The sequence below is a fragment of the Lysinibacillus sp. NPDC059133 genome (assembly GCF_042755925.1).
Taxonomy (GTDB): domain Bacteria; phylum Bacillota; class Bacilli; order Bacillales_A; family Planococcaceae; genus Lysinibacillus.
This window is the reverse complement of record NZ_JBHZDH010000012.1, coordinates 4,310-61,980: the sequence shown is the minus strand read 5'-3', so window position 1 is coordinate 61,980 and position 57,671 is coordinate 4,310. Positions and strand designations below refer to the sequence as shown.

General features: G+C 36.2%; 55 protein-coding genes, 2 pseudogenes and 1 riboswitch (1 of these 58 cut by a window edge). Of the genes and pseudogenes, 40 read left to right on the top strand and 17 right to left on the bottom strand.

From position 1 onward, the window contains the following. From ACFXN8_RS09000 to thrS, 4 genes and pseudogenes are all read left to right on the top strand, one after another. Positions 1-714 carry the 3' portion of a lipid II flippase Amj family protein gene (locus ACFXN8_RS09000; RefSeq protein WP_376074038.1) on the top strand. Its footprint begins 75 nt before the window's first position, so the window shows 714 of its 789 coding nt (coding positions 76-789); its start codon lies beyond the left edge, outside the window; the stop codon is at positions 712-714. 10 nt (positions 715-724) lie between these two features. Further along, positions 725-1,321: pseudogene (locus tag ACFXN8_RS08995) on the top strand (hypothetical protein). Between the two features lie 246 nt (positions 1,322-1,567). Continuing rightward, positions 1,568-1,927, top strand: coding sequence for a hypothetical protein (locus tag ACFXN8_RS08990; protein WP_376073947.1), 360 nt, complete (start codon positions 1,568-1,570; stop codon positions 1,925-1,927). Between the two features lie 457 nt (positions 1,928-2,384). Then, a complete protein-coding gene (gene thrS, locus ACFXN8_RS08985) occupies positions 2,385-4,301 on the top strand; it encodes a threonine--tRNA ligase (protein ID WP_386844448.1) in 1,917 nt (638 codons plus the stop codon). A gap of 196 nt (positions 4,302-4,497) precedes the next feature. Here thrS and ACFXN8_RS08980 read toward each other — a convergent pair whose 3' ends face one another. Both ACFXN8_RS08980 and ACFXN8_RS08975 read right to left on the bottom strand, forming a co-directional pair. Then, positions 4,498-4,962, bottom strand: a complete 465-nt coding sequence (locus ACFXN8_RS08980; protein WP_376073945.1) for a hypothetical protein — start codon at positions 4,960-4,962, stop codon at positions 4,498-4,500. A gap of 148 nt (positions 4,963-5,110) precedes the next feature. After that, complete coding sequence (locus ACFXN8_RS08975) at positions 5,111-5,287, bottom strand: Spo0E family sporulation regulatory protein-aspartic acid phosphatase (RefSeq protein ID WP_376073944.1); 177 nt, start codon at positions 5,285-5,287, stop codon at positions 5,111-5,113. A 515-nt stretch (positions 5,288-5,802) separates the two neighbouring features. Between ACFXN8_RS08975 and ACFXN8_RS08970 the strand changes: the two genes are divergently transcribed. Beyond that, positions 5,803-6,444: a hypothetical protein gene (locus ACFXN8_RS08970; protein ID WP_376073943.1), complete on the top strand. Its 642-nt coding sequence runs from the start codon at positions 5,803-5,805 to the stop codon at positions 6,442-6,444. Next, entirely contained in the window at positions 6,444-6,998 is a 555-nt protein-coding gene (locus ACFXN8_RS08965; RefSeq protein ID WP_386844445.1) for a histidine phosphatase family protein, read from the top strand. Before ACFXN8_RS08970 ends, ACFXN8_RS08965 begins: the two co-directional genes overlap by 1 nt. Positions 6,999-7,119: 121 nt before the next feature. Here the strand turns inward: ACFXN8_RS08965 and ACFXN8_RS08960 are convergent, their stop codons facing one another. Continuing rightward, positions 7,120-7,674: a GNAT family N-acetyltransferase gene (locus ACFXN8_RS08960; RefSeq protein WP_386844443.1), complete on the bottom strand. Its 555-nt coding sequence runs from the start codon at positions 7,672-7,674 to the stop codon at positions 7,120-7,122. Between the two features lie 727 nt (positions 7,675-8,401). Here ACFXN8_RS08960 and ccsB point away from each other — a divergent pair. Further along, complete coding sequence (gene ccsB / locus ACFXN8_RS08955) at positions 8,402-9,571, top strand: c-type cytochrome biogenesis protein CcsB (RefSeq protein ID WP_376073929.1); 1,170 nt, start codon at positions 8,402-8,404, stop codon at positions 9,569-9,571. A gap of 103 nt (positions 9,572-9,674) precedes the next feature. Here ccsB and ACFXN8_RS08950 read toward each other — a convergent pair whose 3' ends face one another. From ACFXN8_RS08950 to ACFXN8_RS08940, 3 genes are all read right to left on the bottom strand, one after another. Then, positions 9,675-9,875 (bottom strand): cold-shock protein, encoded by a 201-nt coding sequence (locus ACFXN8_RS08950; RefSeq protein ID WP_049665562.1) that lies wholly within the window; start codon positions 9,873-9,875, stop codon positions 9,675-9,677. A gap of 218 nt (positions 9,876-10,093) precedes the next feature. After that, positions 10,094-10,720 carry a response regulator transcription factor gene (locus ACFXN8_RS08945; RefSeq protein WP_376073927.1) on the bottom strand — a complete coding sequence of 209 codons (627 nt, stop codon included), beginning with the start codon at positions 10,718-10,720 and terminating at the stop codon, positions 10,094-10,096. Further along, positions 10,713-12,887, bottom strand: a complete 2,175-nt coding sequence (locus ACFXN8_RS08940) for a sensor histidine kinase (RefSeq protein WP_386844439.1) — start codon at positions 12,885-12,887, stop codon at positions 10,713-10,715. The genes ACFXN8_RS08945 and ACFXN8_RS08940 overlap by 8 nt, the downstream gene beginning before the upstream one ends. Positions 12,888-13,094: 207 nt before the next feature. Here ACFXN8_RS08940 and ACFXN8_RS08935 point away from each other — a divergent pair, with 207 nt between their 5' ends. From ACFXN8_RS08935 to ACFXN8_RS08890, 10 genes are all read left to right on the top strand, one after another. Then, on the top strand, positions 13,095-14,015 hold the full coding sequence (locus ACFXN8_RS08935) for a hypothetical protein (RefSeq protein ID WP_386844437.1): 921 nt from the start codon (positions 13,095-13,097) through the stop codon (positions 14,013-14,015). Between the two features lie 85 nt (positions 14,016-14,100). Beyond that, positions 14,101-15,078 (top strand): thymidylate synthase, encoded by a 978-nt coding sequence (locus ACFXN8_RS08930; RefSeq protein WP_386844435.1) that lies wholly within the window; start codon positions 14,101-14,103, stop codon positions 15,076-15,078. Positions 15,079-15,668: 590 nt separating this feature from the next. Next, positions 15,669-15,857 (top strand): hypothetical protein, encoded by a 189-nt coding sequence (locus tag ACFXN8_RS08925; protein WP_386844433.1) that lies wholly within the window; start codon positions 15,669-15,671, stop codon positions 15,855-15,857. A 45-nt stretch (positions 15,858-15,902) separates the two neighbouring features. Beyond that, positions 15,903-16,109, top strand: coding sequence for a thymidylate synthase (locus tag ACFXN8_RS08920; RefSeq protein ID WP_197143701.1), 207 nt, complete (start codon positions 15,903-15,905; stop codon positions 16,107-16,109). A 102-nt stretch (positions 16,110-16,211) separates the two neighbouring features. Continuing rightward, positions 16,212-16,622: an Rrf2 family transcriptional regulator gene (locus ACFXN8_RS08915; protein WP_386844431.1), complete on the top strand. Its 411-nt coding sequence runs from the start codon at positions 16,212-16,214 to the stop codon at positions 16,620-16,622. Positions 16,623-16,697: 75 nt separating this feature from the next. Next, a complete protein-coding gene (locus ACFXN8_RS08910) occupies positions 16,698-17,327 on the top strand; it encodes an NAD(P)-dependent oxidoreductase (protein ID WP_386844533.1) in 630 nt (209 codons plus the stop codon). 380 nt (positions 17,328-17,707) lie between these two features. Beyond that, a complete protein-coding gene (locus ACFXN8_RS08905) occupies positions 17,708-17,836 on the top strand; it encodes a hypothetical protein (RefSeq protein ID WP_386844429.1) in 129 nt (42 codons plus the stop codon). 23 nt (positions 17,837-17,859) lie between these two features. Next, the gene (locus tag ACFXN8_RS08900; RefSeq protein WP_386844427.1) at positions 17,860-18,489 is read left to right on the top strand and encodes a hypothetical protein; all 630 of its coding nucleotides are present in this window, start codon (positions 17,860-17,862) and stop codon (positions 18,487-18,489) included. Positions 18,490-18,703: 214 nt separating this feature from the next. Further along, entirely contained in the window at positions 18,704-20,122 is a 1,419-nt protein-coding gene (gene aspA, locus ACFXN8_RS08895; protein WP_376073914.1) for an aspartate ammonia-lyase, read from the top strand. Positions 20,123-20,265: 143 nt separating this feature from the next. Next, positions 20,266-21,516: a methyl-accepting chemotaxis protein gene (locus ACFXN8_RS08890; protein WP_376073912.1), complete on the top strand. Its 1,251-nt coding sequence runs from the start codon at positions 20,266-20,268 to the stop codon at positions 21,514-21,516. A gap of 112 nt (positions 21,517-21,628) precedes the next feature. On the opposite strand, the gene ACFXN8_RS08885 is transcribed toward ACFXN8_RS08890, so the two are convergent. After that, entirely contained in the window at positions 21,629-22,057 is a 429-nt protein-coding gene (locus tag ACFXN8_RS08885; RefSeq protein WP_386844424.1) for a DUF4181 domain-containing protein, read from the bottom strand. Between the two features lie 813 nt (positions 22,058-22,870). Between ACFXN8_RS08885 and ACFXN8_RS08880 the strand changes: the two genes are divergently transcribed. From ACFXN8_RS08880 to ACFXN8_RS08860, 5 genes are all read left to right on the top strand, one after another. Then, entirely contained in the window at positions 22,871-24,361 is a 1,491-nt protein-coding gene (locus ACFXN8_RS08880) for an amidase family protein (protein ID WP_376073908.1), read from the top strand. A 1,064-nt stretch (positions 24,362-25,425) separates the two neighbouring features. After that, entirely contained in the window at positions 25,426-25,926 is a 501-nt protein-coding gene (locus ACFXN8_RS08875; protein ID WP_376073907.1) for a sigma-70 family RNA polymerase sigma factor, read from the top strand. Then, entirely contained in the window at positions 25,923-27,185 is a 1,263-nt protein-coding gene (locus ACFXN8_RS08870) for a DUF4179 domain-containing protein (protein WP_386844421.1), read from the top strand. Before ACFXN8_RS08875 ends, ACFXN8_RS08870 begins: the two co-directional genes overlap by 4 nt. A 444-nt stretch (positions 27,186-27,629) precedes the next feature. Then, a riboswitch (cobalamin riboswitch) is annotated at positions 27,630-27,813 on the top strand. A 251-nt stretch (positions 27,814-28,064) separates the two neighbouring features. Further along, complete coding sequence (locus ACFXN8_RS08865; protein ID WP_386844419.1) at positions 28,065-28,829, top strand: hypothetical protein; 765 nt, start codon at positions 28,065-28,067, stop codon at positions 28,827-28,829. A gap of 55 nt (positions 28,830-28,884) precedes the next feature. Beyond that, complete coding sequence (locus ACFXN8_RS08860) at positions 28,885-29,181, top strand: hypothetical protein (RefSeq protein ID WP_386844417.1); 297 nt, start codon at positions 28,885-28,887, stop codon at positions 29,179-29,181. A 102-nt stretch (positions 29,182-29,283) separates the two neighbouring features. Here the strand turns inward: ACFXN8_RS08860 and ACFXN8_RS08855 are convergent, their stop codons facing one another. Next, entirely contained in the window at positions 29,284-31,224 is a 1,941-nt protein-coding gene (locus tag ACFXN8_RS08855) for a GTP-binding protein (protein ID WP_386844415.1), read from the bottom strand. A 494-nt stretch (positions 31,225-31,718) separates the two neighbouring features. On the opposite strand from ACFXN8_RS08855, the gene ACFXN8_RS08850 reads away from it, so the two are divergent. After that, complete coding sequence (locus tag ACFXN8_RS08850) at positions 31,719-33,707, top strand: S9 family peptidase (protein ID WP_386844413.1); 1,989 nt, start codon at positions 31,719-31,721, stop codon at positions 33,705-33,707. Positions 33,708-33,814: 107 nt separating this feature from the next. On the opposite strand, the gene ACFXN8_RS08845 is transcribed toward ACFXN8_RS08850, so the two are convergent. The 3 genes from ACFXN8_RS08845 to ACFXN8_RS08835 all read right to left on the bottom strand — a co-directional run bounded on the left by ACFXN8_RS08845 (position 33,815) and on the right by ACFXN8_RS08835 (position 37,184). Next, positions 33,815-34,357, bottom strand: coding sequence for a GNAT family N-acetyltransferase (locus tag ACFXN8_RS08845; protein ID WP_386844411.1), 543 nt, complete (start codon positions 34,355-34,357; stop codon positions 33,815-33,817). A gap of 649 nt (positions 34,358-35,006) precedes the next feature. Further along, on the bottom strand, positions 35,007-36,203 hold the full coding sequence (locus ACFXN8_RS08840; RefSeq protein ID WP_386844409.1) for a class I SAM-dependent rRNA methyltransferase: 1,197 nt from the start codon (positions 36,201-36,203) through the stop codon (positions 35,007-35,009). Positions 36,204-36,266: 63 nt separating this feature from the next. Further along, positions 36,267-37,184: an alpha/beta hydrolase gene (locus ACFXN8_RS08835; RefSeq protein WP_386844407.1), complete on the bottom strand. Its 918-nt coding sequence runs from the start codon at positions 37,182-37,184 to the stop codon at positions 36,267-36,269. Between the two features lie 172 nt (positions 37,185-37,356). Between ACFXN8_RS08835 and ACFXN8_RS08830 the strand changes: the two genes are divergently transcribed. Together ACFXN8_RS08830 and ACFXN8_RS08825 are read left to right on the top strand one after the other, a co-directional pair. After that, a complete protein-coding gene (locus ACFXN8_RS08830; RefSeq protein WP_386844405.1) occupies positions 37,357-37,836 on the top strand; it encodes a dihydrofolate reductase in 480 nt (159 codons plus the stop codon). 623 nt (positions 37,837-38,459) lie between these two features. Beyond that, the gene (locus ACFXN8_RS08825; RefSeq protein ID WP_386844403.1) at positions 38,460-38,906 is read left to right on the top strand and encodes an HIT family protein; all 447 of its coding nucleotides are present in this window, start codon (positions 38,460-38,462) and stop codon (positions 38,904-38,906) included. A 39-nt stretch (positions 38,907-38,945) separates the two neighbouring features. Here the strand turns inward: ACFXN8_RS08825 and trhA are convergent, their stop codons facing one another. Then, positions 38,946-39,581 carry a PAQR family membrane homeostasis protein TrhA gene (gene trhA, locus ACFXN8_RS08820; RefSeq protein ID WP_376073882.1) on the bottom strand — a complete coding sequence of 212 codons (636 nt, stop codon included), beginning with the start codon at positions 39,579-39,581 and terminating at the stop codon, positions 38,946-38,948. A gap of 272 nt (positions 39,582-39,853) precedes the next feature. On the opposite strand from trhA, the gene ACFXN8_RS08815 reads away from it, so the two are divergent. The 7 genes and pseudogenes from ACFXN8_RS08815 to ACFXN8_RS08785 form a co-directional block, all read left to right on the top strand. Next, on the top strand, positions 39,854-40,696 hold the full coding sequence (locus tag ACFXN8_RS08815) for a DegV family protein (RefSeq protein WP_386844401.1): 843 nt from the start codon (positions 39,854-39,856) through the stop codon (positions 40,694-40,696). A 161-nt stretch (positions 40,697-40,857) separates the two neighbouring features. Continuing rightward, entirely contained in the window at positions 40,858-41,808 is a 951-nt protein-coding gene (locus ACFXN8_RS08810) for a GDSL-type esterase/lipase family protein (RefSeq protein WP_386844399.1), read from the top strand. A 4-nt stretch (positions 41,809-41,812) separates the two neighbouring features. Then, positions 41,813-42,388 (top strand): YpmS family protein, encoded by a 576-nt coding sequence (locus ACFXN8_RS08805; protein WP_386844397.1) that lies wholly within the window; start codon positions 41,813-41,815, stop codon positions 42,386-42,388. Positions 42,389-42,400: 12 nt separating this feature from the next. Next, positions 42,401-42,934, top strand: coding sequence for a peptide-methionine (S)-S-oxide reductase MsrA (msrA, locus tag ACFXN8_RS08800; protein WP_376073874.1), 534 nt, complete (start codon positions 42,401-42,403; stop codon positions 42,932-42,934). Next, positions 42,927-43,355: a peptide-methionine (R)-S-oxide reductase MsrB gene (gene msrB, locus ACFXN8_RS08795; protein WP_386844394.1), complete on the top strand. Its 429-nt coding sequence runs from the start codon at positions 42,927-42,929 to the stop codon at positions 43,353-43,355. The genes msrA and msrB overlap by 8 nt, the downstream gene beginning before the upstream one ends. A 403-nt stretch (positions 43,356-43,758) precedes the next feature. Further along, the gene (locus ACFXN8_RS08790) at positions 43,759-44,262 is read left to right on the top strand and encodes a DinB family protein (RefSeq protein WP_386844392.1); all 504 of its coding nucleotides are present in this window, start codon (positions 43,759-43,761) and stop codon (positions 44,260-44,262) included. Between the two features lie 331 nt (positions 44,263-44,593). Next, positions 44,594-44,866, top strand: a pseudogene (locus ACFXN8_RS08785) (transposase); the annotation flags it as partial. A 174-nt stretch (positions 44,867-45,040) separates the two neighbouring features. Here the strand turns inward: ACFXN8_RS08785 and ACFXN8_RS08780 are convergent. Continuing rightward, a complete protein-coding gene (locus ACFXN8_RS08780; RefSeq protein WP_386844390.1) occupies positions 45,041-46,879 on the bottom strand; it encodes a methyl-accepting chemotaxis protein in 1,839 nt (612 codons plus the stop codon). 258 nt (positions 46,880-47,137) lie between these two features. Here ACFXN8_RS08780 and ACFXN8_RS08775 point away from each other — a divergent pair, with 258 nt between their 5' ends. The 3 genes from ACFXN8_RS08775 to ACFXN8_RS08765 all read left to right on the top strand — a co-directional run bounded on the left by ACFXN8_RS08775 (position 47,138) and on the right by ACFXN8_RS08765 (position 48,860). Continuing rightward, on the top strand, positions 47,138-47,356 hold the full coding sequence (locus ACFXN8_RS08775) for a YozE family protein (RefSeq protein ID WP_386844388.1): 219 nt from the start codon (positions 47,138-47,140) through the stop codon (positions 47,354-47,356). A 113-nt stretch (positions 47,357-47,469) separates the two neighbouring features. Continuing rightward, positions 47,470-48,177 (top strand): purine-nucleoside phosphorylase, encoded by a 708-nt coding sequence (gene deoD, locus ACFXN8_RS08770; RefSeq protein ID WP_370078833.1) that lies wholly within the window; start codon positions 47,470-47,472, stop codon positions 48,175-48,177. A gap of 380 nt (positions 48,178-48,557) precedes the next feature. Continuing rightward, positions 48,558-48,860, top strand: coding sequence for a YfzA family protein (locus ACFXN8_RS08765; RefSeq protein ID WP_386844386.1), 303 nt, complete (start codon positions 48,558-48,560; stop codon positions 48,858-48,860). 205 nt (positions 48,861-49,065) lie between these two features. Here the strand turns inward: ACFXN8_RS08765 and ACFXN8_RS08760 are convergent, their stop codons facing one another. Both ACFXN8_RS08760 and ACFXN8_RS08755 read right to left on the bottom strand, forming a co-directional pair. Then, positions 49,066-49,599 (bottom strand): hypothetical protein, encoded by a 534-nt coding sequence (locus ACFXN8_RS08760; protein WP_386844384.1) that lies wholly within the window; start codon positions 49,597-49,599, stop codon positions 49,066-49,068. 773 nt (positions 49,600-50,372) lie between these two features. Then, entirely contained in the window at positions 50,373-50,717 is a 345-nt protein-coding gene (locus tag ACFXN8_RS08755; RefSeq protein ID WP_386844382.1) for a DUF6176 family protein, read from the bottom strand. A gap of 462 nt (positions 50,718-51,179) precedes the next feature. On the opposite strand from ACFXN8_RS08755, the gene ACFXN8_RS08750 reads away from it, so the two are divergent. The 5 genes from ACFXN8_RS08750 (at position 51,180) to lpdA (ending at position 55,692) form a co-directional block, all read left to right on the top strand. Beyond that, entirely contained in the window at positions 51,180-52,067 is an 888-nt protein-coding gene (locus tag ACFXN8_RS08750) for a DMT family transporter (protein WP_376073857.1), read from the top strand. 262 nt (positions 52,068-52,329) lie between these two features. After that, on the top strand, positions 52,330-52,635 hold the full coding sequence (locus ACFXN8_RS08745) for a hypothetical protein (protein ID WP_386844379.1): 306 nt from the start codon (positions 52,330-52,332) through the stop codon (positions 52,633-52,635). 141 nt (positions 52,636-52,776) lie between these two features. Then, positions 52,777-53,379, top strand: a complete 603-nt coding sequence (locus ACFXN8_RS08740; RefSeq protein ID WP_386844377.1) for a TetR/AcrR family transcriptional regulator — start codon at positions 52,777-52,779, stop codon at positions 53,377-53,379. A 59-nt stretch (positions 53,380-53,438) separates the two neighbouring features. After that, on the top strand, positions 53,439-54,311 hold the full coding sequence (locus ACFXN8_RS08735; protein ID WP_386844375.1) for an alpha/beta hydrolase: 873 nt from the start codon (positions 53,439-53,441) through the stop codon (positions 54,309-54,311). Then, entirely contained in the window at positions 54,298-55,692 is a 1,395-nt protein-coding gene (lpdA, locus tag ACFXN8_RS08730; RefSeq protein WP_386844373.1) for a dihydrolipoyl dehydrogenase, read from the top strand. Before ACFXN8_RS08735 ends, lpdA begins: the two co-directional genes overlap by 14 nt. 233 nt (positions 55,693-55,925) lie before the next feature. On the opposite strand, the gene ACFXN8_RS08725 is transcribed toward lpdA, so the two are convergent. Then, positions 55,926-56,093: a hypothetical protein gene (locus tag ACFXN8_RS08725; protein ID WP_386844371.1), complete on the bottom strand. Its 168-nt coding sequence runs from the start codon at positions 56,091-56,093 to the stop codon at positions 55,926-55,928. A gap of 1,132 nt (positions 56,094-57,225) precedes the next feature. Next, positions 57,226-57,381 carry a YjcZ family sporulation protein gene (locus ACFXN8_RS08720; RefSeq protein ID WP_376074493.1) on the bottom strand — a complete coding sequence of 52 codons (156 nt, stop codon included), beginning with the start codon at positions 57,379-57,381 and terminating at the stop codon, positions 57,226-57,228. Positions 57,382-57,671 lie beyond the last annotated feature (290 nt).

Below are 57,671 nucleotides of genomic sequence, written 5' to 3'. Positions count from 1 at the left end.
GTGAAATTATTAGCCTCTGCACTATCCTTGTTTAATGTGATGGTCATGTTTTCGAGGCTGGCAAATATGATGCAGCAGCCTTTTACTGGCAGTCTGACTGATACAGCACCAAAGGAAAACACGCTGGCATTTGTGGAGCAGCAATTCCGAGTACTTATTGGCGCCGCTTCACTAGGTACATTAGTAGGCATTCTACTATTGCCTACATTTGTAGCGATATTTTCAAGGGCTATTATACATTTGTCTGAGGAAAGAGGCTCCATTCCAGCATTATTCAAAAAAGGCTTTAGTATCGAGTATTTCAAACGCGGGATAAAACATATTCGCCTGCCGAGTTTTTCGTATTTAAAGGGGATTAGTTGGCGCGATATTCCCCTTAAATTATTTATTGTTAATGTCGTTATTACGGCCATCTATACAATTGGAGTACTGTCTGCACTTTACGCCGCATTATTAGTTCCTGAAAGATCGAATACAGCTGTGATGTCGTCAGGGCTTATTAATGGTATAGCAACAATGTTATTGATTATTTTTATTGACCCTAAAATTTCCATTCTAGCAGATGATGTTATCAATCAAAGAGGAAGCTACTTAAGTCTTAAACAAGCTTCTGTGATGATGATGGGTTCAAGGCTGCTAGGAACATGTTTGGCACAGCTATTATTTATTCCCGGGGCAAAATATATTGCATGGTTTACACAATATATGACTTAGAAAGATTTACATGAATCAAGAATCGTATGACAGACCAACAGATTATTATGATGACCAGCTTGTTACTATTGATGAACAAATTTGTGCGCTCATAAAGTAGCGTAACCATCTATCAAATAACAATCCTGGTTTTTCACCAGAGGAAGCGCTTTCTCGTTGGGCTAAAAAATATGGTTTTTATGAGGCTTATCTTGCCTCATTATTCGGGATGATGAGAACGGAGTAGTATTATAAACCTCGCGTGGAGCCGACCGCTTTTAGTAAGCATATCTCAGTTTTAAAGTCCGTAGAAGTTGATGAACGATTCTATACGGTAACTTATATTCGGCAGTATGAAAATGCAAGTGTTGTACAGCTATTACCGGATTAGGATCCAAGACAAGAATCAAATGTTTATATTAATGAAACACACAACATTTTTGAGTTGTTTGTAGGAGAAGAATACGACTGTTGGATAGATAGTGGAGGGGGAACAAATGGCCATGAAAGTTGCACTTTTATCATTTCACCTCCGTTACCTGACAATATAAAAGGTCTAGATTTTGTCTTTAAAGAATCTAGCGACGCCTTTGGAGAAAAAACGACTGGATTGGTGATTACTTTTTAACTTATTTCAGTAGATGTCACGGAATTGGAAAGAAGTTCTTAGGGGATGCTAGCCTAAAATCATCGCATCCATGCGATAACGGCTAACTGACCTGCTTCGTGCAGGCCTAAGCACAAAGCCTATTCCGGTCGCAATTATGCCGAGGCATAACTGATGCTGAATAACACCTTACTCTAGGAATTAAGAAGGATAGATTGAAGTTGATATTATCATGATAACTTTCAAGGAAAGGGAAATCGAGATCCAATGAAAAAATTATGCTTCCTAATTTTAATGATGTTTGTGTTAGTTGCTTGTAGTACGAATCAACAAGAGGAGGTGCATTACATAGCGAAAAGTGAGCACTGGAAGGCCGTATATCATAGTAATGCGGAGGAGGGCTTACGGCTTTTTTATCTTGGTGAAGGTAAAGACTTGGGTGATTTACAAATAACGATTGAAGGGTCTAAAGAATCACTAACTATTGATGACGCCCGAGTGAATATAGATAAACAATTTGCCTTAAAGAAAAAAGAAAGTGCGAAAATTTTTAAAAAGGATGCTGCCCCAAGCATTCAAATTCAATGGCAGTCTCACAATGAGACTTTAGAAGTGCGAAATAGCTGAAATAGATGAAGACATGAGCATAGGAGTGCCCAGACACCATCGCTCAAAAAATTCAGTGATCGACATCGCTACTTTCCTGCTATGCATTTGCAATAAAAACACCTTAAATTGTTTCATGAAAACGAATTTTCGAACATTGACAAGTAATGGAGCATTCGTTATAGTAGATAACAATTTCACAAAGCAATGAAATTGGCGATGAGAAGGATACGAGTTTTGAAGAACGATTCATAGAGAGGGAGGCCTTGGCTGAAAGCTTCCTAATGCAGCTATCAAAACTTACTACCTTTGAGCAGTGCTTGGAAACTTGCACCGTTAATGCAACGTTACTGCATTTCAATGAGCCACTAGTGCATCTAGTGGGAATTTGGGTGGAACCACTGGTAATCAACACATGCTCGTCCCTTTATGGGGCGAATATGTGTTTTTTTTATTTTAAAATGAAGGAGTAGAGAACATGTCAAATCAAGTTATTAACATTCAATTTCCAGATGGTAAACAACAAACATTTTCAAAAGGTGTTACATTAACCGACATTGCACAAGCGATTAGTCCCGCTTTACGTAAAAAGGCAATCGTAGGGAGTGTGAACGGAACCATCATTGATTTGACGCGCCCGATTTTGGAGGATACACAAATTTCCCTGTACGATGCTAGCACAAAAGAAGGAATTCAAGTGATTCGTCATTCAACAGCCCATTTATTAGCCCAAGCGATAAAACGTTTATACCCTGATGCTCAATTTGGGGTCGGACCAGTAATAGAAAATGGGTTTTATTATGATATCGACGTTGCGCATTCCTTTGCGCCTAGTGATTTGCAACAAATTGAAAAAATGATGAAGCAAATTGTTCAAGAAAATATACAAATACAGCGCAAAGAAGTAACAAGAGCAGAGGCACAACAGCTATTTGCTCATGATGCGCTAAAGCTAGAGTTATTAGAGGATATTCCTGAACATGAAGTTGTGACGGTTTATGAACAAGGAGACTTTTATGATTTATGTCGTGGACCCCATGTACCTTCTACAGGTAAATTACAACACTTTAAATTAATGAATGTGTCAGGTGCTTACTGGCGTGGAGATAGCAATAATCAAATGCTTCAGCGTATATACGGTGTAGCATTTGCCTCAAAAAAAGAGCTTGAGGAATATTTTGTTTTCCTAGAAGAGGCGGAAAAGCGGAATCACCGAAAGCTAGGAAAAGAACTAGCGTTATTTATGTTTTCAGAGGAAGCGCCAGGGATGCCATTTTATTTAGCAAATGGCCAAATTATTCGTAACGAATTGGAGTCTTATTTACGTCATTTACAAGAAAAATTTGATTATCAAGAAGTACGCACACCATTCATGATGAACCAGCGTCTATGGGAGCAGTCCGGACATTGGGATCACTATAAAGAAAATATGTACTTTACACATGTAGATGACCAAAGCTTTGCATTAAAGCCTATGAATTGCCCTGGGCATATGTTGATTTATAAAAATGATTACCATTCATATAGAGATTTACCGATTCGTATGGCTGAATTTGGTCAAGTTCATCGACATGAATTTAGTGGCGCATTAAATGGCCTTTTACGAGTTCGTACGTTTTGTCAGGATGATGCACATATTTTTGTTACGCCACAGCAAATTGAAGATGAAATTGCGCTTGCACTGAAGATTATTGATGAGGTATACAAGGTTTTTGGCTTCCAATATGATATTGAATTATCAACACGTCCTGCTGATTATATGGGTGAACTTGAACTTTGGAATCAAGCCGAAGCGGCGTTAGAAAACGTACTAACGAATCTAGGCTTTCCATTTACAATAAATGAAGGTGACGGAGCATTTTATGGCCCAAAAATTGATATTCATATTAAAGATGCCATTCATCGCAGTCATCAATGTGCAACGGTGCAGCTCGATTTCCAACTACCTGAAAAATTCGACTTAACGTATGTCAATGAACAAAATGAAAAAGTAAGACCTGTCGTTATTCATCGAGCAGTATTCGGTTCTATTGATCGCTTCTTAGGCATATTGATTGAGCATTTTGGAGGGGCGTTCCCAACGTGGCTTGCACCTCAGCAAGTAAAAGTCATTGGGGTTGCAGATAAGCATCGAGAATATGTACAGCAAGTTGTTGAGGCTTTACAAAATGAACAAATCCGTGTAAGTATTGACGATCGACAAGAAAAGCTAGGTAAAAAAATTCGTGAAGCTCAAATGAAAAAAACACCTTATATTTTAGTGCTTGGTGATCAAGAAATGGATACTGAAAATGTCACTGTTCGTAAATATGGTCAGCAAGCATTAATTGAAAAATCATTGCAACAGTTTATAGTGGAAATAAAGCAAGAAATACAGCAAAAAGCCTTATCTTAAATAGGGATAAACGATTCCTATAAAACAAATTAGCTCGACTCTAAGGGAAGTCACTACCCCCGAAAGTCGAGCTATAACAGCCATGGAATATATGTTATTTTCAGAATCCGCTTAAAAATGTTGATTTTTTCTTCGAATGTGCTACTATTAATCAATTTTCAAGCATACAATAAATTAAACAACAAACGAAATACAATTATTTGATGGTGTTACTTTGGTAATTACTATTTCCTAAAAGGATAGTTTGTGTTTCAGCGTCAATGACCAGGTATTTATGATAAGTCTCCTGATCCAATTGCTTATAGGATGCTAAAAAATATACTTGTCGATTGGGATGAATAAAAGTATGTTGAGAGAGGTCTGTTTTTTTACGTATGAAATTTGTCTTTAGATTAAATGTTTCCTCAGCCTTCGATACGTCCTTAAAGGCTATTCTTTGACGAATGTTCAAGGTAGCATTGTTATATTCCTCATAGATTGTCCTATCTAATTGATGATAAAAATCATTCTCAGTACGAAATGCTTGATATTGATTATTTGGATATTTATAAGATGTAGTTACAGAAGGTATGCAAAGAATCGGTGCTGTGTTTTCTACTGAATCTTGAGGCTGTTGTAGTAAAAAGCTTGAAGCGACCAATGATAAAATAAATACCTGCATTAATAGGCCTCCTTTTTCCTGTCATAAAGAAGATAGCCCATTTCTATGTTATTTATACGTATCTTTACAACAGCAATAGGAATTTGATGTCTATTTTATAACCGGAAACTAATACAGGATAAAACTAGAAGAGTTATCGGAAACAGTTTTAGCTGGCTTTATTGATCGCTTTTGAATATTTATTTAGTAGGACATCTAATTCTTGGCTACAATCTACTACACTAGGATGGGTGAAACCTAAAGCCTTAGCCTTTCTATACATAATTTTTCTTTTAATTTCAATCTCCATCTTCAAGAATTGTTTATGCGTTAAATAGTTAACCAAAATCATTTCCCCCTATTATTTTTTCTCCATATTCTTGAAATACATTGACCTCGATTCAACTTTTTCATTGTATCTCACCTAAAATGAAAAATATGTCACATTGTGTATAGGTTGAGAAATTCGTAATTTAGTCATAGAAGAATATATTTATTCTTATATTGGGAAAAAAATTAAAAATAGCAACGATGATTAGTTTGGACTATTTAAATTACTTTTATTGTATTATTTGTGTATTTTATTACCCTGCATACTAGAATATTAGGGTTTTTTTTTGGCCAGATTTTAGAAAAGGTACAGAGTGATATTTAATAGATTAGCGTCCTTTTTACTATAAAAATTGTTGCCTTCATTGACTGAAAATTTAATAGTCTTCGTATCTTGTCACAATTTATCAAATAAGCTTCTTTGTTGTTTGTTATTGAGGAGATTTCATTTTGATCGGAAATGTTGAGAATTTTCGAAAAATATAGAATGGTGGATATATAGGGTTGAATCTATTAAATAGGGGGGATACCGTGTTGAAGTTAAGGTTGCAATTTTTAAGTGTTATTATCTTATCTTGTTTAATGTTAATCGCCTGTTCAGAAGTGAAAACAAAAACAGGAGAATCTCCCGGATCAACGGCAGTTACTAACCATTCTGTTCAACACGTGGAAGAATCAAAACCGACACCTCCAGTCATTGATAGGGATTATGATTTTACATATTTAGAGGAATTTACAGAAGAAAAAAGAGCTTTATATGAAGAATTTTTAAGCAATGGGAATATGAATAGTTTAAAGACTTTTACACCAGAGGAAATGGTGTTAATTATGATGAATTTAATATTTGAGAATAATTTCGATAAACTCTATGCAATTACTTACAATAACAATGAGCTTCCAGATAAACAAACTTTTATATCAGAGTATATAGATTTTTTATTTGATGAGGATATACAAAATTATTTAATGTACAGATACTACGATAATATTTCTTTGAATAAAGATTCTAGCACCGAAAGTATAGCAATTGTTCAATTGGAGATAATTTTTGGAAGCTCGCACTATCTCAAGAATTATGCCTTATTAAAAGAGGATGATATGTGGAAGGTTGATATATATAATTATATGAAAGAAAAGAAGGCAAAATCCGAAGAAAAATTGAGGAGATATTAATGACCGTAATATATTTTGTAAGACACGCTCATTCTCACTATACAGCTGATGAGTACAATCGTCCGCTTTCCGACAAAGGGTTTAAGGATAGGAATCGTATTACTAAATTATTTACAAATAAAATAATCCATACTGTATATTCAAGTCCCTATAAAAGAGCTGTTCAGACGGTGGAAGGTATAGCACAAGAACATAAGTTAGAAATAAATACGATAGATTCTTTGAAAGAAAGAATACTATCTAAAGGGAATCTATTTGACTTTGACACTGCGATTCATCAAGTGTGGCGTCATCCGAATTTCGCGTTTGAGGGTGGAGAATCAAATGAAGTCGCCAAGGAACGAGCTATTACTACCTTGCAAAAAATTATCCTTGCACATCCAAATGACAATATAGTGATTGGTACACACGGCAATATAATGGTCTTAATGATGCAATACTTTGATGCGCAGTATGACTACTGGTTTTGGAAAAAACTTTCAATGCCTGATGTGTATCAACTTACATTCCAGCATTTCGTGTTAAGTGATGTTCAAAGAGTTTGGGAAGAATAAGAGAAGGGGCTGTCTTCTGGCAGCCCCTTGGTTCATTTTATCGAGAAGAATCTACAATTTATCGACGAGAAATGTGGATTTATCGAGAAAGCCGAAGTATTTCCACACTGAGGAAAAAAGCTTATCCTATTTGATTCCATTCTTCCCGTAAAAGGCCAAATAAAACTACATCATGAAATTGACCGAAGCGGAAAAGCTCATTGCGTAAAATACCTTCTTTTGTAAAGCCACACTTTTCATAAGAGCGAATAGCTCCTTTATTAAAGCTGAAAACCTGAAGCTTGATTTTATTAATGGAAATATAATTAAAAATAAAGTGAATAAGAGTATTCATTGCATCCGTTCCAAGCCCTTTACCATGCCATTGTTCGCCAATTGAAATGCCTACAAAGCAAGTACTGTTTTTCCAGTTGATTCCATAGACAGCGCAGGAACCGATAAGCTCATTTGACGACTTTTCGAATATACCGAAGATAAACTCCTCTTTTTTTCCACTAATACTTTGAAAGAATGAAGAATGATCCTCAAAAGTATTAGGAAAGGGAATGTCGTCATTAGCTAGTAACAACGTTTTCTGTTCACTTTCAATTTTTACAAATGCTTCTAAGTCGGAAGAAGTCATTTGCTGTAAAGTAATAAATTGCCCTGTAAGAAATTCTTTAAAATAGTTTTCCATTTCTTTTCTCCCTTGTTCAAAGGCTGCAGTTAGAGTTTACAACCCTTGGATTATTTGTTGTTAAACAAAACATCTACTGCACTTTTCGCACTCATATTCACAACCCCTTACGTTTAGATAACTTTATAGTAGCATTTTTGGTGATTAGTGGAAATGAATAATTTTAATCAGGTATGTCAAATAGGGAAATGTTGGGTTATTATTGACTGGAAGAAGTTTTTTAATATTTTGAATGTATGTCTTTTTTGGCTAATTGTAGCGAGTATAATTTAAATAAGGTGGGCGAATAGGACAAATGATTCGCGATGTTCATGACCCAGATAGCCTTTAGCTATGGGAGTAGTCAGATAGCTACCTTAAAAGAAATAGACTTTTATTTCAATTTTTAGTAAGATGTAGGTAGAGTCATACCATCTTTTTGTAATTTGCCATCTATTTGCATATATAGATGGTTTATTTTTTTGACATGAGGATGTCTTTAAGAGATTTATTCGCTACTTTATGTCACGGGATTGTAACAATTCTGAAAAAATAAAATTATTTAAAGGGAAATGATGGCACTTACTTCGATGAATAACGTTATTTTTATTGGAAGCTACTATATAGTTTCCTAAAAAAATGGATCATCACAAAAGGGTGAGGAGGGCAATACCATTTATATAAGTCGGAACGGAAATCAACCTCACATTATGGTGATGAGCAAAAAAATACTTTGGAGGATTTTACATTGAGTAAAGAAACATTATTAAGTTTAAGTAGTAATTCATTGTTCGTGGCATTTATTTTACTACTGATCGCGATTATACCGATTGGACTTGCCGTGAAATCAAAAGGGAAGATGTTTGGAAAAGTCGGTCTTCTACTTACATATATTGCTTTTGCTTTACAGCTAGTTTATTTCATTTTAAGATGGATTGCTGTTGATCATGCACCTGTAAGTAATATGTATGAGTTTATGACGTTCTTTGGCATCATGCTTACTGGTAGTTATTTGATCATTCATTTTTTATATAAGCAAATTGTTGTAGGCTTGTTTGCGATCCCTGTGTCATTAATTATTCTCGGTTATGGAAGCGTTTTTACAAAAACGGTTTCACCACTTGTTCCATCACTGCAAAGCAATTGGTTAACGATTCATGTTATGACAGTTGCATTTTCAAGTGCTGTTTTATCGATCTCATTTGCAACAGGTATTATTTATTTGTTAAGAACATTAGATGTTTCTAAATTTTCGATGAGTACAGTTGCCTTGGAATTTGTTATGTATTGTTTAATTGTCGTGATTGGCTTTATCGGGGTGGGCACTTATTTTAATTTAGCAGGAGATAAAATCGAGGTTCAATTTGAAAATAAGCTAGAGAAGAAAGAAACAGCCGTTTATACGATGACGCCGCTGATTGTCAATAAAGATGCAGTCACAACTAGTGGGGATCAGGTTGGCGCTTTGCAGATTACTAATAAGTTAGATGCGAAGAAATTGAATTCTATTGTATGGTCATTTATCGTTGGAACAATTTTATATGGGGTAATTGTACTTATTACGAGAAGACGATTAATTGTTTTATTAAAGCCATTAACAAACCGTGTACAACCAGCATTAATGGATGAAATTACATATCGAGCAGTTGTTATAGGTTTCCCATTGTTTGCCCTAGGAGGTTTATTGTTTGCTATGATTTGGGCACAGATTGCTTGGAGTAGGTATTGGGGGTGGGATCCTAAGGAAGTGTGGGCACTTATCACATTTTTATTTTATGCCGCTTTCCTTCATTTCCGACTTTCTAAAGGCTGGGAAGGGGAAAAGACAGCTTGGTTAGCGATTATTGGCTTTGGCATTATCGTGTTTAATCAAGTATTTGTAAATTTAGTCATTGCAGGGTTACATTCTTACGCATAAGAGAGCTTGCCAATTTCCTAAATTGAATATAGTGAACTAAAAAAGAGACATCCGCAATTGGGATGTCTCTTGAATTTTGCACTCTACATGCTAAAGCTATAAATTAAAGCTTTACAACATTAGTAGCCTGAGGTCCGCGATTACCTTCTTCTACGCCGAACTCAACTTTTTGGCCTTCATCTAAAGTTTTAAAGCCATCTGTTTGAATAGCAGAGAAATGTACAAATACATCATTTCCACCTTCTACCTCGATAAAACCAAAACCTTTTTCTGCGTTAAACCATTTTACTGTACCTTGTGTCATGTGAACAACCTCCCAAAAAAATTAAACAATCATATTGCTTCGATAACTTGCAAAAAAATCACATATTCAAAAGCTCGTATTACTTTTGAATACGTGATTTTAGCGGTTAAGATGAAGTAATGTAATTATTGTTTTGATTATATAACAGTTTCAGACATTTATCCAGTATATTCCGATTTTAGTAATATAAAATTTACATTAACGTAATTTAACGATAATTAGTTGATCCATGCCTTCTCTTTAGCGACGATTACAGCCTCTGCACGAGATTCTACCTTTAGTTTGACAAAAAGTTTGGATAAATAATTTTCTACAGTGCGCTGTGTGACCCCAATGGCTGAAGCAATTGCTTTATTTGTACAGCCTTGTGCGACAAGTTGTAAAATTTCTTGCTCCTTGTTACTTAGTAAAACATCTTGTTGCATGTTTGGAAGATTGGTACGCTGCTGTACAAAATCTAAAAAATCAGCTGCTAGTAGAATCTCGCCCCTTAGTGCAGCTTCAATAGTTTGAATCACTTGCTGTTTCGTGGCAAGTTTTGATAATAGTCCATCGATCTTTTTCTCGATCAGTAGTTCGTAATAATCGGAAAGCTCATATCCTGTATAGAGTAAAATAAGTGATTCTGGTTGCTTTTTCTTAATCATTTCTGAAAGCTGGATGCCGTTGATTGGTTTCATGTTAATATCGATTAAAAATAATTGAAAATCTTGAAAATCCATTCTCGACAGAACAGCGGCACTATCCTGCTCTGTGTCTATATGGACATTTGTTAAATCTTGTAATAATGTTTTTGTACCATCTAAAACGACAGGATGGTCATCTATAATAAGAATATTAATCATCTGAATCCACGTCCTCTTGTATTTGAATAAATATATGCATTCCTTCATTTAAATTGGAAGTTATCGTGATGTCCCCATTAAAAGCACGGACTCGTTCTCGAATACCATTAATGCCCATAGAAGCTGAAGATTGCATTAAACCTTCAATATTACAGCCAATACCATTATCATCATATTGGAGGATGAAGCCACGATTGATCGCTTGTAATCTTAGTGAAACTTCGGTTGCCTCAGCATGCTTAATGGCATTATTTAAGAGCTCCTGCACAAGGCGATAGACGACTAAATGTAAAGTTACATCCTGAAATTGGACACGTTCTATTTGGGCATTTAACAAAAAGTCTGCTCGTATTTTCACCTTTTGAATTAGTTTTTTTAAGGCGATTTGTAACCCAAATGTGTCTAGCAAAGGAGGGCTTAAATTCTCACAATACTCACGTAAGTCCTTTGATGCATTCAGCAACTGCTCACGAATATCTAACACCTTTTCTTTTTTTATAATAGGCGAGCTAGCAAGTACATCTAACTCTCTCGCTAAATGAAGTTGTTCTTGCAAAATAGTATCATGTAATTCCTGCGCTAAAATACTTTTCTCCTTTTCAATGATATTCCATAATAATTTGTCGAGCCAAGGAAGCTGAGTATCATTGTGATCCTTCATAAGCTTTATTTCATATACTAAATCTTCAATGAGCTTTAAATTATCTATAAACATGGAAACATAGAGGGCCAGTAACTCTAGCCAAAGAAGCTCTTCTTTTTGTAATATATGTCTAATGTTTAACATGATTTTTTCTTCACCTGTATCATGTAATAGTAGGTGATTCCCTATGTTGACTTCGTCACGAGCGAAGGGCGCATCTTCCGTTATTGTTGTAATCGTAAAGGCTGTAGTACCAAGCTTTTCTGTTATTTCATACTTGAATTGTTCCAGTAATTCTTGTTGATTTTTTGCTTTCCCCATACGATTAACAGCAGCATATAAATTATGTACATAATTGCCAGTGGATGAAAAAATAATCTTTCGATATTTAAAATCAAGCTGCTCTTTTATATAGAAACTAGCAATGATAACAAGGAATACTAGTATAAAAACACCCGTAATTTTAACGATCGATAATTTGTCAATAAACAGGAGAGTAATGCCCGTAGTTAATAGTAATGCACAAAAAAAAGCAAGTGTTGAATAATAACGTAAACGAGATAATTGATATTCAATATCGAATAATCGTTCATTCACTTGAATGAAGATAAATGAAAAAGGAATAAATAATAAGGATGATGCAGCTACCTCAGCATGTAAAATAGGATCCAGACCAAATATTAGAGGTATGACGAAAAACAGTAAAAACGGCAAGAAAGGCGTAATAAACGCAATAGTAATCAAACGGATTTTTTCCAGTCTAGTTCGTAAATAACTCGTTAGTAAAATATAAATCGCATAGAGAACAAGTACAGCAAACATTCCTAACTTAATTAATGATGTGACTGTCCAAAAGTCAGAATTAACTATTCTTATGAAATCACAGCAAGGTATAAATAGTAGTGTTAAATAAAGCCACTTCGTATTGAGGTACGGCCATTCTATACGTAGGTAGCGGAAATAAAATTGTAAGAAGTGAATAAAAAGCACTATGCATAAAACTATACCAATACCTATTACGAATCCGCCAATTAGATTTCCTCTAACTGAGGCTCCTGTACTTATATAAGCTAAAGAACAGGTTAATAAAAATAATGTTAGTAGACTAGTTAGTAGATTATCAGTATTTCTTCGCCATAAAAAGATAGCAACGCCAAAAGATAGAACAAAATAAAAAAGTGGAAAAATAATTTGCAAATAAAATTCTTCCGGAATATCTTTATGCTTAACTGAAACAGCATGAACATCTCCATTAGGCTTCATAAACGTTAGTTCTTTTGCACAACGTACAGAAGAATCGAGTTGATTAGAACGAACGGGCTTGCCGTCGATTGTCAGTAGCAGATCCCCTTTTTCAATATTATGTTGCTGTGCCCAATTTGGATAATAGAACTCGGTCATGACGGGTTGTTCGCTAGTTGTGTCTAGCGAAATACCAATATAAGGTATTTTTGATGCAACTACAAGTACATAAATACCGAGGAGTAGGTAGGTTATGAAAATACTATATGTCCATTTACTCATCGTTTTCTCTCAATTTTTTGCATGATAATAATGCCCCATTTCAATCTTAAGTACTACTATATTATCCATAATTTTTGGTAATTTTGGAATACCGAAAAAGTTGTTTCGGAAAACCACTATTGCTTTTTCGGAATAACGAAATAGTTTTTTCGGTGTAGCCTATGATAATGTAAATCTATCATATGTGACGAAAAGGGGGAGCGTTGCATGACAAAGAAAGGATTATCACTAGTCCTTTTTCTAGTAGTCATAATGTCGTACCAGATGACAGCAATCGCTAAGAACTTTGAGAATGATGCGGTGAAAGTAGATATCTGCATTATTGGGGGTGACAATCGTTTTGTCTATAAAATTCCAAAGAATTTACATAATGATACGCCGTATGTTGACATGAAAAATAACATTGAATCTTCCTTAGCGAGTCATTGGAAGATCGAGGATGCTCGTTATGAAGCCCACCAGACAGATGTTGCGTATACTTTTTCCATTAAAGATTTAATTAATGAAAAACAAAATGGGCAAATGAAGGTAGCGATACCATATACTTTTTTAGTAGGAATGTTTGGAGAAAATGATGCCATTCAATTACGCATTTTGGCTAGTAAATTAATCGACTGGAAAGCCAACTCAAAGGATTGGGCAACGCTCGGCTTTATGGAACCGCCGCCCACTTATTTTAGTGAGCAGGAATATGTTTACGAAGGAGCGGTCAACGAGCTACTTCAGCAGCGGGTAGGACATTTTAATGGCACGGTTATGAAAGGGCAAATGGTTTTACATAGTGTTATTTATTTTAGCTTTATTATTGCACAGCTAATTGCCTGTATAATTTTATCAAGACGCTTAAAAAAGAGAATTATAGAAGATCCAGAAAGCATGCATCAGTTCCGAAAGCTTAACTATATGTACCAAATCATTCCGTTTATGATTATCGGTGTGCAAACTGTCTTTCTAGTCATGTCAGGGTTACTGACTGCTTTTGGTCTCTATTTTTCCCCAGGGATGGATCTCTTACTGATTATAGTTCCTATTTTATTTAATATTATTTTGTTACCAACGTTTTTTGTCACGATTGAGAGTGAAATCTCAAAGGAGTTGGAAAACAATTCCTTCGGCTCAGATATGTAAATATTGTTTTTATTTTTGGGCGTCCAAATGTAGTTATTAGATGTTATAATGGTCAACAGCATACTTGAAGGAGCTGTTGATTGACATGGCGCATCCAGAAATCGCGTACTTAAATTTACTACAACATATATTAGAGAATGGTGTTAAAAAGGAAGATCGTACAGGAACTGGTACATATAGTGTATTTGGCTATCAAATGCGATTTGATTTAAGCAAAGGCTTTCCTCTTTTAACGACGAAACGTGTACCATTCAAACTTGTAGCAAGTGAGCTACTTTGGTTCATCAAAGGGGATACAAATATTCGTTATCTATTGCAAAACAACAATCATATTTGGGATGAATGGGCTTTTAAAAAATGGGTTGAGTCTGATGAATATTCAGGTCCTGACATGACAGACTTTGGTCGCCGTTGCTTAATGGACGAGTCTTTCAATGCAGACTATAAAAAAGAGTTAGCATCATTTTGTGAGCGTGTTTTAACAGACGATGAATTTGCACGTAAATACGGAGAGCTTGGAAATGTTTATGGCAAGCAGTGGCGTAATTGGACAACAACAACAGGAGAAAGTATCGATCAATTGCAAGATGTAATTGATCAAATCAAGCACAATCCAGATTCACGACGCATTATTGTCAATGCATGGAATCCAGAGGATGTTATTAATGCGGGAGCAAAGGGCAGTAAAGCGGCACTACCTCCGTGTCACGTGATGTTCCAATTTTATGTCGCAAATGGCAAATTGAGCTGTCAACTAATGCAAAGAAGCCTCGATACATTACTAGGCTGTCCATTTAATATTGCGTCATATGCATTACTGACACATTTAATTGCTCATGAATGTGGTTTAGAAGTCGGCGAATTTATTCATAGCATTGGGGATGCTCATATATATTCAAATCATGTGGAGCAAGTAAAAGAACAGCTTTCCCGCGAGCCTAAGGACCTACCAACCTTAAAAATCAATCCGAATAAAGCGTCAATTTTCGACATAGAGCTCGAAGATCTTTCTATTGAGGGCTATGATCCACACCCAACAATTAAAGCACCAATTGCCGTTTAACTTGAAGCAGCAGCCGTTTTGGTTGCTGTTTTTTTAAGCAATCAAACAGTGAAGGAGTGGAGATACAGCTCAAGGCGATGGATAGAATTGGCAAAGAGAAGGATAGATAGGCCGAAGTCATGGATAGAATCGTCGAAGTGATGGATAGAATCGGCAAAGTCGTGGATAGAAGTACCAAAATCGTGGATAGAAGTCAAAGCGACGGAAGGAACAGCCAAAGCGACGGAAAGAACAGCCGAAGCGACGGAAAGAACATCCAAGGTGATGGATAGAATCGGCAAAATCGTGGATAGAAGTCAGAGCGACGGAAAGAACATCCGAAGTGACGGAAAGAACATCCAAGGTGACGGATAGAATTGGCAAAGAGAAGGACAGATAGGCCGAAGTCGTGGATAGAATCGTCGAGGTGATGGAAAGAACAGTCAAAGCGACGAATAAAAATACCAAAAGAGAAACCTTTATTATTTATAATAGAGCCAAACTTTCTAATAAAAATATGAAGGATGTTTAAATTTATGAAATTTTTACCGATATAAGTTTTAATCTGGAAATCCAAATAAAATTTAGAGGTGAATGATGTGAGGAGATCATTGATTTTTCAAATAGACGGAAGAGAACGTGAGCAGCGTTTAAGGACGAAATTGCTTACGAATACTCCTCAAGTAAAAGAGGGGTCTGAGCTACCACACATCTCTACTAAATTAACATTGGAGCAAATACATATAATGATGCAAGTCGTTGAGGAAATTCGCCTGAAACGTTATAAAGAAAGACTATAAATGTAAGCGCCTTCTAAGCTATAATAGCTGAGGAGGTGTTTTATAATGAACGTGGTATTTGTAGATTCGGTTTTAGGTACAGAGCTTTTGCATATGGTATCACATGATGTGGCAGGGACATTAGCTGCAGCGCAGGGGGAAAGTGTGACGTTTCCAGTTGGCCATTTTAAGTATGAATTTCATAACTTAGATTTTTATGAGGAAGATGGAGAAATACGACAAGAATTAGTCATTTACGTAAAGAAAGTATAATACTTCGTAAAATGAAAAAAATAAATGCAGGTGTAAATAGAGCAATTTGTTTGCTTTTATTCAAACCTGTAACTATAATAGTTACAACGGGTGGTGATACATATGGTGAACAGTCGATTTTCGGTAGCGATCCATATACTTTCGCTTATTGCAACAACATCTGATAAAAGTCAGCTAACGTCTGAGTACATTGCTGGAAGTGTGAATACAAATCCAGTTGTTGTGCGACGTATGATTGGTGTACTGAAAAAAGCGGGCTTGCTTACCTCGCAATCAGGTATTGCAGGCTATGACCTTTTAGTAGAGCCAAAAGATTTAACGCTATTAGCTATTTACCATGCGATTGATGGACCAGAGCAGCTATTTGCGATTCATGATGAGCCAAATCCAGCTTGTGCAGTTGGTCAAAAAATCCAACGGACATTGGAAGGTGTTTATACATCTGTTTGGCATGCAATGGAAGAACAACTTCAAGCACAAACTTTACAGGATGTGCTAGATCAACTTCGTTAAATCAACGAAGTCGATCTTTTGTATCTAACCTGTAACTGAAATGGTTACAATTGAAAAATAGGAGGAATTATAATGATGAAAATTGCAGTAATTGGTGCAACAGGGAAAGCAGGACAAAAGATTGTAGAGGAGGCACTGCAACGTGGTCATGATGTAACCGCGATTGTTCGCTCAGCTTCCAAAGTAACAGCAAATATTCCAGTAATTAAAAAGGATGTTTTTGCATTATCTCAAGAAGATGTGAAAGGCTTTGACGTAGTCGTAAATGCGTTTGGTGCTCCTTTTGGTCAGGAGGAATTACATGTGAAAGCTGGCCGTCATTTAATTGATATTTTCACGGGTATTGATACAAAATTATTTGTTGTCGGTGGTGCGGGAAGTTTGTTTGTAGACCCAGAGAAAACTGTACGCGTAATGGATACACCAGATTTTCCAGAAATGTTTTATGCGACAGCTAAAAACCAAGGTGAAAATTTACACGACTTACAACAATCAGCCAGTACTTGGACATTTTTAAGCCCATCTGCTTTCTTTGATCCAGAAGGTCCACGTACAGGTAGCTATACTGCTGGAGAAGATCATTTATTAGTAAATGATGCTGGGGAAAGCTATGTAAGCTATGCAGATTATGCCGTTGCTGTATTAAATGAAATTGAAAATCCCAAACATGTTAACAGCCGTTTTACAGTGTCTTCTAATAAATAATCATTAACCGAGCGTTTTAAATTTATTATAAGTCAAGAATTAAAGTCATATCTTTATCACAGCAGTGTTCTTGTTATAAGGTACAACATTATAATAGTCAAATTTAGCTGAACTAATACAACCAATTAGTTCAGCTTTTTTGATTGTGGTCCGTGAACAATTGGGGATATTTGTACGTTATATAAATAATGAGGTAGGCTGTTTTAAGAATTAATTATTTTTATTGCAAAATTTTGAAGAATAGGATGAGTAAACGTTTTATCAAATTCATTTTCAAAGAGGGCGGAATTTTGAAGTAAATAAATATTCGTTAATAGGAACCTTGTTAATTGGGTCATTAAAGGTTGTGGTGACCAATCGAGAGTTAAAGGGGGAGCATAATGAGTATGGATGAGAATATCGAACTGTATCCTGTTAAACAAACGATGAAAAGTCTCTTAAAAGGTTGTCTTGTTTTTGGTCTAATTGTCTCCGTTTTAGTGTTGATCGCTATTATCATTTTTATATAATAAAATTTAAAGAAAAGGAAATAATGACCAGCGAGTCACCGGATGGGATAAATGTCATTAAAGTCGTAGAAAAAGGAGAAACAGCTTTATTTTTCCCGTCCACAGTTAGAGTAAAATATAGAGATAAATATATCGAACGAATTGTTAAAAATGATGGAAAGAATCTTGACGATTCAAATGTTACGATCAGCTGGAAAAATGATGCTGAAGCAACGATTACGTTATATGGAGAAGAACAAAACCCCGACGTCATTAAATTTAATGCTGAAGATTCAATTCCTCTTGAATTAGGAGAATTTGATAAAAAACAAACTAATGCTGAAGAATTTATCCCGTTTAAAATAGTACACGACGGACAAAGTTCATTTACGTTTAAAACGAGTGATTCACCGGGGCTTGTAAATATCATTGAGTTTAGGGAAGTAATTCCATCAATTGAATCCGGTCTCTCGGCAACGGTCCATATCTATTATGGAAAAAGGGGAAGTGTTTTAGAAAAATATATTGAGTATATTCCTAGTGATATGTATGCTCCAGACAACTTCAAGATCGAATGGAAAAACGATGAACAAGTGAAAATCGATGTCATGCGGGAAAATGAAAAAGGAGAAATCTATATAGAAGAATCCATAGAGATTGATAGTAACGAATAAGTGAACCTTATAATCAGGTTAGGACGATATTAACCATCTTCAACCATCATGTACATGTATTTTCTTTATTGTTTCAGAGTAGATCTCGGCTTTTAAGGAATAAATAATAATGTCTTTTCAGGAATTTTTCATTTTACAGACAAATGACTGTTTACAATACGGCAGTTATTAGCTACTATCAAGTGTGAGGATTACATAAAAGGAGACGACAATTATGTCCACACAACGTATAGAAAAAGACTTTTTAGGTGAACGTGCCTTACCAAGCAATGCTTACTACGGAATCCAAACGCTTCGTGCAACTGAAAATTTCCCGATTACAGGGTATTCAATTCATTCAGCACTTATTAAAGCAATGGGTATTGTTAAAAAAGCAGCTGCATTGAGTAATATGGAGGTACACCTACTTTCAAAAGAAATCGGAGATGCAATTGTCGAGGCTGCACAAGAAGTTATTGATGGCGAGTGGGATGCTGAATTTATCGTTGACCCAATCCAAGGCGGTGCTGGCACATCGATTAATATGAATGCCAACGAAGTGATTGCTAACCGTGCCCTAGAGATTTTAGGCAAAGAAAAAGGGGACTACCATGCAATTAGCCCAAACAGCCATGTAAATATGTCACAATCAACAAACGATGCTTTCCCAACAGCAATTCATATTGCTGTGTTGAATTTGATAGATGAACTACTTCTTACAATGGAAAACATGCAAGCTGTGTTCCACCAAAAAGCGGAGCAATTTGCGCATGTTATTAAAATGGGTCGTACGCATTTACAAGATGCTGTACCGATTCGATTAGGGCAAGAATTTGAAGCATATTGCCGTGTAATCACTCGTGATATTGCGCGCATTCGCCAAACTCGCCCGAATTTATATGATGTAAATATGGGAGCGACAGCTGTTGGTACAGGATTAAATGCATTCCCTGACTATATTCAATCAGTTGATATTCATCTTGCTGAAATTTCAGGATTGCCGCTTAAAGGCGCTACTCACTTAGTAGATGCAACACAAAATACGGATGCTTATACAGAAGTATCAGGCGCATTAAAAATTTGTATGATTAATATGTCGAAAATTGCTAATGACCTTCGTTTAATGGCTTCTGGTCCACGTGCTGGATTAGGGGAAATCATTTTACCAGCGCGTCAACCTGGATCGTCTATTATGCCAGGGAAAGTAAATCCTGTTATGCCAGAGGTACTTAACCAAGTGGCCTTCCAAGTAATTGGTAATGATCAAACGATTTCTTTAGCATCTGAAGCAGGACAATTAGAATTAAACGTAATGGAGCCTGTACTAGTCTTTAACTTAATTCAATCTATTAGTATTATGAATAATGTGTTCCGAGCATTTACACAAAATTGCTTGAAGGATATTGAAGCAAACGAAGACCGCATGAAAGAATATGTGGAAAAAAGCGTTGGCGTACTAACAGCAGTGAACCCACATATTGGCTATGAAGTAGCTGCACGACTTGCACGCGAAGCAATCCTATCTGGTCGTTCAATTCGTGAGCTATGCCTTGAAGAGGGTGTACTAACGAAAGAACAATTAGATTTAATTCTAGATCCATATGAGATGACACATCCAGGTATTGCCGGATCAAGTATTATGAAATTAAAATAATTGATGATGAAAGCACTTTGTCTAGCGCAAAGTGCTTTTTATAATTCTTATTTCTTACAAAAGTTGGACTTTTTTCTATGAATTTTAGGAGATTTAAACTATAATTGTTTCTAGGAATAATATTATAGTTGGGGGAATTTAGTATGAGTTTACGAAGAAAAAGTATAATTGGCTTTTCTACTTTAAATGTTCTCATGGGTGTTATTTTGATTATAGACCTAACAAATTTAACATCTTTAGAATGGCTATCTACTTTATTAACAGTAATAGGAATTACAATGACAATTTCGTGTATTTTCTATGTGAAATATAAAATTATTAAGCCAATTAAACAATTAGCAACATCCGCTCAAGCTATCGCTGAGGGGAATTTGCACAGTTCTCCTATTGAGATAAATTCCAATGATGAGGTTTCAGAGTTAGCTAAAGCGTTTATTGAGATGAAGGAACAACTACATACGATGACACAAAAAATTGCAAGTAGTTCTACAGAATTATCAGCGAGCATAGAGGAGCTATCAGCAAGTACAAATGAAATTACAGATGCAGTAAACGAAGTTGATTCACAAATGGAGAATACAACTGATGGTCTTAAGAAAGCAGCGCAGTCTGCAAATGAGAGTGCTATAGCTATGCAGGAAACTGCTGATGGCATTGAACGAATTACCGTGGCAACGCAAGATGTATTTGATCATGCGAAAGAAGCAAATGACATTGCAGGCAATGGTGCGGAAATTTTACATGTAGCTAAAAATCAAATGGAATTCATTTCGGATTCTACTGAAAAAACAAGTCAATTAATGCAACAATTATCAGGCAAAATGACAGATATAAAATCTATGACCGAAATGATTACGGCCATTACAGATCAAACGAATTTGCTTGCATTAAATGCAGCGATTGAAGCGGCGCGTGCGGGAGAGCATGGTAAAGGCTTTGCAGTAGTAGCGGAGGAAGTCCGAAAATTGGCAGAGCAATCTAAGCATTCGGCTATTCAAATTGTCGAGCTAGTAGTTGGTATTGAAAGCGATACAAAACAAGTAGCTACCTCTGTCGAAGAAGACTTGAAAAACGTTCAACAGGGCGTCTATGTTATTGATGAGGCTACAAAGTCGTTTGGTACGATCTCTCAGCATGTTAGCAAAATGACGAACCAGCTAGAGGATATATCCACAACCTCTGAAGAGCTTACAAGTAGTGCGAATGAGGTTACAAAACTAGTTTCGACTATCGCAAATGGAATGGATAGTTTAACTAATTCCACAGAAGTCGTTCTACAGTCAGTTGATGAGCAAAGTGCCTCCATGCAAGCGGTCAACATGGTAGTGTCACAAGACCTATGTGTACAAGCTGAAAATTTACAAAAGCTTACACAGAGATTTAGTGGACATTAACGTGTAACATTATCCATCAAAAAAGGCTATTTTGCAGAGGGATTTTCTGCGAAATAGCCTTTTCTATTTAAAGAGAGGTCTAGTCAATTTCCTGAGGTTAATAGCTTTCGAATTAACTATTAAATAAGCCGAAAAAATCAGTTTTTATCGTCAAAAATACGATGCAAATCATAAACATCATTTCTGCGATAGTAGCAACAAAGTCTTTTCTATTTTCTGCGTATTTCCATTCCATAAATGCTCGTAAAATTTCAGAGGATACTAAAAAAACAATTATGATAAACCATGTTTCAAAATACCATGCAATTTCAACCGTATCATTGTTAATTGTGTAATACGCGCTAATTAATACTAGAGTCATAAAAAGTAGTCGTACCAACAGATCTAGTTTTTTATGTCTTTCGTTCAGGTAATCAGTAGAAAACCATTTCTTCCTCTCGGCACCTAAGAATTTCCTTGCTACAAAACCAAAAAGAGGAATTATTAAAAGTAGCACAATTAGAAAAAGTATTAATGTTCTTAGTTCAATAATAGTATTCAATGTCATTCACCTCTCAAACGTGCCTTTTCTTAGGCTAAAGCAGCTCCGGATTAATTATTCATTTTTTTCCAAACCTTCACTGACATGTTGAAATATAAGCCAAGCCAAATAAGCACATTACGACACCCTAAATGCCCCTAAGCATCTTCAATGATCCCCAACCCTGACTCTGTCCAAACTAACTGAAAATTCTATATGTATAGAGAGTGTAGCACAATACAGTATGGTTTGGTAGCGAATTGGAAAATATGCAACCAATGACATTACCCCGTTGTATACAAAATGCGAGCTTGCGGAGCATGATACAAGGGTTTGGCTAAAAGGATTGCTTTATGTTGCCTACTAATCCTGAGAAGGTTAGGCGGGGATCTCTAAGGAAAGGTTTCGAAATCATACAAGGTGTTTAGGAATATTTATAGAATAGAATAAACATAGCATTAAAAAATTTGAAACAAAAGACTTTAAGGGAGTTGATGTAAATATTAACATTTATCGCATTATTTATTCCTTTATATGCGATGTTTATTTGGCAATTCTTCAAACCTGAGAAAGCAATTTTAAACGGACAAGTAACGCTATTTCGATATTTTAAAGACAAGAGTGCAATAGAGGGGCAGAAACGTAAGAACTTTAAAAGAGATCTGACCGAGAAAGAAATAGTGCAAACAAAAATTAGTTCTGTTATAGGTGTTGTATTTTTAACGATAATTCTATTAATGATAAGCCTAATATAAATGTTTAGACTAAAGTAATTAAATACTATAATGATAGAAGAAGCGTATCGATTTGTATTGAAAGCAAGGGGGAACTTAAATGGGGATAAAGTTTAATAGCTTTTTTAGAGAAGAATTGTCAGTAATTGATATTCAGGTAGCTTTGGAACATGGTGAGATTACATCAAAAGAATTAACAATGTATTATTTACACAGAATTGCTAAGTATGATCAAGATGGACAGAGAATTAATTCTATGCTTGAAATTAATCCTGAAGCGATATTTATTGCTGAGGCATTAGATGAAGAAAGACGAACAAAAGGGGCTAGAGGGCCTCTACATGGAATTCCGGTTGTTTTAAAAGACAATATCGAAACGAAAGATTTTATGCATACTAGTGCAGGCGCAATAGCATTAGAAAACTATGTAGCTGGGCAGGATGCATTTCTAGTAAAAAAGCTCCGTGAAGCGGGGGCTGTTATTTTAGGGAAAGCAAATATGACTGAATTAGCGAATGGTATGTCGAGTACGATGTGGGCGGGGTATAGTTCTCGAGCTGGACAAACACTTAATCCTTATGGAGATCCAGAACTTTATGTGGGAGGATCCAGCTCGGGGTCGGCGGTAGCAGTGGCATCGAATTTTGCTGTTCTATCAATTGGAACGGAGACAGATGCCTCGATTTTAAGTCCTGCTATTACAAATTCAGTAGTCGGCATAAAACCGACTGTAGGGCTCATAAGTCGTCAGGGCATTATTCCATTTACATACTCTCAAGACACAGCAGGACCAATGGCAAGAACGGTTACAGATGCAGCTATTTTATTGGGCGTATTAACAGGAGTAGATAAAGACGACGTAGCTACATATAAAAGTGAAAGAAGGATACAGCAAGACTACTCCATCTTTTTAGATGCTACAGGATTAAAGGGCGCTAGAATTGGTGTTTATACGAATGCCTCCAAAACTTATTATGAGTCAGAGGAATATGACGAAACCCTTTTTAATAATGCAATTCAGGTTTTAAGAGAGCAAGGGGCCGTTATTAATGAAGACATCGAAATCCCTTCTTTTCACAGAGACTGGAAAAGGGGAGTAATGCTCTATGAATTAAAGCATAGTTTAAATAATTTCCTTGTAAATTTACCTTCTCACATGCCTGTAAATTCTATCTCTGAGTTAATTCAATTTAATAAACGTTCAAGAGAAAAGTCGTTGAAATATGGGCAGGACAAATTGGAATCAATAGAGAATTTACCGAACATGTTAAGAGATTCTGACTATTTAAATGCCAAATTAGAGGACTTGTATTTTTCTCAAGAGCAAGGAATAGATTATACATTAAAAAAATATGAGCTAGATGCGATAATGTTTCCATCATATATAGGCTCGACAATTAGCGCGAAAGCCGGATATCCGTCTATTGCCGTCCCAGCGGGGTATATGGAAAATGGGAGACCGTTTGGCATAACATTCGCAGGCACTGCATTTAGTGAGGATGTTTTAATAAAACTCGCATTTGCATACGAACAAGCAAGTAAATTACGAAAAGCTCCGAAGTTGTATGAAGATCCTACCAGACTCAACTAACTTTAAAAATGGCTGTTTTCCTAAAGATTGGTGCTGTTAAAAGAAAAAGGCAGATTTAATCTACTAAACGTGAAGAAATTTTATCTTTTTATATTTCGTGAATCATTAGGTTCCGTTAGTTGAATAATTCATTTGTTCATTTTTGGGTTAAATTGTATACAATAGTTGTAAAGAAATCTTTACTTTTGGAAGCGTGGACAGGATGATTATAATTTTAGAGCCTTGGCATCATTTCAGGCCAAATTATTTAGAAATGAAGCTGGATTAATACAAGAACAATTTGCTAAAGAACTAAGAATAACGGGACAAACAGTAATTGCAATAGAAAATCACCTACAATCCTAGTTAAAAGTTGGGCTCTCTAAGATTTTTTTATGAAAATGTAGAGAATATTTTCATTTTTGAGGAGGATGAGTCTAGTGCATTCTGACAGAAAAAAATCGATAAGTATTTGGTTGTGCGTTGCGACTTTAGTTGTAATTAATTTGTTAGTTGCTCTATTTGAACAGCCATACTCATACGGGTCTATACCTATGAGTATAATTTTGCTTTTGGGCGTTATCCGATATTACAATGGAAAAAGAGAACGAGATAATTGAAGACGAACGCACAATTCAAAATAGGAATAGGTACAATCAAAATTTACTTTTCTGGTCGATCATCATTGTATTAGCTGTTCTAGCTATACTACTTCTAAATGGTATTAAATCTGTTTCAATAGAGAACATTATTTTAGCTTTTTGTATGATATTGCTCGGAGGTTTTACATTCAACAGTTATATTTCAAGGGGAAAATAGGCGCCCAGAAATGGACACCTATTTTTTTATTTGAAGGGAGCAAAAATTTTAGAAACACCGAGACTACAAGGTATTAGATGAAAGATTGTTGCTCTTCAACTAACGTCGCAGGTTCGTTGAAGAAGGAATTAAAAACTTATGTCTTCAAAGGAACATCTTTGATGCAAAGATTAAAGGCAAATCCATAGACGGTTTCCTATATAATTTTAAAATTTTTGAACGAAATGAAGCATCGCTCCGTCTAATGGAGGAAGGAGGCGAAAAGGATGGAATTTGAAATCGTGCAGCGTGCTATTCGTGGGGATCATCAAGCGATACTTTCACTTATTGAAATGGATGAAGATATTTTATATCGCATGGCTTTTACATATTTGAAAAATGAGCAAGACGCTTTAGACGTGATGCAGGACCTAGTTTACAAGGCACTGAAAAAAATGCATACCGTTAAACAGCACGAATATGCCAGAACATGGCTCGTGCGCGTCTTAATCAATTGTTGTAAAGACCATTTACGAAAACGTCAACCAACCGTTTCAATTCAGGAACATCACCAAGTTGAATGGGTCATCTACTCTGATATGGAGCGGTTATTGGAACATTTATCCTTGTCGGAGCAGCAACTCGTCTATATGAAATATTTTCAGCAACTAAAAAACAAAGAAATTGCCGAACTAAATCAAATTCCGGAGGGTACTGTAAAGTCTAAGCTTCATTACATACTAAAGAAGCTTAGAAACTTCGCTGGAGAAAAGGAGGACTGGCTATGAGTAAACTACCGATTGACGTTCCAAAGGAGAAACTTCAACAAGTACGGATGGATATGTTTCGTAAAGTTCAACGAGAAAAAAGAGCAAAGAAGCGCATTGTTTCGGTTTCAATAGCCTTTTTGTTTTGCTTAAGCTTTTTATTTTCAATTCGTGTTTCTCCTACGATTGCTAGCCATGTTGCAAAAATACCTGGCTTTCAAGTAATTGTATCTGCGGTTGTAAGAGATAAAGGAATAAAAGATATTGTGGACAATGACTACTTTGAAGAAATCAATGTGACGCAGTCTAAAAATGGACTATCGCTTACTTTGCAAGGCGCGATTGCTGATAATTCGGGATTAGTACTTTACTATGACGCCGATGCCTCATTTGATATTTCGGAATTACACTTGGAGGGAGTTCAATTGTTCCAAGGGGACAAAGAAATTGAAGGCGGAGGTTCATTTACGGGCAATCAATCCTATCAAACACGCATCTCTTCTTCAGTAGATTATAGTTTTTCTGAGCCTTTCGCTTATACATCAAAGGATTTTAAAGCGGTTTTTCATTTTTATGAAAAAGATAAGGGGAATATTGAAATTTCGATTCCGTTTTCACTACAAAATGAAATCGCTAAGGAGAAAATTTTTACTGCGAATCGTACTGTAAATGTCGATAGTCAGAAATTTACGATTACAAAAATTCGCCGATCTCCATTAAGAATGGCACTCGATATTGAATTAGATGAAGCGAATACGATGCAAATTTTATCTCTTGAAAATATTGCGGTTGTGACGGAAAATGGGGAGCGAAGAGAAGAAGGCGTTAAAAATGGCATGTTTATAGGCAGAAATATTCGCGAGGGTAAATTCACACTAAATTTACAAAGTAACTATTTCCATGATTCAGATTCACTCAAAATATTAATTGGAGCTGTTCATGCCGTTCCAAAGGGCAAGGATTTTATCGAAGTCGATTTTGGTACAAAAGAAGTACTCACGAAGCCCGATTATTTGGATTGGGATATTTCTGTAGCGCAGCAAGGTGTATCAGTTGCTGCAAAGAAATGGGATGATAGAAGTCGACATTCGTTTCTAAATAGTGCTGTAAAAGCAGATGGCACGACGTTAGAATATACAAGTGGCTCGTTCTCAGATGATGAGCAGTACCTATTTGCGACGGAGAACTTTGAAAATTATGATGGCAAAGCAAAAATATATTTAAACTATTACTTCAATCCTATCGGAAAAAATATTGAACTGAATATTCCATTGCAATAAAGTAAAGATGTTCAAAAAGGCTCTCCTTTTTGAACATCTTATTAATTTTTCCATACTTATGGTAATATTCCGGTAAAGCCTACCGAATAACATGCTACTAGGTTATCTTGATACAGTATGTGCTGAAGCTATCTCGATTGGAAATGCAATTTCAAACGGAGAAAGATACTTTGATACAATTGTTGCCGTTAGACATCCTTATTCTGATGAGAAAAATAGAAAGTTTAGAGTAGTTAGTCTATGTAGGAGGTGTAGGGATTTGATTTCCTGTTATTTACCAGATTATTTTTTACTGTTTTAGATATAGATGGAGAGTTACGGATGCTTTAGTGCAAAAAGGAAAATAAAAATAAACACAATCGACTTGCTTTTAACTAGAACACCCTTTACTATTAAAGGGAATAATTAGAAAAGAATATGTCTTGTCTGATCTATTTAACAACTGAATAGCGTGGAGTAATAGGTGTAAATTGCGTGCAATTTACTTAAAAGGGAAGTCGGTGCAAATCCGACACTGTCCCGCAACTGTAAATGTGAGCGACTTTTCATATACCACTGTTTAACGACGGGAAGGGGAAAAGTAGCGATGATCATGAGTCAGGATACCTGCCTATTATGAGTACACACCATAACCCTACGAGGAATAGGAGGTGGCATGTTGACAAAACAGAATGCTCTGTTCGTCACTGTACGTCAAACGCCCAAAATAAAAGAAGGTAGTCGCTTTCGAGGCAATTCTTTTATGCTTGGGTATAATTTGACATTATGTGACGAATGAAAAAGATAGAATGAAGGATTTCCTCTAGTTGTAGGAGATCCTTTTTTTATGCGAAAGAATACTTCCGTTTTGAAAAATATGTACGAAAAGAGGATGCACGTATGACGAATATTCATGTATGTACAACACAAGAATCGCAATATGTAGATATGGAAATTTGTAAGCAACCACGCACTGAAGTTGCCAAGAAAGCTACAACAAGAATGGTCGTAGAATCACTGGTCGATCAATTAATAGCTAACAATCTTATTAGTAATGAAAGATTGTTTGATCAAATTTTATATAACAAAGATATTATTTGGATTCAAAATGAACGTTTTAATGGGCACCTTTTTGCAAAGGCGAATATTACAGATCAGCTTAAAACAAAAACAAATGATTTTATGATGTATATGCCGACAAATCCAATTGTGTACGAGGTGAATGGTGAGCAGTATCATTTAATTACACGCATCGATTCGACTCGTGCAAAACCAAATTTAGAGCGACTTTCCCAAGTCCCTAAGGCAATACTAAGTGCTGCTCGGGTCAATGATTTATTGTGTTCGATAGTGATGCGCTTTTATGAAGTATATGTAGAGGATTTATCGCAAGTAGCTCATAAAAATAAACAACTGATCAATTTTGTAGAGCAAGAGTATCATCAATTTTTAAAAGCGGTGAAGGAACTAAATGATTATCATTTAAACTGGCACCCACGAGGTAATGGTCATCAGCTATTGGTTGAATTGATAGATAATTTGCAACTTTTAAAAAGTCGCCCAGGCAAGGTTTTAATGGATTTCTCTAATTCCCATAGCTGCGTTGTCGTAGAACGTTCATTTCCCATTTTCAAACAGGCACAGAAAACGAAACAAGCTTTGTGAATCTAAGATGCGGGGGATAAGATGAATGTCCCCAGGAGAAAGGTATATTCCTTGCATGATCGTAGAATGGCGTCGCCAGCATAGGATTGATATCCGCGTGGGGCAAGAGAATACCCGCGGAAGGAAGGTAAATACCCGCGAAAGCAGGAGAAATACCCGCGGAAGAAAGGAAAATACCCGCGGAAGCAGGGGAAATACCCGCGGAAGCAGGGGAAATACCCGCGGAAGGAAGGTAAATACCCGCGGAAGGAGGGTAAATACCCGCGCGAAGCAAGAATACCTGCGGAAGGAAGGTAAATACCCGCGAAAGCAGGGAAAATACCCGCGCGAGGCAGGGGAATACCCACGATAGCAAAATAACTCTCCACGAAATATAAAAAAACCCCGTAAAAGTTAGATAGGTGTCTAACTTTTTCGGGGCAGTTTAAACAAATCATGTCCTGTTTCTATAAATTTAGTCAATACAATGCATCGCAGCTTGTGCCTCATGCCATGGAACGGAGTAGCCCTTGCCTTTTGCACAGAAAATACTAGAGGATGTATATTCGGGATCGGCGTTCTTATCGTAGCCAATTTGCGCAATAATGTCTTCTGTATTGTGACACGCGTCATAGCCATCAAATTGTAGTGAAAGTACGCCCTTCCCATTTGTGTAGGCGGCAAATGTTGTGCTGTAGTTCATAAATGTTGCGACAGGGGCTCGACCGGTTACAATCGCATCATGTTCAGTTAAGATTGGTGCGTCAAATGTACCGGCAGCTTGCTGAATATCGGTCATCATGCGTCCAATAAAATCACTAGGGGCTTTGAGTTTAAAGCAGTAATACGGCTCTAGTAATACATTTTCAGCTTGCTCCAGCCCTTGCCGTAATGAACGGAATGTTGCTTCACGGAAATCGCCACCTTCAGTATGTTTATTATGTGCGCGTCCCGTTAAAAGCGTGAAGCGTATATCTGTCACGGGAAAACCAGTTAACAGCCCATGGTGATCGCGCTCGAATAAATGTTTTTCAATGAGTCGTTGATGTCCAACTGATAAATCATCCGCATGGCATGCATTGACAAATGTATTGCCGGTACCGCGTGTATTTGGCTCCATTAATAAATGGACTTCTGCATAATGTTTTAATGGCTCAAAATGACCATAGCCTGTCACAATTGTGGCGATCGTTTCCATATACAAAATCTGTGGTTCGCTAAATGAAATGTTTAGCGAGAAGCGTGTATGAAGCACTTCGATAAGAACCTCGAGTTGGATGACACCCATAATATGTACATGAATTTCTTGAAATTTTTCATGCCATAGTACACGTAATGAAGGTTCTTCTGCTTCAAGTGTGCGGAACATTTTTAATACTTCCTTTATATGCTGATCACCTTCATAGTGTACTTTTGCCTGTAACGTCGGTACTAACTCATAAGGTTGTGGATTACTAGAATAACCAATGATATCGCCGATGTTTGCTTGGCTAATCCCTTTAACTGCAAATATTTCCCCAGCTTTAACCTCTTGAGCTGTCTCATAACGACTGCCATTGTATAGTCGAATTTCCGTCACTTTTTCAGTCTCGTCCCCAAATGAAAGTTCATCACGGACATGTAACGTTCCTTGCAAAGCCTTGATAAACGTTAAGCGTTGATGCCCATCGTGACGAATTTTAAACACCTCACCTTGAAACGGAGCATTGTACTTAAAATGTGTCTCTGATAATAGGGGGAGCTGTGATAGGAATTCCTTTATCCCAATATCTTTTAAGGCAGAGCCAGTAAAACATAAAAAGGCCTTTTCTTGTTTAATCATCTGATGTAAATGAGTAATGCAGTTTGAGCTATCCAATGTCTCATTAAGAAAAGCATCGAGTAGCTGCTCATCACGTTCAGCAAGCCATTCTTTCATGTCGTTTGAAACATAGTCAGAACGGAGCGGTTCGTCTACGAATAGAACATCCGCAGAGCAATCCTTTTGAAGCTGCGCCATAACGGCTTCAACATCTGCCCCTTCACGGTCAATTTTGTTGATAAAGAAGAAGGTTGGGACGTGATATTGGCGTAAAAGTTGCCACACTGTTTCCGTATGACCTTGTATTCCTTCGACGGCACTAACAATGATGATGGCATAATCCATAACCCGAATGGCACGCTCCATCTCTGGAGAGAAATCGACGTGCCCAGGTGTATCGATTAACGTATATGTATCATCTCCAAGCGTCATGCGACCTTGCTCCGCAAAAATCGTAATGCCTCGCTGACGCTCCAGCTCATGATTATCTAGAAATGTGTCTTGGTGATCCACTCGCCCACGAGCTTGAATACTGTTTGTATGAAATAGTAATTGCTCAGAAAATGTTGTTTTTCCTGCATCCACGTGAGCAAGTACTCCAATTGTTACATGCATAAAAAAATCCTCGTTTCTATTCATTCATTTATCAACATTGTAACAGAATTGGGATGAAAAATATTTCGTATAGTGTTTATATATTTATGGTTATGATTTGTTGATATTTTGCGGGACGTACAGTCAGTAAAACTGCATAGCTTATAAGGATAATAGCTATAGAACTATACAAAATTTTTTACCGTTTTTTCTTAAAAAGATAGATCGAATCACAAAAAATAACTCTGTTGTTTTTGCCACATATCCATCTCCTAATTAAATCTATTTTAAGAGATTCTTTTATTATAGCTAATGTAGTATAACATCTCTCTAGGAGTGCTCTCTTTATTGATGGGGATTTGACTTTCTACTTGCTAAAAAAATGGCGATTTAACTATGTCATTCCATGTAAATCATTTGATAAACAATTTCTTCTTAAAAGAAGGAATAATACTTAGGGCGTCGAAATATTGTACTAGGTAATGAAATTTTCACACAAAGGGGATAGGGAAATTATGACGTTGAAACAAGGGATGAAACCAGAAGATCTATATCAATTAAAATCAGTGGCAGATCCACAAGTATCACCTGATGGAACAGAAGTTGTATATGTACAGACTCATATTGATGAAAAGAAAAAGGACTATGTGTCTAATTTATTTTACATAAACTTGAATGATAAAAAACCGCAACAATGGACATTTGGTGAAGATAAAACGAATTCACCTGTTTGGTCTCCGGATGGCAGTAAAATCGCGTTTGTGTCAACGAGAAATGGCAAGCCACAAATTTTTGTTCTTTCAAAAGCAGGTGGGGAAGCGAAACAAGTTACGAATTGTAAAAACGGCGCGACCTCACCTGTATGGTCTCCATGTGGAAAGAACATCGCATTCTCAGTAAAGCTAGGAAAAAATGAAAGCATTTATGATAAAGCTGATAATGATAAGAAAGATGATAAAGAACTTAAACCAATTGTAATAGAAAAGATGAAATATAAGTCAGATGCTGCTGGGTTTATTGATATGGAGCAATTTTCTCAAATTGCAATCGTCAATCTGGAATCTGGAGAATTAGAGCTAGTGACGGAAGGAAAACATAATTTACAACTTGGTACATGGTCTCCAAACGGAAAATATCTTTCTTACACGGCAGACTTAACAGAGGATCTAGATTTTTCATTCATAAGTGATATTTACTTATTGGATTTAGAGACGAAACATGGTCGCAAGCTAACGGAAGGAACGGGGATGTTCTATCTTACTTCATGGTCTCCGAATAGCCGCTACGTAGCTTATGTTGGCAGTGAACGAGAATTTGAAAATGCGACACAAGCAAAGCTATGGATTTATGATTTGGACAATAACAATACGATATATGTAACGAGTGAATTTGACGCGCCAGTCGGTGATTTTGTTGTCGGTGATTTCCTGCAAGGTGTCGTTGCTCCGCGTGTACAATGGTTGGAGGATAATAAAAGCTTTTACTTCCAAGTGACAGACCATGGAAATACAGCTATTTATTTTGGCAATCTTTCTGGAGAATTATATCCAGCGATTAACGATGATCAGTATGTCTATGGTTTTTCACTTGATCATAAACATGACAAAGCGGTAGTCGCAATCAGCACGACTACAAATCCTGGCGATCTATTTTACGTAAATTTAAATACTGGTGAAAAGGAACAGCTTACGACAGTTAATGAAGAATTTTTAATGTCGAGAGCATTATCTGTTCCAGAAGCAATTGAATATGAAGGGGCAGATGGCTGGAAAGTAAGCGGTTGGATGATGAAGCCTATTGGCTATGAGGAAGGGGAAAAGTATCCACTTATTCTTGAAATCCATGGTGGACCGCACGCTATGTATGCCAACTCCTATTTTAACGAATTCCAAATCCTTGCTGCACAAGGTTATGCTGTTCTCTTTACGAATCCTCGCGGAAGCCATGGATATGGTCAAAAATTTGTGGATGCAGTTCGTGGCGATTATGGCGGCAATGATTATAATGATCTCATGGCCGCTGTTGATTATGCATTGGAGCATTATGATTTCATTGATCAAAACCGTCTTGGTGTTACAGGTGGGAGCTATGGGGGCTTCATGACAAACTGGATTGTCGGTCATACAAATCGCTTTAAAGCTGCTGTTACGCAACGTTGCATTTCTAACTGGATTAGCTTTTACGGCGTAAGTGATATCGGCTATTACTTCAATGACTGGCAAATCCAAGCGAGACTAGACAATATAGAGAAACTATGGAATCATTCGCCACTTAAATATGTAGACAATGTGGAGACGCCACTGTTAATTTTACACAGTGAAAAAGACTATCGCTGTCCAATTGAACAAGCAGAGCAATTATTTATTGCCTTGAAACATCGTAAAAAAGAAACTAAATTTGTTCGCTTCCCTGAATCCAATCACGAACTTTCTAGGAGCGGAAAACCAACGTTAAGAATCAATAGACTAGAATATATTAGGGATTGGTTTGTGGAATATCTATAAGAGAAAATTTGGTGGCCTAAGAGGTGAAAATACTTCTTAGGCCACCTTTTATTTTAAATTAAGGTGAAGGAACTAAATGGTTGGAAACATCTTTTTGAGAAACTGGGCTATTCATTAATTATTCCATAATACACCAAATCCTCGTATTTTCCGTCCTTAATGATATGTTCTTTTAAAATGCCTTCTTGTTTCATGCCAATCTTCTCCATCACTTTTCCTGAAGCGGGGTTTGTTGAAAAATATCGGGCAAACACTTTGTGAAGTTTCTTTTCTTCAAAAGCAAATTGAATAATCGACTGCGCCGCCTCCGTAGCATAGCCTTTTCCCCAATATTCCTCGCCAATCCAATAGGCGATTTCACCTTGATTAAAATGTTGATTATTCGATAATGCAATGGCTCCATATAATTCGCCGGTTTCCTTATCTGTAACTGCAAACTCATACGAAATATCCTGCATAAAATGATCGTAATGATGCTCCATCCACGATAAGGCATCATTTAAACTATATGGATAAGGTAGGTACATGGTGCTTTTGTAAATATTATAGTTATTACAAAGCTTAGCAACGGTTTCTGCATCGGATGTTTGAAATAATCTAAGAACGAGTCTTTCTGTTGTAATCAATAATTTTTCACGAACATATCCCATACAATCATCTCCATTTATCGATATTTGGTAGAAGCAGTTGAAAATCCTTTTTCTGTTTATTTGTAGAAGAGCATATACAGTAATCTTTTTGTTATGTTTACGAACCCAATATTTTAGCAAGGAATAAGTAAAATCCATAGAGACCGAAAGATGCAACACATAAGCAGATAACAAAGATGGACATAATGTTATCAAATGAACTATTTGTTTTATAATTCTTTAAAATAAATAATCCGAAAACGATTCCTAGTAGAAATAGTAAAGGCCAAAAATTAGAAATGACATTAAGTGAAAAAATAGCAGATGTTGAATTAATAAAATAAATTGTACAGATCAATCCAAAAGTTAATGAAGTCATTGTCATAAAGATTGAATTCATTTTTAAAAATCCCAATCTAATTCACACCTTCTTTAGTTTTCTTCCATTGTTTGCCGGCTCGTACCAGCAAAGTTGAAGATGACAAATGTTAAAACGTATGCGCCCAGTCGGAACAGAAACAAACCCTATGATATGGTTATAGAACAATAATTTGTAAATAACATTATATAACATTCTGAGAATTCGAACAATATAACAAAAGGGTTCATCTTAGTATTTCTGCCAAACAAAAAGACAGAATCATTAGGAAACGATTCTGTCTAGGTTCATTTAGTTAAGTTTTTTAATAAAAACAACCTTTAGGTAATTGAATTCTGGATATTCTCGTGTGGCACGGAAATCCTTTGGTAAGCTGTATTCTTCAACAATTTTATAGGCTGTTTTAGTTTCTTTAAAGGCTTGGTCAATAAAGCTCTTGAACTTTTTCATCCCAAAGCTTGCATTGTTTGTTGAGGCAACAATTATACCGTTTTTCTCCGTAATAGCGATTGTATCTACGAGTAATTTAGGGTAGTCTTTCGCAGTTGAGAACGTTCTTTCTTTCGTGCGTGCAAAGCTTGGTGGATCTAAAACAACTAGATCATATTTTAAATTGTGGCGCTGTGCATATTTAAAATAATGAAAGACATCCATAACTTTAATATCTTGTGATTCGTAGTCGATGCTATTAACACTAAATTGCTCAATTGTTTTGGCTAAACTACGCTTTGCCACATCTACACTAGTTGTTTTTATTGCTCCACCAAGTGCCGCTGCAACAGAAAATGCCCCCGTATAGGAGAACGTATTAAGCATATTTTTACCTTCTGCATAACGTTCGCGAATGGCAAGTCTCACTTCTCGTTGATCAAGGAAAATACCTGTCATGGCTCCATCGTTTAAATTGACAGCGTATTTCATATTATTTTCCGATACGATAATTGGGAATTCACCAGGCGTTCCCATGACAAAATCGTCCTGTTCCATATACTGGCCTTTCGTATCGAAACGTTTTTTCTCATAAATTGCCTTGTAGTCTACAGTTTCTGCAAGTGCTTCATATACTTCTTCTTTAAATGAATAAATGCCGGCGCTATACCAGCTCACCATATAGTAAGAATCGAAAAAGTCGATGGTTAAACCGCCAATGCCATCACCCTCGCCATTAAAGATTCGGAAGGCTGTTGTGTGAGGATTGTTGAAAAATGCTTCGCGATTTTGTAGGGCTTTTTTAAATTTTTTCATAAAAAAGGCTTTGTCTATTTTTTCGTTAGCATCGGTTGTTAGCACCCAACCAATACCTTTGTTTTGTATGCCGTAGTATCCTGTGCCAATAAAACGGTTATGAATATCCGTGAGTCTCAGTATTGCACCTTCCTCATTTGGAAGATGACGTGCATCAACTGCATCTTTTGAAATAAGAGGATAGCCTTTTTTTAATTGATTAGAAAATGGATTGTTAATTTGTAAAGCAATAGTTTGTGTCATGTTGTCATCCTTTAAAAAAACATTTTGCTCTATTATCGCATTATTTTATGCTGATAGACAAACTTATTTTACGAAATTAGCAATTTCTTCAGCTGTTTCAATCGTCGCTTGTTCGAAAAAATTCATTTTACTAAAGAAACTATGAATTAAACCGGTCATGTTTACATGTTCAACAGTCACTCCGGCAGCTGTAAGTTTTTGGGCGTATGCATGACCTTCATCGTAGAGAACATCTGCCTCTGCAGCAATAATGATCGTTTTTGGTAAAACACTTAAATCCTCAATCTGAAGTGGAGAAACAAGTGGATCCATATAGTTTTGTTCAGCTGTATAATGGCCCGCAAACCACTGCATTCCTTGTTTGTCTAAGCCAAAGTGTTCGCCGTATGCATTGTAAGAAGTCGTTGTAAAATCAACATTGACTACAGGATAAATAAGTGCCTGTGCTTTAATCACTGGTCCATTTAATGTAGCAGCTAAATAGGCAGCTACCGTTGCTAAGTTTCCGCCCGCGCTATCACCAGCGATTGTCAGATTTGCAGTATCTCCACCGAAATTTTGGATGTTTTTGCTAACCCACACTAAAGCGTCATAGGCATCGTAAAGCGGTGTAGGGAATGGGTATTCTGGAGCTAGGCGATAATCAACCGAGACAACGATTGCTTGTGCTTTTTCTGCTAGTAGCTGACAGCCTGCATCGGTAGAATCTACATTTCCAAATACCCAACCGCCTCCATGATAATAAACAATGACAGGCAGCTTTTTGTCTAAAATAGGTCTATAAATGCGCACATTAATTTGTGCGCCATCTCGAACTGTTATTTTTCTATTGTCAATTGCCGCAAGCTGTGGTGCGTGTGGTGACGTCCATTTTGGCACAACTCGAATGGCTCTCGCTTCTTGTGGTGTTAAATCATAGTATTGTTTAGAAGAATCACTTGCTTTAATATAACGGATCGCTTCATCTCTTAACTTCGTCATCTTCATCAATCCTTTAAATTTCTTTTATTAATCTTATTATAAACTATTCTTATAAAATTACTAGGATTTAATATCGGATAAGAAAATAATTTAATTTCTCAGCAGAAATAATCTGATTGTAAAGTGAAATTATGTTTATAATATAATGAACGATAGTATTTGGAGGGACAAGATGATTTCTTTAATTGTGGCACATGATAATAATAATGTGATTGGTTATGAAAATGGCATGCCATGGCATTTGCCTGGAGATTTAAAATATTTTAAAGATAAAACGATGGGGAAACCAATGATTATGGGGCGTAAAACATTCGAATCCATCGGTAGACCGCTTCCTGGTCGACGCAATATTGTCATTACTCGTGACGCAAGTTATCATGCGGACGGGATTGAAGTGGTGACAAGCTTAGAGGGTGCCCTCGCCCTTGCTGGGGATGTTCCAGAAATTATGATTATTGGCGGCGAGCAAATTTTCCGCTTATGCATGGATATCGCAGATCGCTTGTACATTACAAAAATCAATCATGCATTTAATGGGGATACATACTTCCCGGAATATGAGCAGGATTTTGTAGAAGTTTCCTCAGAGGAGCCAGAAACTGCACCAGAGGGTTACACATTCCAATATCAGATTTTTGAGCGTAAGAACTAAAGAAAATAGGTACTACGAAGCACGGTTATGCATGACCGTGCTTTTTTTAGTTCCTAAATAAAGGTGTTTGGAAATATTTGTAGAATAAATGATTGTAAAGCTCATCAGCATAACGTGGGGTTGATTTACGTTCCGGCTGAGCTCTTTAAATTCGATACGTCCATCGCAGTGCCGGAAGAGTCATCGAAGCGACAGAAGAGCAATCGAGCGACGGAAAGAAACGAAGAAGCGACGGAAAGGGCCACCAAAGCGACAGAAAGAAACGTCGGAGTGACGGAAGAGCAATCAAGCGACGGAAAGAAACGTCGAAGTAACGGAAAGAGCCACCAAAGCGACGGAAAGAAACGTCGGAGTGACGGAAAGAGCAATCAAAGCGACGGAAAGAAACGTCGGAGTGACGGAAAGAGTCGTCGAAGCGACAGAAGAGCAATCAAGCGACGGAAAGAAACGTCGAAGTAACGGAAAGGGCCACCAAAGCGACGGATAGAAACGACGAAACGACGAATAATTGACCTTATAATGGGGAAAAAACGCTTAACATTCCAATTGTTGAATCAAACAAAAGGGGAACATCTGTAAGAAAAATAACCTTATCAAATGGAGAAACGGTAGAAGTTGAATGTTTGAGCTGTGCAATTACAAGCGGACTCATCGAACCAGATGGGGGCGTAGTGATTGAAACAGACTATTTTCATGCCCATCAAGATGTTGCTTATCCGATAAAAGGATTAATCATCTTGGCTTCTAAGCGCCATATTAAATGTTTTGATGAGCTAAACGATGAGGAAAAAATGGATTATATAAACCTTTTATCTAAAATTAGAAAGGCTCAAAGGGATGTTCTAGGAATAGAATATGTTTATTATTTTTATAATGAAGATACGACACATCATTTTCATACTTGGATGGTGCCTCGCTATGAATGGATGTATGATTTTGGACGTTCAGTAGAATCGGTTAGACCTGTTTTACTTCATGCTCGAAATGAAATGAATAATGAAGAAGATATGCAAGAAATGATATGGGCAATAAAGGCATTAACGAAGGAATTAAAAGGTAATAACAAATAACAAAAATCGCTTCTTTTTTACGGAAGCGATTTTTGTTATTTATAAGTAAAAATAAACACAAGCATACATCGCGCCACATCCAGCTAGCACAAATAGATGCCAAATCGTATGATTGTAGGGAAGTGAACGCCATGCGTAAAAGAGCGCTCCAATCGTATAGAAAAGCCCACCTGCTAATAGTAAAGCAAAACCATGAAAACCTAAGAAAAGATAGACAGGTTTAACGGCAAATATAATCAGCCAGCCCATACCGATGTAAAAAATTAAAGAAAGCTTCTCAAATCGATTAATAAAAAAGCATTTAAAAATAACACCTAGTATCGCAAGTGACCAAATAATACATAATAACGTAATACCTAGCGTGCCACCAATTGCGATTAAAAGGAAAGGTGTATACGTTCCTGCAATTAAAATGTAAATAGAAGAATGGTCCAGAATGGCGAAAAAGTGCTTGTATTTTTCTGGCATGCTATGTAGCAACGTTGACATTAAAAATAAAATGATCACAGAGGCACCAAAAATAGTAAACGTAGTAATTTGGAGTGCACTACCGGTTTGTACAGCTGCTAAAATAAGAACAACTAGTGCTGGAATACTTGCGATAAATCCAATGCCATGTGTAATGGCATTCCACAATTCTTCCTTCCATGTTTTATAGTCAAAAGAATCAATCATATCGAACACTCCTTTCGTGTATACATTTACTATACCCCAATAATTTTCAACCTAGTATTTACATTTGTCATGTTTTCGACATCAAAAGTGTCATATAAATGTGAAATGCATGGGGACATTGTTAGACAAGGGCTTAACAAAGCGCTATAGTATCCAAGGTAACGATTTCATAATGGACTGCAATGAGTGAAACCTAATGACAAATGTCATGTTTACATAATGATTCATTAGTCTATATAATAAATTTTAATGAAGTAAAAGGATGTGTCGAAGTGGGACGAATTCATATAGTAACGGACTCAACTTGTGATTTAACAAAAGAAGAAGTAGCGCAGCATGGTATACATATTGTGCCTTTAACAATTCAAATTGATGATAAAACTTATATAGATGGTGTTGATTTAGAGCCACAACCTTTTTTAGGTTTAATGAAAAATGCTAAAAACCTACCAAAAAGTTCACAACCTGCACCGGGAAAATTTAAAGAATTATACGATGAGCTAGGGAAAGACGGAGATCAAATTATTTCCATTCATATGACAGGTAGTATGAGCGGAACAGTGGAATCAGCTCGTCAGGCAGCGCAAATGTCCGACTCCGATGTAACTGTAATCGATTCACGTTTTATTACCACAGGTCTAGCCATTCAAATTCGAGAGGCTATTAAAATGCGCGATGCAGGTGCTACTGTCGAGGGAATTATTAAGCGTCTTGAGAAAGTGCGCGAAAATACGTATTTATATGTTATTGTCGACACACTTGAAAATTTAATTAAAGGCGGACGAATTGGGAAAGGTACAGGGTTTATCGGTTCTTTGCTGAACATAAAAGTTATTGCAAACTTAGAAGGTGGCGCATACAATCCCGTATCCAAAGTACGTAGCCATAAACAGGTTGTGAACTACTTATTTAAACAATTCCAAGCTGACACTGCTGGAAAAACAGTAAAAACAGTTGGAATTTCTCATGCTGAGGGTCTAACAACGATGGGTGGACCTTTAAAAGAATTAATCGAGGGAACAGGTTTTAATGACGTAGAAATTAACTTTACTTCACCAATCATCTCGACACATACTGGCCCAGGTGCAATCGGTTTTATTTATTTTGCAGAATAATATATGAGAGCTACTACATAAATAATTGTAGTGGCTTTTTATTTTAGGAATGGTGCATGCCTCTTTATACGAAAAAAGCTGTAAACATACATTTTTACTCAATACTTAGGTATAGTCACTTTTCATTGCAGCATGAACTATTCTATAATAGAAGTAAGCAAATGATGGAAGGTGGTCAAATGAGCATTTGGCGAATAATAGTTTTGTCATGTTTGACCGTCTTAGTACTAAGTGGTTGTGCAATATCAATAGATGAACCGAATCCGCAAGCTGAACCAGAAGGGGAGCACGCAGGGACGGAGCAAGATATGAAACAGGATGAGCAACAAACAGAAAATGAGGAAAAAACCTCAAAGAATGTATTGACGCAAATTTTTGAACATTTTTTTGAGCCATCACCTGAGGATTTACGGAAAATTGATAATAATAACGCAAAGCAACTACATTACTTAGCACTCGGAGATTCTTTAACAGCAGGTGTGGGTGATGAGTATAGTAAAGACGGTTATGTTGGAAGATTAACAGATTCAATAAAAGCTTGGCCCTCTATTTCTGAGGTTGAAGTCGATAATCGAGGAAAAAGAGGAAGACGTAGTGATCAGCTATTAAAATTAGTGGAAAAAGGGCATTATGATGAAGAGTTGCAAAAAGCACAGTTCATTTCCATTACAATGGGTGGAAACGATGTCATGAAAATCGTTAAACACGATCTGTTTAATTTGAAACGAAATGCTTTTGATAAAGAATTGCGGGCGTATAAGAAACGCTATAGTAAAATTATTGAAGGCATACGAGAGAAAAATTCAACAGTGCCTTTATTACTTATCGGTTTTTATAATCCATTCTCGATCGTGACAAATGAAGCGAATGAATTTGATTCGATTATTACGGAGTGGAATAAAGTCATTGAGGACATAGCAAAGAAAGATAAAAATGCATGCTATGTATCAGTGGAAGACCTGTTTGATTCAAATAAAGAGCTCGTTTATCATACGGATTTCTTCCATCCAAATGCAAAAGGCTATGACAAAATGAATGAGCGAATTTTAAAAGCAATGGAGAAGTGTAACATGGAACAAAAGATTAACAAGGAAATAGGCTACGAGGAGTGACAAAATGAATAAGTGGAAATTTGCATTTTTTGCTTTAGCGGGCACACTGCTTTTTGCAATCCTCCTCGTCGTTTTTTTAGCAACTAGACCAGTAGATGGAGTAAATTTAGCGGAAAGTTCAAAAGCTGAAAGTGAAGTAAAAGGAAATGTACTTGTTGTGCAAACAACAAGGGAGGAATTGGAATCTATATCGAAGAAGTATTTAAAGGATGCGGGATCACCATTACCGTTGGACTTTACGATTGGTGACGATATTCAATTGAAAAGTACATTAAAGGTTTTCTATACAGAAATCGACATTTCTATGAACTTCGATCCGATAGTTGATGAGAAAGGAAATATTATTTTAAAACAGACAGGAATGAATGTTGGACTGTTAAATATTCCACCTGAGACAACCATGAAAATTATGCGAGACACGGTGGATTTCCCTTCATGGATTTCAATTAATCCAAATAAGGCAGAAATCTATATTGACTTATCACGCATTAACATTGCTTCAGGATCTCGTATCAAGGCAAAAGAAGTAGACTTGCCAAAGGATAAAATTTTACTAGAAATTATTGTTCCCGGTGAATAAGGAGTGAGATAAATGGCAAAGCAATACGCAACATTTGCAGGTGGTTGTTTTTGGTGTATGGTCAAGCCCTTTGACGAAACACCTGGCATTGAATCAGTAATTTCCGGTTATACGGGTGGACATGTTGTCAATCCAACATATGAACAAGTATGCTCCGAAACGACAGGGCATGTTGAAGCGGTGCAAATTCTGTTTGATGATGAGCTATACTCTTATGAACAATTACTCGCGACATTTTGGACATTAATTGATCCAACAGACGCTGGGGGACAATTTTATGATCGTGGAGAGTCCTACACAACCGCGATTTTTTATCACAATGATGAGCAACATGAGTTGGCTGAGCGTTCTAAAGCAGATTTACAGGCATCCGGTAAATTCGATAAGCCTATCGCAGTGAAAATTTTACCAGCAAGTTCGTTTTACCCGGCTGAAGGCTATCATCAATATTATTATAAAAAAAATCCAATGCACTATGAGCGCTATGCTGTCGGGTCTGGTCGCAAAGCGTTTCAGGAGACACACTGGGGGCTGAAAAATGAGTAAAGAACAACGTTTACAACAGTTAACGGACTTGCAATATTACGTGACACAGGAAAATGGTACAGAGCCACCGTTCCGTAATGAATATGACAAGCACTTTGAAGAAGGTATTTATGTAGATATCGTGTCAGGGAAGCCATTATTTAGCTCGCTTGATAAATTCGATTCGGGCTGTGGCTGGCCAGCATTTGCCAAGCCGGTTGAAAAGGAAGAAGTCACGGAGCATTTCGATACATCTCATGGAATGCGTCGCGTAGAAGTTCGAAGCAAAGAAGCCGATTCCCATTTAGGACATGTCTTTCCTGATGGACCAAGTGAGTTTGGAGGCTTACGCTATTGTATTAACTCCGCAGCACTCCGCTTTGTACCAAAAGAAGATTTAGAAAAAGAAGGCTATGCAGAATACCTTTCATTATTTAAATAACAACAACTCCTAGCAGGATAGATCGTGCTAGGAGTTTTTTATGGTTTTAAAATGTTTTTTGAATCGGTAGCGATGGAAAGAGCCATCGAAGAGACGGATCAATGTTGTTCTAAAAAAAGTTGCAAGTCGTACCATTTTGAAAAAAGTTTAACCGTTTGTAAAAAAGATGAACCTTTTATTGCACTGAATTTCAGTTTAATTTCCATTAATAATTGAAAGAAAATTTAGAAAAATAGGCTGACTATTTTAGGGAAATTGATATATAATTAACTATTGAAAAGGGGGAGTTTAACATGAGTACACTAAAAAAAGGGGTCGTAAAGTTTTAATTTTAAGAGAAGGACCATCTATTGACCCAAAAACTATGAATTCTTCTCTTAAATAACAAAGAGGAGTTTTTAACATGAGAGATTCGAGAATAAAGATGTTTGAATATAATGGATGGGCCAATAATAAGGTTTTTGAACATTTAAGCTCTTTGCCATCTTCAGTTCTTACTAAGGAAATTATGAGTGTTTTTCCTACTTTAAAAGATGTTTTAGTGCACATCTATGTAATAGACCTTGGCTGGCTTGATGCTATTAAAGGTCATGAAGACGATGATATAGAGGAACAGGCAAAAAAAGTGAAAAACCTCGCGGATACTACAAATGGTAAGAGCCTTAAGGAATTACGAGAGCTATATCATTCCTTACATTTAGAAATTCTAGATGAAATTGAAAACATTGATAATCTAGATGATGAGGTAAATGTTTATTTTGGTTATGCAAAGTTCTCTTATATTGACATTGTTAATCACATTGTAAACCATGGAACTTACCATAGAGGTAACCTTATAGCAATGCTTAGACAATTAGGGTATTCAGGTTGTCAAACTGATTACTCGTTATTTTTGTTTGAAATCTAAATAGATATTTAAACAGACACTAGATTTTTCGAGGGCACTGAAAAAGTCTATATCTTCTCACATTGCGAGGTATTCAACGATTAAATCGTTGAATACCTCGCTTTTTTCATTTGGCACTGTGACTCTACTGTTGTTTTCCGAAGCATTCCGCTCGCTTTCCGCGGGCGAGCGCCGAGCCTCCTCCTACGCTTCGCTTCGTGCGGGGTCTCGTCTGTCTCGCTTTCCCGCAGGAGTCGAGCGATGCTTCTCCAAACAACGCAATTTATCACACTATTTTTTTAGTCACGCTTTCCTTTAAAATAAAAGAATTAATGTGTAGGTGGTGCCCCCGATGATTTCAAATCAAGAAACCCTTAATTTAAGTCCATATATGGCGATCTACGATATTGTTGTGCCAAAGGATAATATACTTCGCCAAATCAATGAACTTGTTGATTTTTCATTCATTTTAGAAGAGTTAAAAACAAAATATTGTTTAGACAATGGACGTAATGCCATTCCTCCAATTCGTATGTTTAAGTACTTATTATTAAAAGCTATTTATGATGTATCAGACGTCGACCTTGTAGAGCGTTCAAAGTACGATATGTCATTCAAATATTTCTTTTAAGTAATGATTTAAATTCGTTAACATTGTCCTCTCCAAATTTTAACCTACTGTTTTTAGACACTACGATCTCCATTAATATACGGCGCTAGATCATGTATCTGCTTCATTAATAATGAACATCATTTAAACGATTTTTATAAACTACAATAGTAGCGATTCTGAGACACTTTAAACTTTAAATTCACTGACAAGATTTCGCAGACTATCTGCTTGTTGAGCAAGCTCTGTGGCAGCGGCATTAATTTCCTGCATGGATGCAGATCCTTGAGTTGCCGCAGCAGCAGAAGTGACTGTGTTGGTAGCTGATTGTTCAGCATAGGCATTCACATGGACAAAATCATTCGCTACAGCGTTACTATAATCAAGTGTTAGTGCAATTTTCTCCACCATAGTCGCGATAATTGTCGTCGTTTCTTTCGTATGCGTTAAAATATTGGTTAAAGATTGGTTTGTTTCATTCGTTACTTCAACGCCACGAATAACAGACGATACACCCTCGTGGTTTTGAGAGATGATGGATGTTACTTCGTCTTGAATGGACGTTACAATGGATGTTACTTCTTTTGCGGCAGTTTGCGATTGTACTGCTAGCTTTCGAACTTCATCAGCGACAACGGCAAAGCCTAGTCCGTGTTCACCAGCGCGTGCTGCCTCAATCGCAGCATTTAAGGCAAGTAAATTTGTTTGCTCTGAAATGGCAGTAATTGTGCCGATAATAGATGTTATGTCGGCGGATTTTCGACCAAGTGCTTCAACTGTGGTAGTCGTGGAGGCCATCGTTTCTTCTATAGCTTGCATAACTAATGAAGATTGTTGAACGGAGCGACTGCCATCATTAGCCGCTTGCTGCATAGCGAATGATGCACGCTGAACAGCATTTGCTTGCTCATTTAACTGGTGCACAGAATGCTCAAGATCACTCATTTTTTGTTGCGCGCTCGTCATACTTGAAATCGTATTCTCGCTATCGCATGCAATATCAGCTGTAGCATCTGCAATATTCTGTATAGTATGGGCATTTTCATCGGCTAAAGACATTAGCTCTTGGCTACTGCTGGAAACGTGGTCCGCCAGATTACTGACACGTTTCATCAAATTAGATATCGATTCAATCAGCGTATTGGTTGAAGCGGCAATAGTTGAGAACTCGTCATGATTACGAACTTTAACACGTCGTGTCAAATCGCCACCAGCTTGTGCAATATCGAGAATGGAATGGTTAATAGCCTGGGTATTGTTTCTTAATGATTTAAATAACATATAACCAAAAATGATAATGGCAATAAATCCAAGTATTGAAATGAAGAAGAAAGAAGTAATAGATAGTGTAACTTGCTTGTTAAGCTTATCTAATTTTGCTTTATTTGCATCATCCATAACCTCATTAATAGACTCGATATTTTTATCAATATACACCTTCATTGATTCTCCAGTACCGCCCATCATGAGCTTACGGGCTTGTTCGAGACCAAGTTCATCACGCATTGTCATGACCTTTTTAGAATATTCAAGGTAATTTTTATAATATTGATCAATTGCCTGTATATGACCTAACTCTAGTTCTCTTTCTGTAAACTGCTTTTCTAGGGATTTCATTTTTTTATCGATGGAATCAATTTTCATATTATAAGAAGTAGAAAAGTTCCCATTCCCGGTAATTAAATAGGCTTGTTCTAAATTGGTGAGCCTCGCAATTTCATACGCAAGTTGGTTAACGGTTAATTGTTCCTGAACGTTTTTCTCGGTAAAATCCTTCATTTGGCTTTGCAGATTTTGAATATTGATATACGATAATAAACCCATTGTGCCATTTATAACGATAAGGAGAGAAAATATAATAAGTACTTTGCCTCGGATTAAATGGTAAAAACGTTGTCGTTTTTCTTTGGTGTGAGGGAGATTATGCCTATTGCCTTCTAAAACATTTGCGTTCTTTTTTGAAAAGCTGTTTTTAAAGAGAGACGGGCGCTTCTTTACGGAGTTTCTGTATTTATGAGAGTTTTTCATCGCCATCACCTTCCTATTTTTGAATAGTTGATTTAAATTTTACCTTATTTTACTAGGTATTTCTATTCCTTTTTTCTAATAATTTTCATTTTTCAGATAAAAAATACATATTATTTTTCTGTGAGGAAAGTCCAGTGAAATTGTAAGTTTGTTCTACTAATTATAGTAGGAGAAAATACTTAATGGATATTTTTGTGACTATGAAGGTATTTTTTGATAAACTAGCGGAAAGTAGATGAGTAAGAAGGGGATTTAAGTATGAAAAAGAGCTTTTATTTGTATGTACTAACATTCAGAGGTGGGGATTGGTCAGATGCGAGGGTGCGATTTGCAGAGGAAGTGTTCAATGAGCATAATTTTCCGAAGCAGAGCATGGACTTTGATGAGCTTTCTTCCTATATCGAATCTTACGCCACAGATAACTTAAAAATAGAAGTATTTGATGAGTTGTGGTCATTATACGCAGATCTCGCATGACATAAGTTAAAACAATTAAATTTATTTCAAGTTGCTAGACGTCTAGCGTTGCGAAAATACGAGAAACACAGTATTATTTATAGTGATAACTGACAGAAAAGAGGGATTGCAGTATGAGTATTCATATTAATGCAAAAAAAGGCGAAATCGCTGACACAATTTTACTTCCAGGAGATCCATTACGTGCTAAGTACATTGCTGAAACGTTTTTAGAAGATGTTACTTGCTATAACGAAGTTCGTAACATGTTTGGTTATACAGGTACGTACAAAGGTAAACGTATTTCTGTACAAGGTACTGGTATGGGTGTGCCTTCAATCTCGATTTACGCTACAGAATTAATGCAAGAATATGATGTACAAAAATTAATCCGCGTAGGTACTTGTGGTGCAATTCAAAAAGATGTAAAAGTTCGTGACGTAATTTTAGCGCAAGCAGCAACATCTGATACACGTATGAACCAAATCATTTGGAACGGCGCTATCGATTTCGCACCGATTTCAGACTTTGATTTACTATTAAAAGCATACAATGCAGGTAAAGAGGCAGGTTTAAACTTACAAGTAGGTAATATCTTTACAGCAGATATGTTCTATTCTGATGAAAATCAAAACGAAAAATTAGCTCAATACGGCGTACTTGCTGTAGAAATGGAATCAGCAGCTCTTTACACATTAGCAGCAAAACATGGCCGTAAAGCACTTTCTATCCTAACAGTAAGTGACCACATTTTAACTGGCGAAGTAACAACATCTGAAGAACGCCAAACTACATTCAACGATATGATCGTTGTTGCTTTAGAGGCAGCGATTCAAGAGTAGTTGTATCAAGGATTTGGAGTTTGGAATAAATTCAAAGAGACTAACCCTTAAAGTCTTATAGTAATTGCCTGTTAGGTGACTGAATAACTCAGCGCCTAATGGGCTTTTTTATTTATTACAAATTATCGAAAAGGACACTTGCTTGAGCCTTTTGGTTATCTGATATGTGTGAATAGGTATTTAGTGTTTCGTTGACGCGTTCACCCAAATTTTAAGAGAATCTTTGTTTTGATTTTACATACTTCCTTAGCTCTGTCATAAGTAGCCTTGGGTTATGTGCAATACAACGAAATTGATAGGGGTATATAAAAAGTAAAAATATGTTTAATTTTGAAACTTATTCCTAAATTTTACGTATAATTATTAGAGGGGGATATAACTTGGCTAATAAACGTAAAAATTCAATTCCATTTTGGAAAAAATCGTGGGTAGTACTTATTTGTTCATTTTTATTGTCACAGATACTATTTATTACATTTGAAGTAACAGGGTGGATACCTAATTTGAAAGACATTGATGGAACTCTATTCGGAAGAATTGCTGAATCTTCAATTTTCAATGAGTGGTTTGCTTTCTATGACACAATACATTTTAATTTATTTACTGTCTTTTTTGGTATAGTACTTCTTGTGCCAGGAATAATAAATGCAATAATAGATATTTTTTCTTCGAGACTTAGATAGGTAAAGACATTCAAAAACTGTTATCGAGTAATAAATACGTATGCATTAGTTTATAATTGATAAAAGACCACTTTGTGTGTGGTCTTTTAAAATAAAAAAGGAATTATATATAATTCTGAAATGCTTTTGAAAAATCTGTAATGTGCTGAGCTTAGAGATAAAAATAATCTGAAGTAATAATGTAAACACCCTCTGTTAGGCTTGCTTAAAAAAAGCTGATATCGGGATCAGCGGTGTTATATTGTTTTGGGAATAGAAATCCTGTGGTGTATGATGAAAATTGACCATTTAATCGGAAAGCTTTTTCAATTTCAACTGCAGCGCGACGTGCGTCTTCTACAGACCTCTTTCCGGTAACGATGTCATTCATCAAGTTTAAAGCCATAAAATTCGCTGCTTCTTGATCGCATTTCGCAGAAGTTTCACCTGCCGTTCGGTCCGGATATAAGCTGCCATCAAACTTTGCTAAATCATCAAAAAATTGAACAGGTACTTTATAATCTATGGTTTGTTCCAAATAATCAAGATGGGGAGTAGGTGTGTTATGAGGAACTGTATCAAGATGAACAATCGTACGCTTCCAAGGACCATTGTTATACCAGATGATTCTTCTAGAACTTGCTTCATTTGGTAAACCATATTTATTTATTAACAAATAAACAGTATTTTTTGGTTCTCCAGTCCAGCTCTCCAAAATTTGATATAAATTTGGATGATAACCGCTTAACCCATAATACATTGATAATACCTCCAGATAGTTTTTTTATTATATGTTAAGTATTTGTACATAGTTACAGTGTAGTAAGTTGGAGAGTAACAACCAAAAATATTATGTTTAATTTACCTTCGGGTATGTACAATATGATTTTCACCTGTCTTTGTACAGTCTAAAAAAACGTTTCTCTAATTTGTCATATTGCAGTGTACAGTCGATAAAGATCGTATTGTTTGTAAAGCTAATGAATCAAAACGCCAACCATGTAATCTCACTCATACGCAAACCACAGATCATTACAGACTGATTTGTAATTGATGCCTGATGTAGAGATTAGGCATGATTGGTAAGACTTGTTGTATTTGTGTCTCGAATAACCCTGTTAAATCAGAATAGGAGTTCTATTCTAAATCCATGTCTACTATGATACTATAGGAAATATTGAGCTTAGAAATAACCCAAGATTCAAAAATTTTATCTATTTTCTTTTTAATTTCTTCTTTGTGCATATTCTCATCAATATCTAATTCTTCAAAAGTAAACGTTTCTCGTATTCTATCTTCATATTTAGTATCAACCGCAAAAGTAAAGTGAGTATGTACAATCTTAATGAATTGTTAAAAGCTATTGTAGAGGCATTGAACCAAGAGTAGAGGTAGGTTGACTAATCGTTGCTACAGAGCTATTTGTAGGGGGATTTAGGAATCAAAACATAGGGACTTGCAGATAGGAAGTTCAGTCCTAAACGCAAGTCCTATTCTTCTTAAACTAAATTCTACGTTAGTTTAAGAAAGTGCTTAATTCATAGAATTTAGTACTTTTTCAGGAATCATCACTACTTCAGTTTTTAAATCTACAGGTTTAAAAGTTTCATCAATACATTCATCCCAGTATTCAATGTGTTTTTTATCTATCCAATGTTCTGATTCATCGACATCCATTCCACCTGTTCCTTGAACAACATACCAATACAAATATTCTTCTCCATTTAACACTTCTCGAAAAATCGTTTCAACGTACATTTTCTCGCCTTCAAGGGTAACTAGAACATCTTCCATATTTTCATTCAAGAAAGCTAACCACTCATTTACTTTTTCTGTTTTACCTTGTTTCACTCGAAATCGTGTGCACTCAATATTCATTGTACTTTGTTCCTTTCTATTTTTTCTCTATATTAATACTACTACATTTTAACATAGTAAATTTTATTTTCATATTTTTCTGAATTTTGTTGTAGAGTCAACCGTAGAAATCTGATTGTCTATTTTTATTCCATTTTAATAGTAGCTGGAGTAGAATGGACCTGCATGATCCCGTATAAAGGCGAAGATATGAATGACAAGGTAAATAGGGGCTATCCTGAATCATTATTTTCTAGGTACGACAACATCACATCTGTAATTATATTGGAATAAATTCCGTTGCTTTGAGAAGTCTAACAAAATAGATGCAGGATATGAAAGAAACCTTTTTACAAACATAATATGCGATGATACTATATATTAGGCGATAATTTCAAATGGAGGAATTCTTTCCTAGAATGACTGGATATTCTCTTTAGATATTTCGTTAATTAAAGAAAGACAGAAGGTATAGTAAATAAAGTGACAAATCTAATGTATGTATTTTGTTTAATAGTATGGGGACTTAATTTTATTGCAGTGAAAATTCAAGGAACGCCAGTAAGCTTGGAATTATCCTTGACTTATCGACTAGTTATTACTGCATTTTTATTTATTGTACTAGTATTGTTTCTTAAGCCAAAAGGGATGCCTGCACGTAAAGATATACCTTTTATCATTGTGTTTGGTGTCTGTAACTTTGCTTTAAGTTACTTATGTTTATACTACGCAACAATATTAAGTTCAGCAGCAATTGTAACATTAATCTTTTCGTTAAAAGTGATATTGACGCCGCTAGCTCTTCGTATTTTCTTAAAAGAGCAACTACATCCTCGTGTTTTGTTTGGAGGAGTACTAGGAGTGTTGGGTGTTTGTGTTCTCATTTATCCTTCTTTAAGTAGTTTTTCTAGCTTAGCTGTTCTAAAAGGCATTTTGATTGCTCTTTTAGGTACAGTACTTACAGCTATTGGTGATGTAAGTTCTGCGAGAAACGCCAGAGTAAAGATTGACCCTATTTATTCGAATGCTATTGGTTTTACTGTTGGAAGTATTTTAATGTCAATTATTGTCTTGTTACAGGGGCAAAAGATCATCATTCCTACATCCATAACATACATATCAGCTTTATTGTACTTAACATTAATAGCATCTTTCTTAGCATGGCTATTTTATTTAAAGCTTGTTGAAAGAATAGGTGCTGCAAAAAGCGGGTACATGGTAGCTTTATTTCCGGTAATTGGAGGGATAGCCTCTGTTCTAATTGGAGAATCACCGCTTTCAATTTATTTGATAATAGGATGTCTATCTAGCTGTCTAGGTGCAGCTATAGCATTAGGGTTTAGAATTCCCCGTAGAATTAAACAAACGTAATTCTTATTTTTGAGACAACGTAAATGATATAAGGAATTATGATTATAGCAGGCCACCTCAGAAATGGGTGGCCTTTTTTATATGTTATTTCATTTGCTACTAGGCGACCCATTTAGGGCTACTGAGTTCATCGGACGTCCTTAGGATAGCGCCTAGTCGGAATAGAAATCAACTACACATGATGATGATGAGCTAAATATTATAGGTGGAAATAATTACTTGATTTGAGATATTATTAATCTGACGAAAGGGGAATTCTATTTTGAAAAAGACAATTAGTTTGTTCATTGCACTTCTTATATTCTACAGTTTATTTTTTTGGGGTAAAAGTGAAGTTAAAGCTACTTTTGTAGGGGTGATTGAAGAGATGATAAACGATCGGAAAGCAGTAGTTTATGTAACTGAATCTGAAAATAATGCGGTTTACGGAATTATTTATGTAAATTTAGCGAAGAATCCTGACGAAACATTTAAGGTTGGTGATAAAGTAAAAGTCGGTTATGACGGAACAGTGCAAGGTACAGCACCAATGGCGGTTACTACACTTACTGTTGAATTAGTTGAGTAATATAATAGTACTATGTAACGTTACTGATTCCGGACGCAATTATGCCGAGGCATAATTGATTTTCTGTTAAATAGTTCTTGAATTTGTATTCTAATTCCTATATATTAAAAGAGACTGAAAGGTATCTTTTTGGAGGTTTATATGAAAAAAGGTGAATTAACAAGGCGCAATATTATTCGAAAATCTGCTACGCTTTTTAACAAAAAAGGTTACATGACAACAACAATGAGTGACATTATTCAGGAAACAAATATTCAAAAGGGGGGGATATATCGACACTTTAAGGATAAAGAGCAGCTGATGGTCGAGTCTTTTCATTTTTCTACCGAAATAATGCAACATCATTTAAAGACGAGTGTTTCACAACACGAAAATGCAACGGACAAATTAATCGCATTTGTTGAGGCCTTTTTACAATTAAGTGAAGGAAAACCGATCGTAGGTGGGTGTCCTATTTTTAACGCAGCTATAGAAATGGATGATTTAGAAGAGAGTGCGTTACTGCCATCGATTAATGAAGCAATGGATATGATGATAAAGTGGATGATGAAAATTATAGAGGATGGAATGAAACATCAGGAGTTGAAGCAGTCAGTACAGCCATATGACACTGCGATATATATTGTGTCAACACTTGAAGGTGGACTCGTATTAGATCGATTAAAGAATGATGGGCAATTAACAAAGATCATAAGAAATAATTTGAGGCAATATATTTCAATGATTGCTACTGAGCGGCCATAAAGCCGTCTTTTTTAAAATCAAAAAGAGACCAAATGGTATCTTTTGTGGAGGGGATTATTATGAAATATTTATTATTTGTTGCTTTCATAGCAATTATATTATTTCTAAGGAGATATATCATTCTTCATATTTTTACACCGAAAATGAAAGAGGATAAAAAATACCCGAATGCGATTTATGAAAACATTGAAATAGAACTGGGTACTGGGACAATTCGAGGGTGGCTTATTAAAAGCGAGAGGGCAAGAGGTTGCTTTCTGCTGATTCATGGATGGAGCTCTAATAAATCAGACATGTTACGTTATGTGGATCCCTTATTAGCTAGCGATTATGACGTAATAATTGTGGATGTTCTTGGTCATGGGCAAAGTGATTCAATACAAAAACAAGTGAGTATTGCATCGTTTGTCCAAAGTATAACATCAACGATTGATTATGTGTTGGAGAGGCCAGATATTAATAGTAATGCAATCTATGTTTTAGGGCATTCGATGGGGGGGATCGCTGCAAGTATTGTGAATTCTACAGATTTGAGGTTAAAAGCACTTATTACAGATTCAATGCCTACATCATTAAAAAGTATTAGCAAATCAATGGCTGAAAAAGTAACAATACCTTATACTCCTTTTGGCTGGCTATTTGTCAGTTGGTTTTTATTACGAGGAGGTGTTTTTATGAAAGCTAGGAGAGAATGGTGTCTAGAAAAAATAGTAAAAAACCAACAGTCCCCAGCTCTTGCCGTACACTCTATTGAGGATAAAAAAGTGCCGATTTCAAATGTGGATGTTCTAATAAATAATAGCAACTTTAAACAAGTAATTAAGGTTGTAACAAAAGGTCACCATAATTGTGTAAAAGATAAATATTTTTGGGATAACATTTTTCATTTTATAGCAAGTAATGAGGGGGAAGTAGTAGATGAAGTATATTGATACACTTGTGATTGGTGCAGGTCCAGGAGGATATGTGGCGGCTATTCGCGCTACTCAAATGAAGCAAAACGTAACAATTGTAGAGAGAGAGTATTTAGGAGGAGTTTGCTCAAATGTCGGTTGTATCCCATCAAAAGTGCTGATTTCAGTAGGTCACCGTTTTGAACAAGCAAAGCATTCAGATGATATGGGTGTTGTTGCACAAGAAGTAAAACTTGACTGGACAAAAGTGCAAGAATTCAAAAAAGGCGTAGTTTCTAAATTAGTAGGCGGTGTTGAAGGTCTATTAAAAGGCAACAAAATCGACATTGTGAAAGGTGAAGCATACTTCATAGACGCAAACACTGTACGTGTAATCGATGGCGACAACGCACAAACTTACACATTCAAAAATGCTATCCTTGCAACAGGTTCTCGACCGGTTGAAATTTCAACATTCAAATTCACTAAACGCGTCATCAACTCGACTGATGCACTTTCTTTACCAGAAGTACCGGAAAAATTAGTTGTCATTGGTGGGGGTTACATCGGTACTGAGTTAGGTTCTGCTTACGCTAACTTAGGCTCTCAAGTAACAATCATTGAAGGCAGCAAAGACATTCTAGCTGGATTTGAAAAGCAAATGACACAAGTTGTGAAAAAAGGCTTAAAGAAAAAAGGCGTAGAAGTTGTTGTTGGCGCATCAGCAAAAGGTGTGGAAGAAAATGAAAACGGCGTAGTTGTAACGTATGAAGCTGGCGGAGAAGAAAAAACAGTTGAAGCTAACTATGTATTAGTAACTGTAGGCCGTCTTCCAAATACAGATGAAATGGGACTTGAAGCAGTAGGCATCGAATTCGCAGAACGAGGTTTACTAAAAGTAGACAAACAATGCCGTACTTCAGTATCAAACATTTATGCAATTGGTGATATCGTATCTGGTCCACAGCTTGCACATAAAGCATCTTACGAAGGTAAAGTAGCTGCAGAAGCAATCGCTGGCGAAAAATCAATCGTAGATTACTTAGCAATCCCAGCTGTATGTTTCACTGATCCAGAACTTGCAACTGTTGGTTACAATGAAGAGCAAGCAAAAGCAGAAGGGATCGAGGTGAAAGTAGCAAAATTCCCATTCGCAACAAACGGTCGTGCGCTTGCATTAAACCAAACAGAAGGCTTCGTGAAGCTTGTTGCGCGTAAAGAAGATGGCATATTAATCGGTACTCAAATTGTTGGTGCTGGCGCATCTGATATGATTGCTGAATTAAGTCTTGCAATCGAAGCGGGTATGACTGCAGAAGATATAGCATTAACAATCCATACTCACCCAACTTTAGGTGAGATTACAATGGATGCTGCTGAGGTAATTATGGGGAGGCCAATTCATATTGTGAAAGCATAGTAGATATATTTTGAATACCGATATGATGAAACTATCTTATAGGTTTTTTATTTACTATAATTCATCGAATAAAGCACCTGCCTGAGCCTTTTATTTGTGGGTAGGTGTTTCCTATAGACAGCAAGTAAGAAGCAAATATGTGATAGAAGCCATAAAAGGTGATAACAGGTAAGCGATGTTGATACACGAAATCATTCTAGTGTTTGCTCTTTTGTTCTTCATTTATTGACTTTTCAGAGGGATACAAAGCCATGTAAAAGTGTATACTTTTCATAAAAATTACGTACATCGGGGGCTTCTTCTGTTAAAAGAACCTTTTGGTGAACATCTTTATATTTTTCTAAAATATGATTCATCATATCAGCCGCAATGCCTGCCGCTACCGCTACGCTTTCGCGCAAAAAACATCTGTAGGCCTAAACACAAAGCCGATTCAGGACGCACTTATGCCGAGGAATAATTGATTTTATCTTCTATCTACACTGAAATTGTAACATAGACAGGGTGGCGGTTTGTTAGAGAAATGGAAAAAATCTGTGAATGGGATTGATTTTCACCCAAAAACAGCAACGAGGATACACGTAAAAAGTTGTATGAGCTGCGCGCTATGGACGCAAAAACAACCATTGTGTTTTATAACGCTGAAAGATAGACCAGTGCAATTTATACGAATTATCTGGAATGTCGAAAAATTTGTAGGAATGATGATTGTTCTTTTGTTTGTAAGGCGAAGAGGGCGCATATTGGTGAGCATATAGGCATTTGCGTAGACTGTTAATCCATAAATAGCATAACCTATATCGAAATCGAAAGGAGGAAAAAATATGCGATACGATTACGGGCATGATAGTTATGGGGGACAACATGGTGGCAGACATCCGTATTACCCGGTTTCTCCAACCCATTATTATCCGACTCAACATTATCCAACCCATCATTACTACCCAATGCATTACTACCCAACACATCCAACCCATCATCGCCATCCGCACCATCACCACCCACAACACCACTATCCGAACCCACGTTATTACTAAAAAAGAAACGAAAAGATCTTTATAAGAGTCGTCGTTCCTGATTTATTTAAATAGTTGTTTTACCAGGTACAAATGGAGTACCTTGTTTTTCGAGTGTGTGAAAAGATGAAATCACATGTAACTATTGTTTATATTTATGAAAGGGTCATTGGAGGAAAGTGATCCTTAACGTTATGAAGGTATAGGGATAACTTAGTATTCCTAGCATTAAAGGGTGGTATTGGGTATTATTAATAATAAATAAAGCTAGTGCCAACAATACTTATGAATAAACTGTAAAGAGAGAATAATTGTTGGTACTAGTTAATGGCAATGATAAGATTTTATTTTGGTGTTTAATGGGGAAGTATGGAAAGATCGGACATTGAGCAAGGTATTGATATAAATAGATTGGCAATGTTAAAAAGGTCACTCTGCGAAAGTGACCTTGAATGAAGTGGTATAAGACTGAAAACATCCCTGTTTATTATTTTCTAATAGCTCAAACTTTTAAAGATTAATACATGAATGTAGCGCCGACTATAATTAAAAGAATGAACAGAACAACAATTAGAACAAATGCTGAACCGTTATTGCCACCTCCATAGCTATAACCTCCGTAGCAACAATTGTTGTTGTAATTGTTGTTGTAATTGCCACTGAACCATCCCATGATGCATTCCTCCTTTCTACATCTATAATATGTATCGTTACAGAAAGTGGAGAGGTATTTATCCAACAAAGCATGTTAGAATTATAAATTTTGGAAAATAATACTTTGAGAAAAAAAGGGCCACCGTTTGGAAGTGACCCTCAGTAACAATTCAAGGCGGTGTAAGCTAAAAAATTAGCTTATTATATTATTATGATGAGATAACTACTTTTGTATAGTGGATTGCCTTAGGAATTAATTTATAAATTTAAATGTAAAAAATCCACCATGCAAACAGGGATTTCTATAAG

Bases quoted from the DNA above. Each gene is read 5' to 3' on its own strand.
- aspA (WP_376073914.1), top strand. From the start codon at position 18,704: ATGTCCACACAACGTATAGAAAAAGACTTTTTAGGTGAACGTGCCTTA.
- msrA (WP_376073874.1), top strand. From the start codon at position 42,401: ATGGCAAAGCAATACGCAACATTTGCAGGTGGTTGTTTTTGGTGTATG.
- ACFXN8_RS08780 (WP_386844390.1), bottom strand. From the start codon at position 46,879: ATGAAAAACTCTCATAAATACAGAAACTCCGTAAAGAAGCGCCCGTCT.
- lpdA (WP_386844373.1), top strand. From the start codon at position 54,298: ATGAAGTATATTGATACACTTGTGATTGGTGCAGGTCCAGGAGGATAT.
- deoD (WP_370078833.1), top strand. From the start codon at position 47,470: ATGAGTATTCATATTAATGCAAAAAAAGGCGAAATCGCTGACACAATT.
- ACFXN8_RS08840 (WP_386844409.1), bottom strand. From the start codon at position 36,203: ATGACACAAACTATTGCTTTACAAATTAACAATCCATTTTCTAATCAA.
- ACFXN8_RS08810 (WP_386844399.1), top strand. From the start codon at position 40,858: ATGATGGAAGGTGGTCAAATGAGCATTTGGCGAATAATAGTTTTGTCA.
- ACFXN8_RS08950 (WP_049665562.1), bottom strand. From the start codon at position 9,875: ATGACACAAGGTACAGTAAAATGGTTTAACGCAGAAAAAGGTTTTGGT.
- ACFXN8_RS08890 (WP_376073912.1), top strand. From the start codon at position 20,266: ATGAGTTTACGAAGAAAAAGTATAATTGGCTTTTCTACTTTAAATGTT.
- ACFXN8_RS08845 (WP_386844411.1), bottom strand. From the start codon at position 34,357: ATGGGATATGTTCGTGAAAAATTATTGATTACAACAGAAAGACTCGTT.
- thrS (WP_386844448.1), top strand. From the start codon at position 2,385: ATGTCAAATCAAGTTATTAACATTCAATTTCCAGATGGTAAACAACAA.
- ACFXN8_RS08930 (WP_386844435.1), top strand. From the start codon at position 14,101: ATGGCGCATCCAGAAATCGCGTACTTAAATTTACTACAACATATATTA.
- msrB (WP_386844394.1), top strand. From the start codon at position 42,927: ATGAGTAAAGAACAACGTTTACAACAGTTAACGGACTTGCAATATTAC.
- ACFXN8_RS08875 (WP_376073907.1), top strand. From the start codon at position 25,426: ATGGAATTTGAAATCGTGCAGCGTGCTATTCGTGGGGATCATCAAGCG.
- ACFXN8_RS08860 (WP_386844417.1), top strand. From the start codon at position 28,885: ATGATCGTAGAATGGCGTCGCCAGCATAGGATTGATATCCGCGTGGGG.
- ACFXN8_RS08960 (WP_386844443.1), bottom strand. From the start codon at position 7,674: ATGGAAAACTATTTTAAAGAATTTCTTACAGGGCAATTTATTACTTTA.
- ACFXN8_RS08940 (WP_386844439.1), bottom strand. From the start codon at position 12,887: ATGAGTAAATGGACATATAGTATTTTCATAACCTACCTACTCCTCGGT.
- ACFXN8_RS08990 (WP_376073947.1), top strand. From the start codon at position 1,568: ATGAAAAAATTATGCTTCCTAATTTTAATGATGTTTGTGTTAGTTGCT.
- ACFXN8_RS08740 (WP_386844377.1), top strand. From the start codon at position 52,777: ATGAAAAAAGGTGAATTAACAAGGCGCAATATTATTCGAAAATCTGCT.
- ACFXN8_RS08910 (WP_386844533.1), top strand. From the start codon at position 16,698: ATGAAAATTGCAGTAATTGGTGCAACAGGGAAAGCAGGACAAAAGATT.
- ACFXN8_RS08965 (WP_386844445.1), top strand. From the start codon at position 6,444: ATGACCGTAATATATTTTGTAAGACACGCTCATTCTCACTATACAGCT.
- ACFXN8_RS08980 (WP_376073945.1), bottom strand. From the start codon at position 4,962: ATGCAGGTATTTATTTTATCATTGGTCGCTTCAAGCTTTTTACTACAA.
- ACFXN8_RS08870 (WP_386844421.1), top strand. From the start codon at position 25,923: ATGAGTAAACTACCGATTGACGTTCCAAAGGAGAAACTTCAACAAGTA.
- ACFXN8_RS08805 (WP_386844397.1), top strand. From the start codon at position 41,813: ATGAATAAGTGGAAATTTGCATTTTTTGCTTTAGCGGGCACACTGCTT.
- ACFXN8_RS08900 (WP_386844427.1), top strand. From the start codon at position 17,860: ATGACCAGCGAGTCACCGGATGGGATAAATGTCATTAAAGTCGTAGAA.
- ACFXN8_RS08760 (WP_386844384.1), bottom strand. From the start codon at position 49,599: ATGTATTATGGGTTAAGCGGTTATCATCCAAATTTATATCAAATTTTG.
- ACFXN8_RS08755 (WP_386844382.1), bottom strand. From the start codon at position 50,717: ATGAATATTGAGTGCACACGATTTCGAGTGAAACAAGGTAAAACAGAA.
- ACFXN8_RS08880 (WP_376073908.1), top strand. From the start codon at position 22,871: ATGGGGATAAAGTTTAATAGCTTTTTTAGAGAAGAATTGTCAGTAATT.
- ACFXN8_RS08865 (WP_386844419.1), top strand. From the start codon at position 28,065: ATGACGAATATTCATGTATGTACAACACAAGAATCGCAATATGTAGAT.
- ACFXN8_RS08855 (WP_386844415.1), bottom strand. From the start codon at position 31,224: ATGCATGTAACAATTGGAGTACTTGCTCACGTGGATGCAGGAAAAACA.
- ACFXN8_RS08945 (WP_376073927.1), bottom strand. From the start codon at position 10,720: ATGATTAATATTCTTATTATAGATGACCATCCTGTCGTTTTAGATGGT.
- ACFXN8_RS08850 (WP_386844413.1), top strand. From the start codon at position 31,719: ATGACGTTGAAACAAGGGATGAAACCAGAAGATCTATATCAATTAAAA.
- ACFXN8_RS08735 (WP_386844375.1), top strand. From the start codon at position 53,439: ATGAAATATTTATTATTTGTTGCTTTCATAGCAATTATATTATTTCTA.
- ACFXN8_RS08775 (WP_386844388.1), top strand. From the start codon at position 47,138: ATGAAAAAGAGCTTTTATTTGTATGTACTAACATTCAGAGGTGGGGAT.
- ACFXN8_RS08720 (WP_376074493.1), bottom strand. From the start codon at position 57,381: ATGGGATGGTTCAGTGGCAATTACAACAACAATTACAACAACAATTGT.
- ACFXN8_RS08790 (WP_386844392.1), top strand. From the start codon at position 43,759: ATGAGAGATTCGAGAATAAAGATGTTTGAATATAATGGATGGGCCAAT.
- ACFXN8_RS08915 (WP_386844431.1), top strand. From the start codon at position 16,212: ATGGTGAACAGTCGATTTTCGGTAGCGATCCATATACTTTCGCTTATT.
- ACFXN8_RS08835 (WP_386844407.1), bottom strand. From the start codon at position 37,184: ATGACGAAGTTAAGAGATGAAGCGATCCGTTATATTAAAGCAAGTGAT.
- ACFXN8_RS08830 (WP_386844405.1), top strand. From the start codon at position 37,357: ATGATTTCTTTAATTGTGGCACATGATAATAATAATGTGATTGGTTAT.
- trhA (WP_376073882.1), bottom strand. From the start codon at position 39,581: ATGATTGATTCTTTTGACTATAAAACATGGAAGGAAGAATTGTGGAAT.
- ACFXN8_RS08935 (WP_386844437.1), top strand. From the start codon at position 13,095: ATGACAAAGAAAGGATTATCACTAGTCCTTTTTCTAGTAGTCATAATG.
- ACFXN8_RS08905 (WP_386844429.1), top strand. From the start codon at position 17,708: ATGAGTATGGATGAGAATATCGAACTGTATCCTGTTAAACAAACGATG.
- ACFXN8_RS08920 (WP_197143701.1), top strand. From the start codon at position 15,903: ATGAACGTGGTATTTGTAGATTCGGTTTTAGGTACAGAGCTTTTGCAT.